General features: G+C 71.7%; 58 protein-coding genes, 1 tRNA gene and 1 riboswitch (2 of these 60 cut by a window edge). Of the genes, 46 read left to right on the forward strand and 13 right to left on the reverse strand.

What is annotated here, in order from left to right:
- Positions 1-1,482, forward strand: partial view of a single-stranded-DNA-specific exonuclease RecJ gene (gene recJ, locus Q7L73_RS01825; RefSeq protein ID WP_304688692.1) — the 3' portion only. 1,062 nt of this gene lie to the left of the window's left edge; 1,482 of the gene's 2,544 nt are visible here — the last part of the coding sequence; its start codon lies beyond the left edge, outside the window; its stop codon occupies positions 1,480-1,482.
- Between the two features lie 65 nt (positions 1,483-1,547).
- Positions 1,548-3,821: a bifunctional (p)ppGpp synthetase/guanosine-3',5'-bis(diphosphate) 3'-pyrophosphohydrolase gene (locus Q7L73_RS01830; RefSeq protein ID WP_304688695.1), complete on the forward strand. Its 2,274-nt coding sequence runs from the start codon at positions 1,548-1,550 to the stop codon at positions 3,819-3,821.
- A gap of 25 nt (positions 3,822-3,846) precedes the next feature.
- Here the strand turns inward: Q7L73_RS01830 and Q7L73_RS01835 are convergent, their stop codons facing one another.
- The 4 genes from Q7L73_RS01835 to corA are packed head-to-tail and all read right to left on the reverse strand — an operon-like array spanning position 3,847 to position 7,489.
- Positions 3,847-4,485, reverse strand: a complete 639-nt coding sequence (locus tag Q7L73_RS01835) for a hypothetical protein (RefSeq protein ID WP_304688697.1) — start codon at positions 4,483-4,485, stop codon at positions 3,847-3,849.
- A gap of 44 nt (positions 4,486-4,529) precedes the next feature.
- Positions 4,530-5,447 (reverse strand): hypothetical protein, encoded by a 918-nt coding sequence (locus Q7L73_RS01840; protein ID WP_304688699.1) that lies wholly within the window; start codon positions 5,445-5,447, stop codon positions 4,530-4,532.
- A 4-nt stretch (positions 5,448-5,451) separates the two neighbouring features.
- Positions 5,452-6,432, reverse strand: a complete 981-nt coding sequence (locus Q7L73_RS01845) for a diacylglycerol kinase family protein (RefSeq protein ID WP_304688701.1) — start codon at positions 6,430-6,432, stop codon at positions 5,452-5,454.
- A gap of 58 nt (positions 6,433-6,490) precedes the next feature.
- Positions 6,491-7,489, reverse strand: coding sequence for a magnesium/cobalt transporter CorA (gene corA / locus Q7L73_RS01850; protein ID WP_304688703.1), 999 nt, complete (start codon positions 7,487-7,489; stop codon positions 6,491-6,493).
- 142 nt (positions 7,490-7,631) lie between these two features.
- A riboswitch (SAM riboswitch) is annotated at positions 7,632-7,739 on the forward strand.
- 51 nt (positions 7,740-7,790) lie between these two features.
- Here corA and thrC point away from each other — a divergent pair.
- The 4 genes from thrC to Q7L73_RS01870 all read left to right on the forward strand — a co-directional run bounded on the left by thrC (position 7,791) and on the right by Q7L73_RS01870 (position 11,426).
- Positions 7,791-9,026, forward strand: coding sequence for a threonine synthase (thrC, locus tag Q7L73_RS01855; protein WP_304688705.1), 1,236 nt, complete (start codon positions 7,791-7,793; stop codon positions 9,024-9,026).
- Complete coding sequence (locus Q7L73_RS01860) at positions 9,026-9,298, forward strand: ubiquitin-like small modifier protein 1 (RefSeq protein ID WP_304688708.1); 273 nt, start codon at positions 9,026-9,028, stop codon at positions 9,296-9,298. The genes thrC and Q7L73_RS01860 overlap by 1 nt, the downstream gene beginning before the upstream one ends.
- Positions 9,299-9,583: 285 nt before the next feature.
- Entirely contained in the window at positions 9,584-10,855 is a 1,272-nt protein-coding gene (locus Q7L73_RS01865) for a hypothetical protein (RefSeq protein ID WP_304688710.1), read from the forward strand.
- A 154-nt stretch (positions 10,856-11,009) separates the two neighbouring features.
- Entirely contained in the window at positions 11,010-11,426 is a 417-nt protein-coding gene (locus Q7L73_RS01870; RefSeq protein WP_304688712.1) for a hypothetical protein, read from the forward strand.
- Positions 11,427-11,482: 56 nt separating this feature from the next.
- On the opposite strand, the gene Q7L73_RS01875 is transcribed toward Q7L73_RS01870, so the two are convergent.
- Positions 11,483-11,704, reverse strand: a complete 222-nt coding sequence (locus tag Q7L73_RS01875) for a hypothetical protein (RefSeq protein ID WP_304688714.1) — start codon at positions 11,702-11,704, stop codon at positions 11,483-11,485.
- 169 nt (positions 11,705-11,873) lie between these two features.
- On the opposite strand from Q7L73_RS01875, the gene Q7L73_RS01880 reads away from it, so the two are divergent.
- Positions 11,874-12,116 (forward strand): helix-turn-helix domain-containing protein, encoded by a 243-nt coding sequence (locus tag Q7L73_RS01880; protein WP_304688716.1) that lies wholly within the window; start codon positions 11,874-11,876, stop codon positions 12,114-12,116.
- A gap of 40 nt (positions 12,117-12,156) precedes the next feature.
- Here the strand turns inward: Q7L73_RS01880 and Q7L73_RS01885 are convergent.
- Positions 12,157-12,229, reverse strand: a tRNA-Arg gene (locus Q7L73_RS01885).
- 141 nt (positions 12,230-12,370) lie between these two features.
- Between Q7L73_RS01885 and Q7L73_RS01890 the strand changes: the two genes are divergently transcribed.
- Entirely contained in the window at positions 12,371-13,573 is a 1,203-nt protein-coding gene (locus Q7L73_RS01890) for a carboxypeptidase-like regulatory domain-containing protein (RefSeq protein WP_304688718.1), read from the forward strand.
- Positions 13,574-13,588: 15 nt separating this feature from the next.
- On the opposite strand, the gene Q7L73_RS01895 is transcribed toward Q7L73_RS01890, so the two are convergent.
- Positions 13,589-14,455: a hypothetical protein gene (locus Q7L73_RS01895; protein ID WP_304688720.1), complete on the reverse strand. Its 867-nt coding sequence runs from the start codon at positions 14,453-14,455 to the stop codon at positions 13,589-13,591.
- Positions 14,456-14,559: 104 nt separating this feature from the next.
- Here Q7L73_RS01895 and Q7L73_RS01900 point away from each other — a divergent pair, with 104 nt between their 5' ends.
- Complete coding sequence (locus tag Q7L73_RS01900) at positions 14,560-15,078, forward strand: metallophosphoesterase family protein (RefSeq protein ID WP_304688722.1); 519 nt, start codon at positions 14,560-14,562, stop codon at positions 15,076-15,078.
- A 3-nt stretch (positions 15,079-15,081) separates the two neighbouring features.
- Here the strand turns inward: Q7L73_RS01900 and Q7L73_RS01905 are convergent, their stop codons facing one another.
- A complete protein-coding gene (locus tag Q7L73_RS01905) occupies positions 15,082-15,921 on the reverse strand; it encodes a hypothetical protein (RefSeq protein WP_304688724.1) in 840 nt (279 codons plus the stop codon).
- Between the two features lie 63 nt (positions 15,922-15,984).
- Here Q7L73_RS01905 and rnz point away from each other — a divergent pair, with 63 nt between their 5' ends.
- From rnz to Q7L73_RS01990, 17 genes are all read left to right on the forward strand, one after another.
- Positions 15,985-16,950 carry a ribonuclease Z gene (gene rnz / locus Q7L73_RS01910; RefSeq protein ID WP_304688726.1) on the forward strand — a complete coding sequence of 322 codons (966 nt, stop codon included), beginning with the start codon at positions 15,985-15,987 and terminating at the stop codon, positions 16,948-16,950.
- On the forward strand, positions 16,947-17,330 hold the full coding sequence (locus tag Q7L73_RS01915; protein ID WP_304688728.1) for a PASTA domain-containing protein: 384 nt from the start codon (positions 16,947-16,949) through the stop codon (positions 17,328-17,330). Before rnz ends, Q7L73_RS01915 begins: the two co-directional genes overlap by 4 nt.
- 85 nt (positions 17,331-17,415) lie before the next feature.
- Entirely contained in the window at positions 17,416-18,504 is a 1,089-nt protein-coding gene (locus tag Q7L73_RS01920; RefSeq protein WP_304688730.1) for a hypothetical protein, read from the forward strand.
- Between the two features lie 103 nt (positions 18,505-18,607).
- Positions 18,608-19,162: a bifunctional pyr operon transcriptional regulator/uracil phosphoribosyltransferase PyrR gene (gene pyrR, locus Q7L73_RS01925; RefSeq protein WP_304688732.1), complete on the forward strand. Its 555-nt coding sequence runs from the start codon at positions 18,608-18,610 to the stop codon at positions 19,160-19,162.
- On the forward strand, positions 19,159-20,097 hold the full coding sequence (locus tag Q7L73_RS01930; RefSeq protein ID WP_304688734.1) for an aspartate carbamoyltransferase catalytic subunit: 939 nt from the start codon (positions 19,159-19,161) through the stop codon (positions 20,095-20,097). The genes pyrR and Q7L73_RS01930 overlap by 4 nt, the downstream gene beginning before the upstream one ends.
- Positions 20,094-21,449, forward strand: a complete 1,356-nt coding sequence (locus tag Q7L73_RS01935) for a dihydroorotase (RefSeq protein WP_304688735.1) — start codon at positions 20,094-20,096, stop codon at positions 21,447-21,449. Before Q7L73_RS01930 ends, Q7L73_RS01935 begins: the two co-directional genes overlap by 4 nt.
- Positions 21,446-22,597, forward strand: coding sequence for a glutamine-hydrolyzing carbamoyl-phosphate synthase small subunit (gene carA / locus Q7L73_RS01940; protein WP_304688737.1), 1,152 nt, complete (start codon positions 21,446-21,448; stop codon positions 22,595-22,597). Before Q7L73_RS01935 ends, carA begins: the two co-directional genes overlap by 4 nt.
- Positions 22,597-25,713 (forward strand): carbamoyl-phosphate synthase large subunit, encoded by a 3,117-nt coding sequence (gene carB / locus Q7L73_RS01945; RefSeq protein WP_304688740.1) that lies wholly within the window; start codon positions 22,597-22,599, stop codon positions 25,711-25,713. The genes carA and carB overlap by 1 nt, the downstream gene beginning before the upstream one ends.
- Positions 25,714-26,046: 333 nt before the next feature.
- Positions 26,047-26,388: an integration host factor, actinobacterial type gene (gene mihF, locus Q7L73_RS01950; protein ID WP_304688743.1), complete on the forward strand. Its 342-nt coding sequence runs from the start codon at positions 26,047-26,049 to the stop codon at positions 26,386-26,388.
- Positions 26,388-26,945, forward strand: coding sequence for a guanylate kinase (gene gmk, locus Q7L73_RS01955; RefSeq protein WP_304688745.1), 558 nt, complete (start codon positions 26,388-26,390; stop codon positions 26,943-26,945). Before mihF ends, gmk begins: the two co-directional genes overlap by 1 nt.
- A 30-nt stretch (positions 26,946-26,975) precedes the next feature.
- The gene (locus Q7L73_RS01960; RefSeq protein ID WP_304688746.1) at positions 26,976-27,410 is read left to right on the forward strand and encodes a helix-turn-helix domain-containing protein; all 435 of its coding nucleotides are present in this window, start codon (positions 26,976-26,978) and stop codon (positions 27,408-27,410) included.
- Positions 27,411-27,415: 5 nt separating this feature from the next.
- On the forward strand, positions 27,416-27,673 hold the full coding sequence (gene rpoZ, locus Q7L73_RS01965; RefSeq protein WP_304688748.1) for a DNA-directed RNA polymerase subunit omega: 258 nt from the start codon (positions 27,416-27,418) through the stop codon (positions 27,671-27,673).
- A 25-nt stretch (positions 27,674-27,698) separates the two neighbouring features.
- Positions 27,699-29,054, forward strand: a complete 1,356-nt coding sequence (locus Q7L73_RS01970) for a phosphopantothenate--cysteine ligase family flavoprotein (RefSeq protein ID WP_304688750.1) — start codon at positions 27,699-27,701, stop codon at positions 29,052-29,054.
- Positions 29,008-29,976 carry a MoxR family ATPase gene (locus Q7L73_RS01975; protein ID WP_304688753.1) on the forward strand — a complete coding sequence of 323 codons (969 nt, stop codon included), beginning with the start codon at positions 29,008-29,010 and terminating at the stop codon, positions 29,974-29,976. The genes Q7L73_RS01970 and Q7L73_RS01975 overlap by 47 nt, the downstream gene beginning before the upstream one ends.
- Before the next feature lie 57 nt (positions 29,977-30,033).
- Complete coding sequence (locus Q7L73_RS01980; RefSeq protein ID WP_304688755.1) at positions 30,034-31,182, forward strand: DUF58 domain-containing protein; 1,149 nt, start codon at positions 30,034-30,036, stop codon at positions 31,180-31,182.
- Positions 31,179-33,542 carry a transglutaminase family protein gene (locus Q7L73_RS01985; RefSeq protein WP_304715475.1) on the forward strand — a complete coding sequence of 788 codons (2,364 nt, stop codon included), beginning with the start codon at positions 31,179-31,181 and terminating at the stop codon, positions 33,540-33,542. The genes Q7L73_RS01980 and Q7L73_RS01985 overlap by 4 nt, the downstream gene beginning before the upstream one ends.
- Positions 33,543-33,584: 42 nt before the next feature.
- On the forward strand, positions 33,585-33,953 hold the full coding sequence (locus Q7L73_RS01990; protein WP_304693547.1) for a tetratricopeptide repeat protein: 369 nt from the start codon (positions 33,585-33,587) through the stop codon (positions 33,951-33,953).
- Between the two features lie 12 nt (positions 33,954-33,965).
- Here the strand turns inward: Q7L73_RS01990 and Q7L73_RS01995 are convergent, their stop codons facing one another.
- Together Q7L73_RS01995 and Q7L73_RS02000 are read right to left on the reverse strand one after the other, a co-directional pair.
- Entirely contained in the window at positions 33,966-34,715 is a 750-nt protein-coding gene (locus Q7L73_RS01995; protein ID WP_304693545.1) for an AAA family ATPase, read from the reverse strand.
- Between the two features lie 6 nt (positions 34,716-34,721).
- On the reverse strand, positions 34,722-35,105 hold the full coding sequence (locus Q7L73_RS02000) for a hypothetical protein (protein WP_304693543.1): 384 nt from the start codon (positions 35,103-35,105) through the stop codon (positions 34,722-34,724).
- A gap of 164 nt (positions 35,106-35,269) precedes the next feature.
- On the opposite strand from Q7L73_RS02000, the gene rimP reads away from it, so the two are divergent.
- The 12 genes from rimP to Q7L73_RS02055 all read left to right on the forward strand — a co-directional run bounded on the left by rimP (position 35,270) and on the right by Q7L73_RS02055 (position 44,903).
- The gene (gene rimP, locus Q7L73_RS02005; protein ID WP_304693541.1) at positions 35,270-35,689 is read left to right on the forward strand and encodes a ribosome maturation factor RimP; all 420 of its coding nucleotides are present in this window, start codon (positions 35,270-35,272) and stop codon (positions 35,687-35,689) included.
- 5 nt (positions 35,690-35,694) lie between these two features.
- Positions 35,695-37,143, forward strand: a complete 1,449-nt coding sequence (nusA, locus tag Q7L73_RS02010) for a transcription termination factor NusA (RefSeq protein ID WP_304693539.1) — start codon at positions 35,695-35,697, stop codon at positions 37,141-37,143.
- The gene (locus tag Q7L73_RS28670) at positions 37,140-37,418 is read left to right on the forward strand and encodes a YlxR family protein (protein WP_370552439.1); all 279 of its coding nucleotides are present in this window, start codon (positions 37,140-37,142) and stop codon (positions 37,416-37,418) included. The genes nusA and Q7L73_RS28670 overlap by 4 nt, the downstream gene beginning before the upstream one ends.
- Positions 37,415-39,973, forward strand: coding sequence for a translation initiation factor IF-2 (infB, locus tag Q7L73_RS02015; protein WP_304693537.1), 2,559 nt, complete (start codon positions 37,415-37,417; stop codon positions 39,971-39,973). The genes Q7L73_RS28670 and infB overlap by 4 nt, the downstream gene beginning before the upstream one ends.
- Position 39,974: 1 nt before the next feature.
- The gene (locus tag Q7L73_RS02020) at positions 39,975-40,292 is read left to right on the forward strand and encodes a DUF503 domain-containing protein (RefSeq protein WP_304693535.1); all 318 of its coding nucleotides are present in this window, start codon (positions 39,975-39,977) and stop codon (positions 40,290-40,292) included.
- Positions 40,289-40,723, forward strand: coding sequence for a 30S ribosome-binding factor RbfA (gene rbfA / locus Q7L73_RS02025; RefSeq protein ID WP_304693533.1), 435 nt, complete (start codon positions 40,289-40,291; stop codon positions 40,721-40,723). The genes Q7L73_RS02020 and rbfA overlap by 4 nt, the downstream gene beginning before the upstream one ends.
- On the forward strand, positions 40,720-41,721 hold the full coding sequence (locus Q7L73_RS02030) for a bifunctional oligoribonuclease/PAP phosphatase NrnA (protein WP_304693531.1): 1,002 nt from the start codon (positions 40,720-40,722) through the stop codon (positions 41,719-41,721). The genes rbfA and Q7L73_RS02030 overlap by 4 nt, the downstream gene beginning before the upstream one ends.
- A gap of 12 nt (positions 41,722-41,733) precedes the next feature.
- The gene (gene truB / locus Q7L73_RS02035; protein ID WP_304693529.1) at positions 41,734-42,576 is read left to right on the forward strand and encodes a tRNA pseudouridine(55) synthase TruB; all 843 of its coding nucleotides are present in this window, start codon (positions 41,734-41,736) and stop codon (positions 42,574-42,576) included.
- A gap of 95 nt (positions 42,577-42,671) precedes the next feature.
- Positions 42,672-43,583 (forward strand): bifunctional riboflavin kinase/FAD synthetase, encoded by a 912-nt coding sequence (locus tag Q7L73_RS02040; protein WP_304693527.1) that lies wholly within the window; start codon positions 42,672-42,674, stop codon positions 43,581-43,583.
- A complete protein-coding gene (gene rpsO / locus Q7L73_RS02045; RefSeq protein WP_304693525.1) occupies positions 43,580-43,852 on the forward strand; it encodes a 30S ribosomal protein S15 in 273 nt (90 codons plus the stop codon). Before Q7L73_RS02040 ends, rpsO begins: the two co-directional genes overlap by 4 nt.
- Entirely contained in the window at positions 43,849-44,304 is a 456-nt protein-coding gene (locus tag Q7L73_RS02050) for a redoxin domain-containing protein (protein WP_304693523.1), read from the forward strand. Before rpsO ends, Q7L73_RS02050 begins: the two co-directional genes overlap by 4 nt.
- Positions 44,305-44,402: 98 nt before the next feature.
- Complete coding sequence (locus Q7L73_RS02055) at positions 44,403-44,903, forward strand: DsbA family protein (protein ID WP_304693520.1); 501 nt, start codon at positions 44,403-44,405, stop codon at positions 44,901-44,903.
- Here the strand turns inward: Q7L73_RS02055 and Q7L73_RS02060 are convergent.
- Positions 44,887-45,366 (reverse strand): SRPBCC family protein, encoded by a 480-nt coding sequence (locus Q7L73_RS02060; protein WP_304693518.1) that lies wholly within the window; start codon positions 45,364-45,366, stop codon positions 44,887-44,889. The two genes, Q7L73_RS02055 and Q7L73_RS02060, sit on opposite strands and share 17 nt — an antisense overlap.
- Before the next feature lie 113 nt (positions 45,367-45,479).
- Here Q7L73_RS02060 and Q7L73_RS02065 point away from each other — a divergent pair, with 113 nt between their 5' ends.
- The 7 genes from Q7L73_RS02065 to Q7L73_RS02095 all read left to right on the forward strand — a co-directional run bounded on the left by Q7L73_RS02065 (position 45,480) and on the right by Q7L73_RS02095 (position 53,077).
- Positions 45,480-47,774 carry a polyribonucleotide nucleotidyltransferase gene (locus Q7L73_RS02065; RefSeq protein WP_304693516.1) on the forward strand — a complete coding sequence of 765 codons (2,295 nt, stop codon included), beginning with the start codon at positions 45,480-45,482 and terminating at the stop codon, positions 47,772-47,774.
- A gap of 72 nt (positions 47,775-47,846) precedes the next feature.
- Positions 47,847-49,127: a pitrilysin family protein gene (locus Q7L73_RS02070; RefSeq protein WP_304693514.1), complete on the forward strand. Its 1,281-nt coding sequence runs from the start codon at positions 47,847-47,849 to the stop codon at positions 49,125-49,127.
- Positions 49,128-49,793: a 4-hydroxy-tetrahydrodipicolinate reductase gene (locus tag Q7L73_RS02075; protein ID WP_304693512.1), complete on the forward strand. Its 666-nt coding sequence runs from the start codon at positions 49,128-49,130 to the stop codon at positions 49,791-49,793.
- A 61-nt stretch (positions 49,794-49,854) separates the two neighbouring features.
- The gene (locus Q7L73_RS02080; RefSeq protein ID WP_304693510.1) at positions 49,855-50,148 is read left to right on the forward strand and encodes a hypothetical protein; all 294 of its coding nucleotides are present in this window, start codon (positions 49,855-49,857) and stop codon (positions 50,146-50,148) included.
- Positions 50,149-50,153: 5 nt separating this feature from the next.
- Positions 50,154-50,471, forward strand: coding sequence for a hypothetical protein (locus tag Q7L73_RS02085; protein WP_304693508.1), 318 nt, complete (start codon positions 50,154-50,156; stop codon positions 50,469-50,471).
- Positions 50,472-50,549: 78 nt separating this feature from the next.
- Positions 50,550-51,410 carry a 4-hydroxy-tetrahydrodipicolinate synthase gene (gene dapA, locus Q7L73_RS02090; protein WP_304693506.1) on the forward strand — a complete coding sequence of 287 codons (861 nt, stop codon included), beginning with the start codon at positions 50,550-50,552 and terminating at the stop codon, positions 51,408-51,410.
- Entirely contained in the window at positions 51,407-53,077 is a 1,671-nt protein-coding gene (locus Q7L73_RS02095) for a ribonuclease J (RefSeq protein WP_304693504.1), read from the forward strand. The genes dapA and Q7L73_RS02095 overlap by 4 nt, the downstream gene beginning before the upstream one ends.
- Before the next feature lie 25 nt (positions 53,078-53,102).
- Here Q7L73_RS02095 and Q7L73_RS02100 read toward each other — a convergent pair whose 3' ends face one another.
- Positions 53,103-54,551 carry a HAMP domain-containing sensor histidine kinase gene (locus Q7L73_RS02100; protein WP_304693502.1) on the reverse strand — a complete coding sequence of 483 codons (1,449 nt, stop codon included), beginning with the start codon at positions 54,549-54,551 and terminating at the stop codon, positions 53,103-53,105.
- Positions 54,493-55,182: a response regulator transcription factor gene (locus Q7L73_RS02105; protein WP_304693500.1), complete on the reverse strand. Its 690-nt coding sequence runs from the start codon at positions 55,180-55,182 to the stop codon at positions 54,493-54,495. The genes Q7L73_RS02100 and Q7L73_RS02105 overlap by 59 nt, the downstream gene beginning before the upstream one ends.
- A 100-nt stretch (positions 55,183-55,282) precedes the next feature.
- Here Q7L73_RS02105 and Q7L73_RS02110 point away from each other — a divergent pair, with 100 nt between their 5' ends.
- Positions 55,283-55,814: the 5' end (the start) of a DNA translocase FtsK gene (locus tag Q7L73_RS02110; protein WP_304693498.1), read on the forward strand. It continues 2,159 nt past the right edge of the window; 532 of the gene's 2,691 nt are visible here — the first part of the coding sequence; it begins with the start codon at positions 55,283-55,285; its stop codon lies beyond the right edge, outside the window.

Consider the following 55,814-nt stretch of genomic DNA (forward strand, 5'->3'; position numbering starts at 1 on the left):
CAGGTGCGCGAGCTGGGCGAGCGGCCGGCGTACGTGCTCGCCGGCGAGGGCTGGCACCCGGGCGTGATCGGGATCGTCGCCTCCAGAGTGGTCGAGAGAACCGGCCGCCCGGCGCTGCTGATCGCGCTCGATCCGCAGAGCGGCTCCGGCACCGGCTCGGGCCGCTCGATCCCGCGCTTCGACCTGCTCGGCGCGCTGCACGCCTGCGCGCCGCTGCTGGAGCGCTACGGCGGCCATCGCGCCGCCGCCGGCGTGACGATCGAGGCGGCCCAGGTGGAGCGGCTGCGCGAGGCGTTCGAGGCACACGCGGCCGTGACGCTGACGCCGGAGGACCTGGTCCCGGTCGAGCGGGTCGACGCCGTCGTCGGCGGCCGCCAGCTGGGGCTGCCGCTCGCCGACGAGCTGGCGCGGCTGCAGCCGTGCGGGATCGGCAACCCGGCTGTCACGCTGCTCGTCCCCGGCGCCGAGTTCGACGAGCTGCGGACGATGGGGCAGGAGGGCAGACATGCGCGCTTCTCCGTCAGCGCCGGCGGCGCCCGCTTCCGCGCCGTCGCCTTCGGCTGCGACGGCAGGCTGCCGGTGCCCGAGCACGTCCCCGCCGACGCGACCTTCCGGCTGGAGCGCAACGAGTGGAACGGCGCCGTCGAGCCGCGCCTGCTGCTGCGCCACGCGACCGTCTCGCAGCCGCGGCCGATCGAGCTGCTGGGCGAGCCGTCCACTGAACCAAGTGCTTGGTTGGCCGACTGCATGGCGGAGGCCGACGCGATCCGCGCGCGCCGCGATCCGACGGCGCTCGCCGCCGCGCCGTCGCCGGCCGCCTACGGCCTGATCGCCGACCGTCGCGGCGAAGGCGGCCTGGCGCTGTTGTACGACCTCGTCGCCGGCGGCTCCAGCGTGCTCGCGCTGTGCGCCGACGTGCCCCGCCGGATCGAGGGACTGGCCGGCCGTGCCGGCGGTTTCGCGCTCTGCTCGCACACCGCGCTGGAGCGCGATCCGGCCCTCGGCGCGGGCTTCGACCAGGTCGTCGTGCTCGATCCGCCGGCCTCGCGGATGCAGGATGCGCGCATGCGCGCCGCCGGCCGCAGCGACGGCCAGACGTGGACGCATCTGACCTGGGGTGACGCTGAGCTACGATTTGCACAGCAGATCCATGAGTCGGAGTACGGCATTCGTGCTGCGCTCGTGCCGCTCTACCGGGCCCTTCGGGACCGCGGCGGGGTGGGCGGCGAGGAGCTCGGGCGTCTTCTCCGCGGGGATGGGCACGGTCGTTCGGTCCATGTGGCCGCCCGGCTGGTGGCGATCCTCGAGGAGCTGGAGCTCGTCAGCCTCGACCGGGATCTGCCGGCCCTGACGGTCGTCAGCGGCGAGCGCACCGAGCTCGACCGCTCACCGACCTTCCGGGCCGCGAACGCGCGATACGAGGACGGCCAGCGATTTCTGCTCGAGACGGCAACGACACCAACGGACGCACCACCCGCCTGACGCGGACCAACGGTCGCGTCAACGGTGAGGTCGCGGTCGCTCACGGGGAGAGCGAGATCGGCCGCATGCCGGTCGACGGCGTCGACCACCCGCTGCAGCCCGCTCCCGTCGAGTCGGCCGGCCTGTCCGCGTCCGAGCGCGAGCTGCTCGGCGACCTCTTCGCGATCGTCGAGGAGCACGCCGCCGAGAGCCCGCTGGAGATCGATCGCGAGGAGGTCGAGCGGGCGTTCGTCTACGCCTGCGAGCACCACGCCGACCAGCGCCGCAAGTCGGGCGAGGAGTTCATCATCCACCCGGTCGGGGTGGCGAAGATCTGCGCCGGCATGCGGCTCGACACCGAGACGCTCTGCGCCGCGCTGCTGCACGACACCGTCGAGGACACGACCGCCTCGCTGGAGGACGTGACGGAGAAGTTCGGCGAGGAGATCGCCGGGCTCGTCGACGGCGTCACGAAGCTCACCGGCCTGACCTTCCAGTCGCGCGACGAGGCGCAGGCCGAGAACTACCGCAAGATGATGGTCGCGATGGCCTCGGACATCCGGGTCGTCCTGATCAAGCTCGCCGATCGCCTGCACAACATGCGCACGATCGAGGCGATGTCGAAGCAGAAGCAGATCGAGAAGGCGAAGGAGACGCTCGACATCTACGCGCCGATCGCGCATCGGCTCGGCATCCACGCGATCAAGTGGGAGCTGGAGGACCTCGCCTTCGCGACCCTCCATCCGCGCAAGTACAACGAGATCAAGGGCCTCGTCAACCAGCAGCGCGCCGAGCGCGAGCGCTACGTCAACGAGGCCGGCGCCTTCGTCGCGCGCGAGCTGGACGCGCTCGGCATCCACGCCGAGATCTCCGGCCGCGCCAAGCACTTCTACTCGATCTACTCGAAGATGACGAGAAAGGGCCGGGAGTTCAACGAGATCTACGACCTCACCGCGATGCGCGTGATCGTCGACTCGGTGAAGGACTGCTACGGCGCCGTCGGCGTCATCCACTCGCTCTGGAAGCCGCTGCCCGGCCGCTTCAAGGACTTCGTCGCGATGCCGAAGTTCAACATGTACCAGTCGCTGCACACGACCGTGATCGGGCCCGAGGGGCGGCCGCTGGAGATCCAGATCCGCACCCGCGAGATGCACGACATGGCCGAGTTCGGCATCGCCGCGCACTGGATCTACAAGCAGGACCCGACCGCCAACGAGAGCGACGGCAAGCTGAAGTGGCTGCGCCGCCTGCTCGACTGGCAGCAGGAGATGTCGGACCCCAAGGAGTTCATGGACACCTTGAAGGTCGACCTCTTCGAGGACGAGGTGTTCGTCTTCACGCCGAAGGGCGAGGTCAAGTCGCTGGCGGCCGGCGCGACGCCGCTGGACTTCGCCTACGAGGTCCACACCGACGTCGGCCACCGCTGCGTCGGCGCGAAGGTCAACGGCAAGATCGTCCCGCTCTCCTACGAGCTGCGCTCCGGCGACATCGTCGAGGTGCTCACCTCCAAGCGCGAGCGCGGCCCTTCGCGCGACTGGCTGGCGCTGGTCAAGACGACTCGTGCGCGCAACAAGATCAAGCAGTGGTTCAAGAGCGAGTCGCGCAAGGACACCGAGCACGCCGGCCGCGAGCTGCTGCAGGAGCACCTGAAGAAGCAGGGCCTGCCGGCGCAGCGGATCGTCGGCTCGCCGCTGCTGGCGGACATCATCCGCGAGATGGGCTTCCGCAAGGGCGACGAGTTCTACATCGCCCTCGGCGCCGCGAAGGTCTCGCCGAGAACCGTCGTCAACAAGGTGATGCAGCGGCTGAAGCAGGGCGAGGCCGCCGAGGGCACGCCGACCGCTGCCGACGACCTGCTGAAGACCAACCCGCAGCGCGAGCGCCGCCCGACGACCTCCTCGACCAGCTTCGGCATCTCCGTCGACGGCGTCGGCGACGTGATGCTGCGGCTGGCGAAGTGCTGCCGCCCGGTGCCGGGCGACCAGATCGTCGGCTACGTCTCGCTCGGGCGCGGCATCACGATCCACCGCGAGGACTGCCCCAACGTCGCCGTCCTGCGCAAGGATCCCGACCGCTTCACGCCCGTCTCCTGGGACGGCGAGGCGGCGACCTCGTTCAAGGTCGAGATCCACATCGACGGCTGGGACCGGCACCGCCTGCTGGAAGACCTCGCGCGCACGTTCAGCGAGGCGGGGATCAACATCGTCGACGCCCGCTGCACGTCGAACCCGCCGATGATCCGCAACCGCTTCGTGATCGAGGTCGCCGACACCAAGACGCTCGACACCACGATCACCCGCCTGCGCAACATCGAGGCGGTCTTCGACGCCTACCGCGTGACGCCCGGCGCGGGCGCCTGATCAGCGCCCGCGCCGCGCGCCCTCCTCATCCTCTGATCGAGAGCGCAGGCGACAGCGCGAAGCTGCCTCTGATCTGCGCTTGTAGCCCGACCGTCACGCCTAGCAGCGGGCAGGACGCCCCGCTCGTCGCGCTCACCACCAGGGTCCACGGCCGTAGCGAGGCCGGCAGCGCGAGCGACGGCACCGAGACGGTGACGCCGTGGCCGACCGGCCCGACCGTGCGGTCGCCTAGGATCGATCCGAGCAGCGAGAAGCTGCAGCCGAGACTGGCGACCTGCAGCGTGCTGCCGAGGTCGAGCGTGGCGACGGCGACGTTGCCCGAGGCGTCGTCTAGGTGACGGAAGCTCCCGCTCCAGGCAGCCGGCTGCGTGACGGTAACGACCACGCCGTTTAGCGCGCACGATCTGAAGGCGGTTGCCGCAGCAGCGACGGTCGCCGCGCCGGCTCTGTCGACACTGACCGGGATCGCGACGCTCGAGCAGCCGATCGATCTCGGGGCGCTGATTATGTCGATCGAGGCGGGTGCGGCCACGAGCGTGACCGAGCCAGGGTTGCCGACGGTGTCGGGGTGGGTGCCGCTCGCGGCAGCCGTCCCTGCGCTCAACCCGGCGGCGATCGCGACAGACGCGACGACGACGGTCGAGCGGAAGACTCGTACCTGCATCACTACCCCTCCTTTTTATGGTGCGAAGGAGCGAGCGTAGTCGGTCAGCGCGGCGCAACGACCTCGAAGTCGCGGCCGGTGAGGCGGTCGAGGGCGTGGAGCTGGTCGTTGTCCCAGCGGGGGCTGGGAACGCCGCTGACGTACCAGGGCGAGCCGTTGTCCGCCAGCAGCAGGCCGTAGCGCTGCATCGCGACGGCGATCACGCGTGCCTGCGGCGGCAGGCCGCGGAGGCTGACCGAGCGCTTGAGGCGGACGCGCAGGCCCATCGGCGGCAGCGCGCGGTCGCTCGAGTCGGAGGCGAAGTGCTGCGCCGGCGCGAGGAAGGCGGCGCGGGTGCGCGGCGCGGTGAAGCGCAGCGCGTGCTCGATCGCGCCGGCGGCGACCTCGTCGTAGCGGGCGAGGCCGGGCAGGATCGGCAGGCCGGCGGCGTCGGCCGAGGTCCAGCCGCGGGTGCGCTGCAGGTCGCCTCTGCGCAGGTCGAAGATCGCGCCGGAGCCGGCCTTCCAGCTCGCGCCGCCGCCGAGCGGGTGGGCGTCGAACAGCTCGTAGAGCTTGCAGGCGCGCTTGTCGACGACGAGCACGTGGCGGTCGCCGTCGGCTCCCGCGCCGCCCTCGATCGGCGCCTTCGGCGGGATCGGATAGCGGCCGCGGTCGGACTCGCCGGCGTAGTCGAACGAGACCTTCACCCGCCGCTGCCCGCCGCCGACGACCGTGTACGGGATCCCGATCGGCCCGCCGTCCCAGCGGCCGGAGCCGAAGTCGGCGTGGAAGCCGCTGGTCAGGCCGATGCTGGCGATGAGCTTTTGGCTGTCGCGCGCGACAGGGGCGCGGTCGACCCGCTGGTTCCAGGCGGAGCTGGGGTTCAGGACGGGGCAGCCGGCGATCGTCGGTCTGGCCGCATGCGCCGTCGCGGCGCCGGCGGAGACGACCGCTGCGAGGAGGGCGGGGAGAAGGCCTCGCACGAGGTCAGGCGATGATCTTGAGGGCCTTGTGGTCGGCCCAGAAGCGGGCTTCGGGGACGAAGCCGAGGTAGTCGCCGTCGACCTGCAGCGGCAGCTCGCGCTCGTCGCGCGATCTGATCGTCACCTCGTTCGCGCCGGAGAAGCCGGCGACGCGGCGGTGCTTGACGATGCGGGCGTTCTCGACCAGCGCGCGGAAGGTGACCGTCGGCATGTCGATCAGGCTGGCGCGCTGCAGCACGACGCCGGCGAGCGTGCCGTCGTCGAGCGCGACGCCCTCGGCCAGCTCGATCGGTCGTCTGCCGAAGTAGGTGTAGGGCGTCGTGTTCTGGACCATCGCGGTGACGCCCTCGATCTGCGTTCCGTCGACGTCGGCGACCAGGCGCGGGGGCCTGACGACGTAGTCGCGGTTGAAGGCCGAGACGGCCGCGACGCTGTAGAACCAGGGGCCGAAGCGGGCCTTCAGCCTCGGCCGCGCGTCGACGCGGCGGGTGACGCTGGCGTCGAGGCCGATGCCGGCGGTGAAGAGGAAGCGGCGGTCGTTGACGACGCCGAGGTCGATCGCGCGCGGCTCGAACGTGTCGGCCAGCCGCAGCAGGTGCTCGGTCGCGTCGACGACGTCGTTCGGTATCCCGAGGATCCGCGCGAAGACGTTGGTCGAACCGCCGGGGAGGCAGGTCAGCGGCGTGTCGGAGCCGGCGAGGCCGTTGGCGGCCTCGTTGACGGTGCCGTCGCCGCCGAAGGCGCAGACGACGTCGTAGCCCTCCTGCGCCGCCTCGCGGCACAGCTCGGTCGCGTGGCCGCGCGCCTCGGTCTCGACCGAGTCGACCTGATAGCGGCCCTGGAGCGCGTAGACGACGAGGTGCTTGAGCCGGTCGGACACCGTCGTCGCGTACGGGTTGACGATCACGAGCATGCGCTTGCTCGGCTTCGTCGACCCGAACGTCCCGGCAAGGCGCTCGAGCGAGTCGAAATCGGTGGCGGTCACAGTTCTCTTGTACTCCGCCATGCGGTCGGTGTTACGCGCCCGTGAAGGGAGGGCGCGGCTACAGCCAGCGCCGCTTGCGGAAGAACGCGATCATCGCGCCGCCGACCGCCAGCATCACGCCGATCACGACCCAGAACGGCTCGATCGCACCCTCGCCGGGGACGTGCACGTTCATGCCGAAGATCGACGCGATCAGCGTCAGCGGCAGGAACACGACGCTCAGCACGGTCAGCACGCGCAGGACGTCGTTGAGCTGGTGCGAGAGGACCGATTCGTTGGTCGCCTCCAGCGCCTCGACCGTCTCCTTGTACGTCTCCAGCATCTGCCAGATCCGCTCGGAGGCGTCGTTGATGTCGTCGAAGTAGACGTCCATGTCCTCGGCCAGGTAGCGCTGCTTGGTGCGCTCCATGTCGCCGAAGACGGCGCGCTGCGGCCGCACGACCTTGCGGAAGTTGATGATCTCCTGCTTGACGTTGGAGATGTCGCGCACGACCTCGGCCGAGTTGCCGGCGAAGATCTCGTCCTCGACGCGCTCGAGCTTGTTGCCCATCTTCGCGAGCATCGGGAAGCTCGCATCGACGCAGGCGTCGATGATCTTGTAGAGCAGGTAGCCGGTGCCCTTGCCGAACCAGTTCTCGCGCAGCTCGTCGTTCTGGCGCAGGCGCTCGAACAGGTACTCGACCGGCTGCAGCGGCTGGTTGGGCAGCGTGATCAGGTAGTCCGGCCCGATGAAGAGGTCCAGCTCGGCGGCGTTGAGACGGCCGACCTGCTTGTCGAAGCGGGGGAAGTAGAGGACGATGAAGAGGTAGTCGTCGTACTCGTCGATCTTGGGCCGCTGGTTGCGCGAGTTGACGTCCTCGTAGTCGAGCGGATGGAAGTCGAAGCGCTCCTCCATCCAGGCGCGGTGGCTCGACCGCGGCTCCTCGATGTTGACCCAGCGGACGCCGCGGGCCTCGACGATCTCGGGCTGGCGGGACTCAGGCTCGACGGGCGGCAGCGCGACGGCGCCGCGACCACGGCGCACGGGCGAGAAGCGCGGCTTTGGCATGCTCGGCATGACTTCGCGGCTCGTCGCTGAGCTGTTCGCTGGCGTGCGTCTCGTACGGCATGTCTTGCATTCTACCCCGCTCTGCGCAATTTTCGGAACGCCGGATTGCAGCTTCGTCACAGGCCTGCGTATACTTCGCGGCACATAGCAGTACGCATCCAGAGGGGTGGAGGGTTATGGCCCTACGAAGCCCCGGCAACCCCCCGCAAGGGGAAGGTGCCAATTCCATCAGGCAAGCAACAAGCCTGGGAGATGTGGTTCGGCGGTTCTTCAGACCTCTGCCACGGAAACCCGGCGGAGGTTTTTTCATATGCCGCCAGAGTCACTGACTTGTAAGGAATGCAAGGCCGTCTACCCGCTCGAGGCGAAGTACGTCTGCGAGCGCTGCTTCGGCCCGCTGGAGGTCGCCTACGCGCCCGCCGGCGAGATCGACACCGAGGAGCTGCGCCGGCGCATACAGGCCGGCCCGCACTCGCTGTGGCGCTACCGCGACTTCCTGCCGCTGACGCAGGCGCCGCCGCGCGACACGCTTCCCGCCGGCTGGACGCCGCTGCTGCGCGCCGACCGGCTGGCCGAGAAGCTCGGCCTGGGCGAGGTCTGGATCAAGAACGACGCCGCCAACCCGACGCACTCGTTCAAGGACCGCGTCGTCGCCGTCGCGCTCGCGCGTGCGAAGGAGCTGGGCTACCAGACGATCGCGTGCGCCTCGACCGGCAACCTCGCGAACGCCGTCGCCGCCCACGCCGCCGCGGCCGGGCTCGACTCCTACGTGCTGATCCCGTCGAACCTCGAGGAGCAGAAGATCCTCGCGACCGGCGTCTACGGCACCCACCTGGTCGCCGTCAGAGGCAACTACGACGACGTCAACCGTCTCTGCACCGAGATCGCGGGCGAGCACGAGTGGGCGTTCGTCAACATCAACATGCGGCCCTACTACTCCGAGGGCTCGAAGACGATCGCGTACGAGATCGCCGAGCAGCTCGGCTGGGCGATCCCGGACCGGATCGTCGCGCCGATCGCCTCCGGCTCGCTCTTCACGAAGGTCGCGAAGGGCTTCGAGGAGTGGATCGAGCTGGGCCTCGTCAACGGCACCGTGCCGGTGATGAACGGCGCCCAGGCACTCGGCTGCTCGCCGGTCGCGACCGCGTTCGCCGAGGGCACCGACATCTGCCGCCCGGTCAAGCCGGACACGATCGCCAAGTCGCTCGCGATCGGCAACCCGGCCGACGGCCCGTACGCCGTCGAGCTGGCGCGTCGCACCGGCGGCTCGGTCGACTCGGTCACCGACGACGAGATCCGCGCCGGCATCAAGCTGCTGGCGGAGACGACCGGCATCTTCACCGAGACGGCCGGCGGCGTCACCACGGCGGTGCTGAAGAAGCTCGCCGAGCGCGGCGACATCGACCCGTCCGAGAGAGTCGTCGCCGTCATCACCGGCGAGGGCCTGAAGACGCTTGACACCGTCCGCGGCACGTTCGAGACGTATGAGATCGACGCGACCTACGACGCCTTCGAGGCGAAGGTCCCCGGCGCGGTGGCCGCCTGATGGCCGTCACGGTGAAGATCCCGACGCAGCTGCGCGCCGCCACCGGCGGCGCGTCGACGGCGAGCGTCGACGGGACGACCGTCGGCGAGGTGCTCGACGCGCTCTACGCCGAGTTCGGTGAGCTGCGCGAGCGGATCGCCGACGACGGCGGCCTGCGCCGCTTCGTCAACGTCTACATCGGCGGCGAGGACATCCGCTTCCTCGACGGCCTCGAGACGTCCGTCTCCGACGGCGACGAGGTGACGATCCTGCCGGCGGTCGCCGGCGGCTGAGCCGGACGCCGGAGCTTCGTCGCTCCGGAAAGAGAAGTTCCGACGCGCCAGACGGCGGCCATTGGCCGCCGTTTTTCATAGCGGAAGCTCCATCATCCTGCACAAAAAGCGGTGCACCAGCGGTCCGGGGGCATACTTTCGGTCAGTCAGGAAGCCCTGACCATCAAGTAACCGTTTCTCTGGTCGATGATCGACGGGTAACGGTTCATACGATCATCCGCTGGCCTTTGAGGCTGGGGATTGGGAGGTTCCCGGATGTTACGTTTCCCACGCTCGGCCGCGGGCGTGTCCATCGCCGTGCTTGCCACGTCGGCGCTCGCCCCACCGGCGATCGCGGCAGCCCAGGCGCCGTCACCTGCGCAGTACCAGACGCGCGGGCTGCTCGACGACCTGCTCGGCAATGTCGGAGATCTGCTGGGCAACCTGCTCGGAAGCAGTCAGCAGAGCCAGCTCACGGCGCTGATCCAGCAGCTGACCGCTCTTGGCGGGACCAACCCGACCGGAGACACGCTCAGACCGCTGACCGATCTGCTGACGCAGTTGGGCGGGGCGCAGGGGCTCCCGCTCGACACGAGAGCGCTGATCACCCAGGTCACGGGCCTGCTGAACGGCGCCGGCAGCACGCCGCTCGACGGCAGCCTGCTGGCGCCGGTCGCCAATCTGCTGCGGCAGCTGGCGGCTGCGAGAGGTCTTCCGCAGCCTGCGGCAGACCTGCTCAACCAGCTCGCCAACCTGCTCTCGTCCAGCAACACGGGTCTGCCGCTCGGCAGCCTCGACCTGCTGCCGAGCGTCATCGACGGGCTCAACAGAGCGCTCGTCGGGCTCGAGAGAGCTGGCGGCACGCCGACCGCCGACCTGCTCCAGCCGCTGATCCCGCTGCTGCAGCAGGTCGCCGGCACAGCCGGGCTGCCGCAGCCGCTGAGAGACCTGATCAACCAGGTGATCGATCTGCTCAGAGGCGCCACCGGCGCGCTCGATCCGCTGCTGTCGACCCAGATCAGCACGATCCTCGACCTGATCGGCAACACGCCTGGCGTCTCGAGAGAGACGAGAACGACGATCGAGAGAACGACCCAGATCCTGAACAACGCGACCCCGGGCGCCGGCGGTCAGGGTGGACAGGGCGGTCAGGGCGGCCAGGGCGGCGGCACGGGCACCGGCGCCGGCGGCACGGGCGGCACCGGCCTCAGCATCAGACGGGCCGCGACCACCAGAGACAAGGCGGTCATCAAGCGGGTCGTCGTCAACAAGCAGAAGACGATCGCCTCGGTGCGGCTCGCCTGCCCGTCCGGCGCACCGGCGGTCTGCGCGACGACGCTGCGGGCGGCGGTCGCGGGCAAGTCGTCGAAGACGGCCTCGACGCGGATCGGCCAGGGCAAGTCGAAGGCCCTGAAGCTGAAGCTGACGAAGGCGGCGACGAAGCAGCTCAAGAGACGGGGCGGCAAGGTCACCGTCGTCGCGACGACGAAGTTCGGCACCAAGTCCTTCAGCGCGAAGGCGACGGTGTCGGTCAAGAAGGCAGCGAAGGCGAAGGCGAAGGCGAAGGCGCGCCGCTGAGGCGGCCGACCCTTCGCGGCAGGGGCGCCGAGGACCGTCGCGCGTTTGGCGCGGCGGTCCTCGTGCGATGGTGGAGGCGAGGCGGCTCGCGGGATGCGAGCCGCGCGCCTACGATCGTGCGGCAGCAGGACGCTGCCGAACCGGGGAGCAGCGGATGCGGAAGACGATGGTCGCAGCAGGTGCCGTGGTCGCGGCGGTGTCCGGTCTCGTCGCGGTCGCGCCGGCGGCCGAGCGGGACGCGGGGGCGACGGCGGAGGCGGCGCGGCTCGCGACGGAGCGGGCTGCGGCGAAGCCGGCGCCGGCGCTGACGGTCAGACCGCACGCGGCCAGACGCGGCGGCAGAGTCGTCCTCTTCGGGAGCGGCTTCAGAGCGGGCGTGCGCGTGATGCTGCTGGCCGGTCCGCCGACGAGCGAGGCGGTCAGGATCGGCAGCGCGACGACGGACGCGCAGGGCGAGTTCGTCGCGCCGATCGCGATCGAGCGGCGCGTCAGACCGGGTCGCTACGTCGCGCTCGCCTGCCGCCACGACTGCCGCGTGAAGGCCTCGGCGATGTTCCGCGTGCTGGAGTAGCGCGGGCGCGGGGCTCGGCTGGGACGCGGCGAGCGCCGTGGCGCGGCCGCGGCTCCTCAGCGCTGCTCGTCGGCGAGCGCGTGCGTCTGCGCGCTGGCGGCGGCGGCGGCGCGCGCGGCGGCCTTCGCCTCACGGGCGGCCTCGCGCAGCGCGATCCGCTCTTCGCGCGCGTGGACGATCAGCTGCTCGGCGGCCTCGCCGAGCGCGAGGTTGACACTGCTGAGGCGCTCGAGCTCCGCGGCGAGGCGGGCGAGCGGGTCGTCGGCGTGAGCATCCATGCCCGTTCAGTCTGCCACGCGCCACCCACGTCGAAAAGGCGGTCGGTCAGATCCCGCTCGCGCCAAACCGGGGCCAGTACACCTCTCAGCGGGGAATCTCCCTCTATAGCGTGAATTTTCCACGCTATAGCTGGTGGAATCCCACTAGCGATCGGTGGAGGGTTCAAGTGTGGCCGACTCGCTTCACCAGGAACGCCGGGCGCTGGCGATCGCCGTGCGCGAGCTGCGCGCCCGCAAGACGCTGAAGCAGGAGGAGGTCGCCGAGGCCGCGGACCTCGGCCGCAACTACATGACGACGCTCGAAGGCGGACGTGGCAACCCCACCTTCGTCGCACTCGTGCGCCTCTCGCGCGCCCTCGGGATCCCGCTCAGCGAGCTGATCGCGACCTACGAGCAGCGGCTCGAGGACTGAGAACGCGGAAGGCCCGCACAGGGCGGGCCTTCACGAGGAGCGCGCCCGGCTGGATTCGAACCAGCGACCTCTTGCTCCGGAGGCAAGCGCTCTATCCACTGAGCTACGGGCGCAACGCATCGAGCAGCTTATCGTGGGGCGCCGTCGCCTGCCGACTCGCGGCGCCCAAACTCTGGGCGGGGGCCCAGTATTGGTGGCGCGACGGCGCTACTAGCCTCGCCAGCTCCTTGCAGATCCGCGGAATGGTGGGCCGGATGAAGAAGCGGCAGCAGCTTGCGCTCGCGACGGGTGCGGCGGCGGCGATGGTCGCCGTCCTCGCCTCGGGGGCGACGGCGGCGAAGGTCAGCGACGAGCGCTCGGACGGGACGATCTACGACGCGAAGGCGTACGCGGCCTGCGACGTGCGCGAGCTGGAGGCCGAGACGGCCGGCGGCACGCTGCAGGTGACGGTCACGGTCCGCGGGAAGGTCAACCCGGGCGCGTCGCTGACGGTCAGCGTCGACACGCGCGGCGGCAACGGCAGCGAGCCGGAGTACGTCGCCCGCGGCGAGGCGCTCATGACCTACTCGAACACGCCGAGAACGGTCGGGCGCTCGACGACCTCGGCCACCGGCAGACAGGTCGTCGTGACGATCCCGCTGGCCGCGATCGGCCGGCCGAGAAGAGTCGGCGTGCAGGTCTCGACCTGCGGCGAGGCGGCCAACGACATCGCGCCCGGCGGCGACCACTTCGACGGCAAGGGGATCAACGACAGACCGGTCTTCAGATACCTGTTCGCGACCCCGGCCGAGCGGGTCGTCGAGGGCGAGGTCGAGCTGCTCTGCGCCGCCTCCGGCCGCTCCTGCCGCAGACTCCCGGTCGAGGGGGCGACCGTGCGCGCGGTCGGCGGCTCGCCGCGGCGCACGTATGAGACCGCGACCGACAGACGCGGGCAGTTCTCGTTCGGCGTCGACAAGGGCATCTACACGGTCACGGCCGCCGACGACCTCCTGCAGGTCAGAGGCGGCGCCAGACGGGTCGACGTGCGCCGCGCCAGAAGCGGCGCGGCCGCCTTCACCGCCTGCGGCCTGAAGCCCGCCGCCCAGACCTCGGCGGTGACCGGCGGCGTCTGGAGAGGCGGCAACGCCGACTGCCTCAACTACTTCGAGATCGCCTGGCGGCCGTCGTCGGGGGTGTCGGTCACGTGGGCGTCCGCGCCGATCTGCACGGGCGCCGGCGGCAACTGGGTCGGCCCCGGCAAGGTATTGATGAAGGGCATCTTCCTCGACCCGCAGGCGCAGGGGACCAATGTCGTCGTCGGCGCCAACGACATCCAGTTCCACAGCCCGATCCAGTCGGTCAGCAGCGGCAACAGCGTCAGCGGCACGCTGCGCGCGAACGGCAGCGGCGTCGTCACCGCCAGATACGTGGAGGGGCTCTGCACCTTCGGCATCAGCAGACTGCCGCTGAAGCGGTGACGCAGGGCGCGGCGCTCACGACAGCCGTCTGCCGCTGAACGTGTAGCTGTACTGGCTCGGCGTGCAGCCGGCTCTGCGGCCGGCCGCCGTCGGGCGGTAGTCGTTGATCAGTCTGCCCTTGATCTGCGTCGCGCGCTCGCGCACGAGCCCGCCCGATCTGCGCGTGCGCACGACGCTGAACTGCTCGAACGACTCGACCGTGTAGCCGTGCTTGGCGACGACCTTGCGCGTCGTCTTGCCGCCGCGTCTGGTCACGCGCACGCACGAGACCTGCTGCTGCGGCCGCGCGCGGTAGGTCAGCCTGGCGTCGGGGGCGAAGCGGATTCTGCTGCCGCTCGGTGAGCGCATCGTCACCGCGCAGGCACCGAGGTCGCAGACGGCGCGCGACGTCCAGACGACGTCGAAGGGAGCGCCGGGCGTGCCTCTGCCGGGCGTGAAGCGCAGCTTCCAGCGGCCGTCGACGCGCGCGGCGGGGGAGATGCCGAGCTTCTGCGATCTCGGCACCGCGTAGATCGTGCCGGTGACGCGCGCGCGGCAGAGCGACGGGCCGCCGGCCGCCTTCGCGGTCTGCTGCCAGGCGGCGGAGATCGCGAAGCGGCCGGTGCGCGCCGGGGCGCTGACGGTCAGCCTGTATCTGCCGTCGTCGCTCGCCGCGACGGAGGACTCGACGCCGTCGATCGTCAACGACAGGTCGCGGACCCGCTCACCGTCGAGCACGTCGTAGACGACGTCGAAGCTGCCGCCCGCGTGCGCGTAGGACGGCAGGTAGAAGCGCAGCATGCCGTCGCGCGGCGCGCATCTCGCCGGCTCCGCGGCCGTCGCCGGCGCAGCCGTCACCAGCGCGCCGGCCAGCGCCAGCGCCGCGATCGTCAGCTTCCGCACCGCACCATCCCAGGTCTCGTCCTCGTCATTTCGCGCGCGCACGGTACGCGCCCGCGCCGCCGACCGCAAGCGCGACCGGCGCGATTCGTAGAGTGGGCCCCGCGATGCGGCTCGCGATCGTCTCCGACACGCACATGCCGAAGGTCGAGCGGACGCTGCCGGCGGCATGCGTCGCGGAGCTGCGCGCGGCCGACCTGATCGTCCACGCCGGCGACTTCGTCCGCGCGCCGGTGCTGGAGCAGCTGCGCAGTTACGGCGAAGTCGCCGCCGTCCATGGCAACGTCGACGAGCCGGCGCTGCGAGCGGAGCTGCCGGCCGTGCTCGAGCTGGAGCTGCGCGCGGCGGGCGCGGGCGCCGGGGCGGCCCCGGTGCGGCTCGCGATCGTGCACGACGCGGGGCCGAGAGTCGGGCGGATGGCGCGGATGCGGCGGCGCTTCCCGCACGCCGACGCGGTCGTCTTCGGCCACTCCCACATCCCGCTCCACGAGGTCTCCGACGACGACGGCTTCCAGCTGTTCAACCCGGGCAGCCCGACCGAGCGGCGGCGGGCGCCGCGCCACACGATGGGCGTGGCGCGGATCGCCGCCGGGCGGATCGGCTTCGAGCTGGTGACGGTCGGCTGAGCGTCAGCCGCCGACGCGGACGCCGCTCATCACGAAGGGGTAGACGACCGTGCGGCAGCCGGCGCGGCGGCCGGCGGGCGTCGGCGTGTACGTGATCGTCGCGCGACCGGAGATCCGCGTCGCGCGCTCGCCGACGACGCCGTCGACCAGCTGGCTGCCGACGACCTCGAAGCCGTACTGCAGGACGCTGTCGGCGCCATGACGCACCGGTCCGCATCTGGCCCAGGACGCGTCCAGCCGCGACCGCGGGATGCTGTACCGCATCCGCGCGTCCGGGACGAGGCGGTAGCGGACCGAGCCGTCGAGGACGGCGCGCAGCGCGCACGCGCCGACGGCGCAGTCGGGCGTGAAGCGCCAGCGGGTTCTGGAGGCGCCGCCGGGGGTGCGGCCGGTCGGCCGGAAGACCACGTTCCAGCGGCCGTCGATGCGCGGCTCCTCGCGGCCGATCCTGGCGTTCGGGGCGACCGCGTAGACGTCGTAGACGAACTCCTGTCTGCAGAGCGGGAGGTCGCCGGCGGCGACGCCGGTCTGCTGCCAGCTGGCGGTCAGCTCGAAGCGGCCGCTGCGCGAGGGCGTGTCGAGGTAGAGCGTGCCGTCGCCGTCAGGGCCGAGCGTGACGCCGGCCGGCTGGCCGTCGACGGTCATCGTGAACTCGCGCACGTGGTCGGCGCGCGTCACGTCGACCGGCACCGCGAACTGCTTGCCGGCGTTCGCCCAGCGCGGCGGCGTCAGGTCGACCAGCTCGTCCTCGGCGTTGCAGCTCGGCACCTCGTCGGCCTGCGCCGCGGGCGCGAGCGCGAGCAGTGCGCCGCACACGGCGGCGGCGATCATCCCTCTTCGCATCGCGCGAGCGTACCGGCCGTCGCCGCCTTCGAGCGCCTGCACCATCTAGATTCACAGGCAAGAATGGACCTCTCGATCTTCTTCGCCGGTACCGCCGGATCGGTGCCGACCGCCCGTCGCGGGCTGCCCGCGATCCTCCTGCGCCGCGGCGCCGACCGGATCCTGTTCGACTGCGGCGAGGGCACGCAGCGGCAGCTGCTGCGCTCCGCCGGCCTGCCCGACATCAGCGACGTCTTCATCAGCCACTTCCACGCCGACCACTGGCTCGGCCTGCCGGGGATGCTGAAGACCTTCGACCTGCGTGCGCGCGAGAAGCCGCTGACGCTGCACGGCCCGCCGGGGCTGAAGGCGCTGATGCAGTCGATGCGGCACGTCTGGGGCGGCTGCGGCTACGAGATCCGGATCGAGGAGCTGGCACCCGACGCGATGGTCGAGCGCGACGAGTACGTGATCGAGCCGTTCCCGGTCAACCACCGCGGCCCGGCCTACGGCTACGCGATCACCGAGGACGACCGGCTCGGCAGATTCGACGCGGAGCTGGCACAGAGACTGGGCGTCACGCCCGGCCCCGACTTCGGCCGCCTGCAGCGCGGCGAGACGATCAACGGCGTCAGACCGGAGCAGGTGATCGGCGAGAGCCGCCTCGGCCGCAAGCTGGTCATCTCCGGCGACACCGGCCCGTGCGAGGAGCTGATCGCGATCGCCCACGGCGCCGACGTGCTCGTCCACGAGGCGACCTTCGCGCAGAACGAGGCCGCGCGCGCGAAGGAGACGCAGCACTCGACCGCGGCGCAGGCGGCGAAGGCGGCCGTCGAGGCCGAGGTGCGGCTGCTCGCGCTCGTCCACCTCTCGACCCGCTACGGCGGCCGCGAGATCCGCGAGGAGGCGACGGCGGTCTTCGCCGACACCGTCGTCCCGCGCGACTTCGACGCGATCGAGGTGCCGTTCCCCGAGCGCGGCGCGCCCGAGCTGGTGCGCTGGGATCCCGTGCGGGCGCAGACCGAGCAGCCCGAGGCGGTGCTGAGATGAGACGGCCGGCGAGCTGGACCGGCGTCGCGATCGGCGTCGCCGCCGGCTTCCTGATCGGCGTCCTGTTCGTCGTCGCGCTCGGCGTCGGGCAGGCGTCCGACCCGCCGAGAGCGCGCACCGTCACCGTGCTGGCGAGAGCGCCGGCACCGAGCGGCGACGAGACCGTGATCACGAAGACGGAGGTGCCCGACGTCGTCGGCGAGCGGCTCGACGACGCGCACGACCGGCTGGAGCGCGCCGGCTTCAAGGTCAAGGAGGAGGGCGGCGGGATCTTCGGCACGATCGTCGACTCCAACTGGGAGGTCGTGAAGCAGGATCCCGTCGGCGGCATCTCGCTCGAGCGCGGCTCGACCGTGCACATCGAGCTCGACCGCCGCTGACCGCACCCGGTTCGCACCGGTTTTCGGTACCGTAGCGTCTCACGGGCCGGTCGGAGACCGGGGAGGCGACGGCAGGGGAGCGGGCGTGCGAGGAGCGGCGAAGTGGCTGGCGACGGCGGCGGTCGCCTTGACGGCGGCGGCCGGAGCCGCGCCGACGGCATCAGCGGACACCGAGCCCAACGACGGCATCACGCAGGTCGAGGGGCCGCTCGGCGGCGGCGTCACATACGCGGGTGGGATCACGACCGCCAACGACTCCGACTGGTACTTCGTCTACGTCCAGCCGCAGACGCAGCTCGACATCTCGCTGACGACCCCCGGCGAGTCGCCGTGCAACTACTACGACGCCAGTCGCCTGACGCTGCGCACCAGCGACGGCGGCTCGATCGCCAGCACCGTCGCCGCCCGCAACGAGACCAGCCACATCAGATACACGACGCCGGCCGCGCTGACCCGCTACCTGCTCCAGCTCGACGCCGACTGCACCGGCGGCAGCTACCGCTTCCGGCTCGACCCCGCGACCGCGGTCGTCAGCGGACCGGGGCTGCCCGCGCCGCTGCCCGCCCCTGAGCCGAACGAGAGCGCGGGCCAGGCGTACGGGCCGCTCTCCGGGGGGACGCCGTACGCCGGCACGATCGACACGCAGAACGACGTCGACTGGTTCTGGTTCTACAGCGCCGGCCCGTACGCCTACGACCTGACGCTGACGGGCGTCGGCGGCGGCTGCTCCGACGACGTCGACGCGCGCCTCTACGCCGACGGCAGCAGCAGCTCGATCGACGGCCTCTCCGCCTATCCCAACACCGTCTCGCACCTCGTCCGCACCGCGCCCGGCTTCGCCCGCTATCTGATCGAGGTGACCGGCTGCCAGGGCGCCGCGTACCGCGTCCAGCTCGACCCCGGCACCGCGATCGCGCTCGCCCCGCCGGCGCCGCCGCCCGCGCCGCCCGCCGCCGTGCCGGCGCCCAAGCCGAAGCCGAAGCCGAAGGCCTCCAAGCGCTGCAGAACGGCGCGCGCCGGGCAGGTGCGCTGGTCGCGCGCGATCGCCAAGAGCAGACGGCAGCTGCGGCGCGTCTCGACGCGTTCCGCCAGACGCAAGCTGAAGCGCAAGCTCGCCGCCCAGCAGCGGACGCTGCGACGGGCCAGCGATCGCGTGACGATCTACTGCAGATAGCTCGCGGCTCGGCCGGGGGAGGCGGGCGCCGCCGCGTCCAGCCCCGTTGCTAGGGTGGTCGGCGTCCCTTTAACCCGGTCCCGTGAGGCCAGGAAGGCACCAAGTGAGCGAACCGAAGGTCGTCCTCGACCGCGACGACATGCGGCGTACGCTCGTGCGCATCGCGCATGAGATCGTCGAGAAGAACCCCGCGCAGCAGCTGGCGATCGTCGGCATCCACCGGCGCGGCGCGATCCTCGCCAGGCGGCTCCACGCGCTCGTCTCCGAGCTGCTCGACGCGGCCCCGCCGCTGGGCGACATCGACATCGCCTTCTACCGCGACGACGTCGCGACCCGCGCCAGCGCGCCGGTCGTGCAGGCATCGCACATCGACTTCCGGCTCGACGGCCTGACGACCGTGATCGTCGACGACGTGCTCTACACCGGCCGCACCGTGCGCGCCGCGATCGACTGCGTCTTCGACTACGGCCGCCCCGACCGCGTCCAGCTCGCCGTGCTGGCCGACCGCGGCCACCGCGAGCTGCCGATCCGCCCCGACTACGTCGGCAAGAACCTTCCGACCGCGCGCGAGGAGCGCGTCAACGTCCGCGTCGAGGAGATCGACGGCGTCGACGAGGTCACCATCACGGACACGCGAAGCGCGGAGGTCCCCGCATGAGACATCTGCTGTCGATCGACGATCTCGACCGCGAGGGGATCGAGCGCGTGCTCGACCGCGCGGCCTCCTTCGCCGAGGTCGCCGGACGCGAGATCAAGAAGGTGCCGGCGCTGCGCGGCCGCACCGTCGTCAACCTCTTCTACGAGGCGTCGACCCGCACCAGCAGCTCGTTCGAGCTGGCCGCCAAGCGGCTGTCGGCCGACCTCGTCTCGATCCGCGCCGCGACCTCCGCGGTCGCCAAGGGCGAGTCGCTGAAGGACACGATCGCGACGCTGACCGCCTACGACCCGGCCGCGATCGTGATCCGCTCGCCGCACGCCGGCGCCGCCAAGCTGGTCGCCGGCTGGAGCGACGCCGCCGTCGTCAACGCCGGCGACGGCAAGCACGAGCACCCGACGCAGGCGCTGCTCGACGTCTTCACGCTGCGCCAGCGGCTCGGCTCGCTCGACGGCGTCAAGATCTGGATCGTCGGCGACGTGCTGCACTCGCGCGTCGCCCGCTCCGACATCCTCGCCTTCACGCGGATGGGCGCGAACGTCACGCTGAGCGGCCCGCCGACGCTGATCCCGCGCGGGATCGAGGCGCTCGGCTGCGATGTCGAGCCGACGCTCGAGCGGCTGCCGGAGGCCGACGTCGTCTACGTCCTGCGGATGCAGCACGAGCGCATGAGCGAGGCGTACGTGCCGTCGCTGCGCGAGTACGCGATGCGCTACCAGATCGGGCTCGACAGACTGCGGCCCGAGCAGCTGCTGATGCATCCCGGCCCGGTCAACCGCGGCGTCGAGCTGTCGGGCGACGCGATCGACTCGCCGCAGGCGCTGATCGGCCAGCAGGTCGAGGCCGGCGTCGTCGTGCGGATGGCGGTGCTGTACGAGCTGTTGGCAGGCGCCGGCGCGGCGAGAGTCCTGCCCACCCGGATGGAGGTCGCCGCATGAGCGTCAAGGGTCTGTTCTTCGCGGGCGGCCGCCCGGCCGACCTGCTGATCCGCGGCGCGCACCTGCTCGACCCGCGCGCCGGCCTCGACGGCCCCGGCGACGTGCTCGTGCGCGACGGCGAGATCGCCGAGATCGGCGCGCCAGGGACGCTCGTCGCACCCGAGGGCGCGGAGACGGTCGAGGCCGAGGGCCTCCACCTCTTCCCGGGCTTCGTCGACCCGCACGTCCACTTCCGCACGCCCGGCCAGGAGCACAAGGAGGACCTCGCGACCGGCACGGCCGCCGCGGCCGCCGGCGGCTTCACCGCCGTCGTCGCGATGCCGAACACCGCGCCGGTCATAGACGACGCGCCGATCCTGCGCTCGCTGCGCGACGCCGCCGAGCAGCAGGCGCGGATCCCCGTCGGCTTCCTCGCCGCGATCACGCGCAGACTCGGCGGCGACGAGCTGACCGAGATGGCGGAGCTGCGCGACGCCGGCGCGCTCGGCTTCACCGACGACGGCCGGCCGGTCGTCTCGGCCGGGATGCTGCGCAAGGCGCTGCAGTACCAGCGGCTGGCGGGCGGCGTGCTCGGCCTGCACGAGGAGGACCCGTCGCTGTCCAACGGCTGCGTGATGCACGAGGGCGCCGTCTCGGCCCGCCTCGGGCTGGCCGGCTACCCCTCGGTCGGCGAGTCGACGATCGTCGCGCGCGACGCGGCGCTGGCGCTCTACGAGCAGGGCCGGATGCACTTCCAGCACATCTCGGCCGCCGAGTCGGTCGAGGCGCTCGCGTACTGGAAGGGGAGAGGCGCGCAGGTGACCGGCGAGGCCTCGCCGCACCACCTGACGCTGACCGACGAGGCCGTCCTGTCGCTCGACACGCGCTACAAGATGAACCCGCCGCTGCGCGCGGAGTCCGACCGCCAGGCGCTGATCGCCGGCCTCAAGGACGGCACGATCGACTGCATCGCGACCGACCACGCGCCGCACGCCAAGCACGAGAAGGAGGTCCCGTTCGAGGAGGCGCCCAACGGCGTCACCGGACTGGAGACCTCGTTCGCCTCGATCTACAGCGAGCTGGTCAAGCCGGGGATCATCCCCCTGAGCCTGCTGGTCGAGAAGCTGACCAGCGGCGCCGCGCTGTTCGACCTCTGCACGCCGAAGATCGAGGTCGGACTGCCGGCCAACCTCGCGCTCGTCGACCTCGGCGCCAGCTGGGTCGTCGGCGAGCACGGCTACGTCAGCCGCTCGGCCAACTCCTGCTTCTTCGGCCGCCGCTTCGACGGCGTCGTGCGACTGACCGTCGCCGCCGGCACCGTCGCCCACCGCGCCCCCGCACCGAACACGACCGCCTCTGGAGTGACCGCATGAACGACGCGACCGCCTACGTCCTGCTGGAGGACGGTGAGCGCTTCGACGGGATCGCCTGCGGCGCCGACGCGCACGCCGTCGGCGAGGTCGTCTTCACGACCGGCATGACCGGTTACCAGGAGGCGATGACCGACCCCTCGTTCGCCGGCCAGCTGATCACGTTCACGACCGCCCACGTCGGCAATTACGGCGTCTCGGGGGAGGCGATGGAGTCCTCCGGGATCCACGCGCGCGCGGCGATCATGCGCGCCGCGACGAACCGCTCCGACGCGCCCGGCGCCGACCTCGGCGGCTGGCTCGACTGGCTGCGCGAGCACGGCATCCCGGGCATCACCGACCTCGACACGCGCGCGCTCGTCCGTCACATCCGCGACGCCGGCGCGATGCGCGGCGGCGTCTTCCCGGCGCGCATCGCCGAGGACGAGGCGCGCGCGCTGATCGCCGCCGAGCCGTCGATGGACGGCCGCGACCTCGCGCGCGAGGTGACGCCCTCGGAGCTGATCCGGCTGGAGCCGCTCGGGCCCGGCGTCGCCGGCTCCGACGGCCCGACGATCGCGATGATCGACACCGGCGTGAAGACGTCGATCGTCAGAAACCTGCGGCTGCGCGGCGCGACCGTCGAGCTGCACCCGTGCACGACCAGCGCCGCCGACCTGCTCGCCGGCGACGCGGATGCCTTCTTCATGGCCAACGGCCCCGGCGACCCGGCCGCGCTCGGCTACGTCGTCGAGACGCTGAGAGCGCTCGTCGGCAAGAAGCCGGTCTACGGCATCTGCCTCGGCCACCAGCTGCTGTGCCGCGCGGTCGGGCTGGAGACGTACAAGCTGCCGTTCGGCCACCGCGGCTCCAACCACCCGGTCAAGGACCTCGAGACCGGCCGCGTCGAGATCACGTCGCAGAACCACGGCTTCGCGGTGCTCGGCCCGGGCGGCGCGAAGACGGTCGACGCCGACGAGCCGGTCCGCTGGGAGACCGACTTCGGCGCCGCCGAGCTGACGCACGTCAACCTCTACGACCGCACCGTCGAGGGGCTGACGCTGCGCGACGTGCAGGGCGCGACCGTCCAGTACCACCCCGAGGCGGGCCCCGGCCCGCACGACTCGCTCTACCTGTTCGACCGCTTCATCAAGGAAATCGTGGCTGCCTGATGCCCAAGCGCACCGACATCAAGAAGATCCTCATCATCGGCTCGGGGCCGATCGTGATCGGACAGGCGGCCGAGTTCGACTACTCCGGCACGCAGGCCTGCAAGGTCCTGATGGAGGAGGGGTACGAGGTCGTGCTCGTCAACTCCAACCCGGCGACGATCATGACCGACCCGGAGATCGCGACCGCGACCTACGTCGAGCCGCTGCTGCCCGGCCCGGTCGCGCAGGTGATCGAGCGCGAGCGCCCGGACGCGCTGCTGCCGACGCTCGGCGGGCAGACCGCGCTCAACCTCGCGAAGGCGCTGTTCGAGGACGGCACGCTCGACAGATATGGCGTCGAGCTGATCGGGGCCGACTACGACGCGATCGACCGCGCCGAGGACCGCGACCGCTTCCGCGAGACGATGGAGCAGGCGAGACTGCGCGTCCCGCGCTCGACGATCGCGCACACGCTCGACGAGGCGCGCGGCGCGCTGACGGACATCGGCCTGCCGATGATCATCCGCCCGGCCTTCACGCTCGGCGGCCGCGGCGGCGGCATCGCCCGCACCGAGGAGGAGTTCGTCGCGATCTGCCAGCGCGGCATCGACGCCTCCCCGATCGACCAGATCCTGATCGACGAGTCGGTCCTCGGCTGGGGCGAGTTCGAGCTGGAGGTGATGCGCGACCACGCCGACAACGTCGTGATCATCTGCTCGATCGAGAACCTCGACCCGATGGGCGTCCACACCGGCGACTCGGTCTGCGTCGCGCCGCAGCAGACGCTGACCGACAAGCAGTACCAGGCGCTGCGCGACCAGGCGATCGCCGTGATCCGTGCCGTCGGCGTCGAGACCGGCGGCTCCAACGTCCAGTTCGCCGTCAACCCGAAGACCGACGAGATCATCGTCATCGAGATGAACCCGCGCGTCTCGCGCTCCTCGGCGCTGGCCTCGAAGGCGACCGGCTTCCCGATCGCGAAGATCGCCGCCCGCCTCGCGGTCGGCTACACGCTGCAGGAGATCGACAACGACATCACGCGCGCGACGCCGGCCTCGTTCGAGCCGACGATCGACTACACGGTCGTCAAGTGGCCGCGCTTCGCGTTCGAGAAGTTCCCCGGCTCCGACGCCGGCCTGACGACGCACATGAAGTCGGTCGGCGAGGCGATGGCGATCGGCCGCACCTTCAAGCAGGCGTTCGCGAAGGCGCTGCGCTCGCGCGAGCTGGACTCGCCGGGCGTCCCGCCGGCGGACCTGGAGGAGCTGCTGACGGCGCTGGAGAACGGCGGCCCGGACCGCTTCGACCTCGTGCTGGAGGCGTTCCGCCGCGGCGTCGACGTCGAGACGCTGAACGCGCGCACGAGCATCGACCCGTGGTTCCTGCGCGAGCTGCAGGAGCTGGCGCTCGATCCGGAGGCCGTCGAGCAGGGGGAGCGGATCTTCAAGTCGGTCGACACCTGCGCCGCCGAGTTCGCCGCCCGCACGCCGTACTACTACTCCTCGCGCGAGCGGCCGCGCCGCAGCGGCGTGAGCGCCTCCGAGGTCGAGCGGGGGGAGAAGCCGAGCGTCGTGATCCTCGGCGCCGGCCCCAACCGGATCGGCCAGGGGATCGAGTTCGACTACTGCTGCGTCCACGCGGCGATGACCGTGCGCGAGTCCGGCAAGGACGCCGTGATGGTCAACTGCAACCCCGAGACGGTCTCGACCGACTACGACACCTCCGACCGGCTCTACTTCGAGCCGCTGACGCTGGAGGACGTGCTCGGCGTCTGCGAGATCGAGCGACCGGAGGGCGTGATCGTCCAGTTCGGCGGCCAGACGCCGCTGCGACTGGCGGCCGGCCTGGAGGCCGCGGGCGTCAAGATCCTCGGCACCTCGATCGACGCGATCGACCACGCCGAGGACCGCGGCCGCTTCGGCAGGCTGCTCGACAGACTCGGCTACAAGGCGCCGCCGTACGCGACCGCGCACTCGCCCGAGGAGGCGATCGCGAACGCGCCCGGCGTCGGCTTCCCGCTGCTGGTGCGGCCGAGCTACGTGCTCGGCGGCCGCGCGATGGAGATCGTCTACTCGATCGAGGGCCTGCAGGACTACCTCGACCGCGTCGGCGCCGCGCACGGCTCCGGCAAGGAGATCTTCCTCGACCGCTTCCTCGAGGACTCGATCGAGGTCGACGTCGACGCGCTCTGCGACGGCCAGGACGTCTGGATCGGCGGGATCATGCAGCACGTCGAGGAAGCCGGGATCCACTCCGGCGACTCCGCCTGCGTGCTGCCGCCGCACTCGCTCGGCGCCGAGGCGCTGGCGCAGATCGCCGGTCACACCGCGGGGATCGCGAAGGCGCTCGGCGTCGTCGGCCTGATCAACATCCAGTACGCCGTCGGCAAGGACGGCACGCTGTACGTGATCGAGGCCAACCCGCGCGCCTCGCGCACCGTCCCGTTCGTCTCGAAGGCGATCGGCCTGCCGCTGGCGAAGCTCGCCTGCCGCATCATGCTCGGCGAGAAGATCGCCGACCTCGACCTGCCGGAGGACCCGGTCGGCGACGTCGTCTGCGTCAAGGAGGCGGTGATGCCGTTCGACCGCTTCGCCGGCGCCGACTCGCTGCTGGGCCCGGAGATGCGCTCGACCGGCGAGGTGATGGGCATCGCCCAGGACTTCCCGACCGCGTTCGCGAAGGCGCAGGCGGCCGCCGGCTCGGTGCTGCCGGCGGAGGGGACCGTCTTCATCTCGGTCACCGACGGCGACAAGCCGGCCGCGGCCGGCGTCGCGATGGCGCTCCACGGGCTCGGCTTCCGCATCCTCGCGACCGACGGCACCGCCAACGCGATCAAGCGGATGGGCATCCCGGTGCAGGCGCTGAAGAAGATCGGCGAGGGCTCGCCGAACGTCAGAGAGCTGATCGAGCGGGGCGAGGTCCAGCTGGTCGTCAACACGCCGCTGGGGACGGGCGCGCGCGCCGACGGCTGGGAGATCCGCTCCGCCGCGGTCGCCCACGGCGTCCCCTGCATCACGACGATGACGGGCGCGATGGCGGCCGCCCAGGCGATCGCCGCAGGCAGCCGCACGGAGCCGTCGGTGATCTCGCTGCAGCAGCTTCAGCGGGTCGCGCCGGCGGCGCCGGCCTCCGCCTGAGGCTCGCGGCTAGCCGCCTATCCATCAGCACGCGTCGGCGCCGCCTCTTGGAGGAGCGCCGACGCGACTGAATGGGGGACCCTCCTCGCCGATCGCGGGGGCGTGCCCCGCACCCGGTGGGAGAGGCCTTGCAGACCCTCACGACGGCTGCGTCCGGAGCGCGCAAGCTCAGACGCACGCACGCATACATGACCTTCGACCGCTCGGGAAAACTCCTGCAAACCAATGCCATCTGATACTGACTCCTCGACAGCGCTGAACCTCAAGCTGAGGTCGAGACGAATTCGTCCCTTGCCGCTTGTGCACCCCCTCGCAAGATGTAGACTCGCCGCCATGCCGCCGGTCACCCCCACCGCCCCCAAGCACGCGACAGCCCCGGACCGGTCTCTCGACCAGCGCATGGACGCGCTTACTCGCGCCAACGAGATCCGCACGAAGCGGGCACAGCTGAAGCGGGACCTCAAAGCCGGGCGCGCGGCGATCCATGAGCTGCTGATGGAGCCGCCGACCTACATCGAGACGGCGAAGGTCTTCGACCTCCTGCTCGCCGTCCCCAAGTACGGCCGCGTGAAGGCCAACAAGGTCCTCACGCAGTGCCGCATCTCGCCGAGCAAGACGATCGGCGGCCTGTCACAGCGTCAGCGCGCCGAGCTGGTTGCGCTGCTCCGCCGCTAGTGGCTGCCCGGGTATTCGTGATCACCGGCCCCTCCGGGGTCGGCAAGGGCACGCTGATCCGCAACCTGCTCGACAGCGTGCCCGCCTTGGAGCTGTCCGTCTCCGCCACGACGCGCAAGCCGCGCCCCGGCGAGGAGGACGGCGTCCACTACCACTTCCTGACCGACGATCAGTTCGCCGAGCGCGTCGCGCACGGTGACTTCGTCGAGCACGCCGACTACTCCGGCCGCCGCTACGGCACGCTCCGCTCGGAGCTGGAGCGGCGCACCGCGGCCGGCGTCCCGGTCGTGCTCGAGATCGAGGTGCAGGGCGCGCGCCAGGTGCGCGAGACGCTGCCCGACGCGGTCCAGGTGTTCATCGTGCCGCCCTCCAAGGAGGCGCTGCGCGAGCGGCTCGTCGGCCGCGGGACCGACTCCGCGGAGGACGTCGAGCGCCGGCTCGAGGTCGCCGAGCAGGAGCTGACCGCGCGCGACGAGTTCCAGTACCAGGTCGTCAACGACCGCCTCGTCGACGCCGTCGCCGAGCTGCAGGCGATCGTCGCGCGCGAGCTGGTTTAGCTATCCCGCTAGCAGGCTATCCTGCTAGCCATGCCGTCCACGAGATCACGCAGCGCCGGACGCGAGGCGCTGTTCGTCCGCATCCCCACCAGCGAGGCGCAGCGGCTCGACCGCGCCGCCTTCGAGCTGAGGCTGTCCAAGCAGGACATCGTCAGCTCGCTCGTCTCACGCTACGTCGACCCGACCTCTCCGGCCAGCATGGAGGCGCTGCGGGCGCTCGACGGCGGCGGCGGCACGCGCCCGCAGCCGCCCGCGGGCGGGACGCTCACGCTCGGCCACCATGACTTCCGCGCGGACGTGCGCGAGGTCCTCACCGTCGCCGACGCGGCCGAGCTGCTGCAGGTCGGGGAGGAGGTCGTCGAGCGGCTCGCGAGCGACGGCGAGCTGCCCGGTCGCCGCATCGGCGAGCAGTGGCGATTCACGCGCCAGGCGATCCTCGACTGGCTTTCCGCAGGTAGCAGCTAGAATTCATGGCCAATGACCTCTCGAAAGGCCACGTCTTGATCTCTCCCCGCATCGATCGCCTGCTCCAGCACGTCGATTCCGACTACGCCAGCGTGGTGGTCGCCGCCAAGCGAGCGCGTCAGATCAACTCGTACTACCACAACCTCGGCGAGGGGACGTTCGACGAGTTCCCGCCCCCGATGGTCGAGACGCGGTCGAAGAACTACCTCACGATCGCGCTCGAGGAAGTCGCCGACGGCAAGATCAAGTACCACTACCGCTAGGCCGCGGTAGGGGAGGGAACCCGACGTGGCGCGGATCCTGCTCGGCGTCAGCGGCGGGATCGCCGCCTGGAAGGCGCTTGACACGATCCGGCTGGCGACGAAGGCCGGCCACAGCGTGCGCGTGGTGCAGACGCCGACGAGCGAACGGTTCGTCGGCGCCGCCTCGTTCGCGGCGATCACCGGCGCGCCGGTCCTGGGCAGCGAGTTCGAGCCCGACCCCGCGCGCGGCGCCTTCCCCGGCGACCCCGCGCCCGAGCACGAGCCGATCAGCCACCTCGCGCTCGTCGCGAACGCCGACCTGTACCTGATCGCGCCCGCGTCGGCGAACACGCTCGCCAAGCTCGCGCACGGCTTCGCCGACAACCTTCTCACCAGCGCCGCGCTCGCCGCGCGCTGCCCCGTCCTCGTCGCCCCGGCGATGAACGACGCGATGTGGGAGCACGCGGCGACGCAGGCCAACGTCGCGACGCTGCGCGAGCGCGGCGTGCGCGTGATCGATCCCGGCGTCGGCCCGCTCGCCTCCAAAGGCGAGCACGGCGCCGGCCGCCTCGCCGAGCCGGCTGAGCTGCTCGCCGCCTGCGAGGAGACGCTCGCCGCGCGCGACCTGCCCGCGCCGCCGCAGGACCTCGCCGGCCTGCGGCGTAGACCCGCGCAGCCAGCGAGAGGGCAGCGCGACCTCGTGGGTTTGCGCGTGCTCGTCACCGCCGGCGGCACGCGCGAGCCGATCGACAGCGTCCGCTACGTCGGCAACCGCTCCTCCGGCCGGATGGGCTTCGCGCTCGCCGAGGTCGCCGCCCGCCGCGGCGCCGAGGTGACCGTGCTGGCCGCCAACGTGACGCTGCCGCGGCTGCCCGCGATCGACTACCTCGACGTCGAGACCGCCGGCCAGCTCGCCGACGCCTGCCGCGAGCAGTTCCCGCGCTGCGACGTGCTGCTGATGGCGGCGGCGGTCGCCGACTTCAGGCCGGCCGACCCGGTCGACGCGAAGATCAAGAAGGACGCCGGCGCCCCCGACTCGATCGCGCTGGAGCGCACGCCCGACATCCTCTCCGGCCTCGCCGCCGCGCGCGTGCCGGGCCAGACGGTCGTCGGCTTCGCCGCCGAGCACGGCGAGGGCGCGCTCGACTACGCCCGCGGCAAGCTCGCGCGCAAGGGCCTCGACGCGATCGTCGTCAACGACGTCTCGCGGCCGGGCATCGGCTTCGACACACCCGACAACGAGGTGACGATCGTCGCCCCGGACGGCGAGCGGCCGCTGGCGCGCGCGCCCAAGGGCGAGATCGCCGCCGCGATCCTCGACGAGGTCGTGCGTCTGCGCACGGCCGTGAGCGCAGATGGAGCCAGTGGACCAGCTTCCCCCGATCGCCCCGCACGAGTGTGAGGCCGCGGCGGGCACCGCCCGCCGCATCGTCGAGAACATCCGCTCCGCGGTGCAGGTGCAGTCGCGCACGCTGGAGCACGTGATCGTCGCCCTGCTCGCCGAGGGCCACGTGCTGATGGAGGACTACCCGGGCGTCGGCAAGACCGCGCTCGCCCGCGCGCTGTCGCGCTCGCTCGACTGCCAGTTCGCGCGGATCCAGTGCACCGCCGACCTGCTGCCGGCCGACGTCGTCGGCGCCAACATCTACAACCAGCGCGAGGCGCGGTTCGAGTTCCGCCCCGGGCCGGTCTTCGCCAACGTCGTGCTCGTCGACGAGATCAACCGCGCCTCGCCGCACACGCAGTCGGGCCTGCTGGAGTGCATGCAGGAGCGGCGCGTCACCGTCGACGTCCACACGCACGAGCTGGCGCGGCCGTTCGTCGTGCTGGCGACGCAGAACCCGGCCGAGTACGAGGGCACCTACCCGCTGCCGGAGGCGCAGGTCGACCGCTTCATGGTGCGCGTCTCGCTCGGCTACCCGGACCTCAACCACGAGGTCACGATGCTCGGCGACCACTCCGCCGGCGACCGCGTGCAGGCGCTGCAGCCGGTCGTCAGCGCCGCCGACGTGCTCGCCGCGCAGGACACCGCCGCGCGCGTGCAGGCGTCGCAGCCGCTGCGCGAGTACCTCGTGCGCGTGCTGCAGCGGACGCGCGACGACGAGCGGATCGAGCTGGGCGCGAGCCCGCGCGCCGGGCTGATGCTGCTGCGCGCCGCGAAGGCGCGCGCGATGCTCTACGGCCGCGGCCACGTCGAGCCCGACGACGTCCAGGCGCTCGCGCAGCCGGTGCTCGCCCATCGCCTCGTGCTCGCCCCCGACGCGCTCGGGATCGGCGCCGACGCCGTCGTCGCCGACGCGATAGCTGCGGTCCCGGCGCTGTAGGACGATGGCCGCGCGGACCGCAGCGGCCGGCGTACGTCCCGCGGGCGGGCGGACGCGATGAGCCGCGCGTTCTGGCTGCTGCTGCTCGGCCTCGCGCTCACGACGATCGCCGGCACGTTCGACCTCGCGCCGCTGTACGTGCCCGGCGTCGGCTTCGGCGCGCTGGCGCTGCTGACGCCGCTGTGGGTCGAGCTGGCAGCGCGGCGTGTGCGCGTGACGCGTGAGCTGCCGGCGGTCCGCGTCGTCGAGCAGGAGCCGGTCGAGCTGCGCCTGCGCGTCAGCGCCGGGGCGCTGCCGCTGCCGCTTCCGGCGGTGACGATCGAGGACCCGCTGCTGGAGCTGCCGCTGCGGCTGCCGGCCGGCGGCCGCTCGCGCGCCTTCACCGTCGTCGCGCGCTTCCCGCGCCGCGGCCGGCACCGGATAGCGCCGCCGGCGCTGGTGCTGCGCGACCCGTTCGAGCTGGTCCGCCGCGCGGTCCGCGAGCGCGGCGAGGACGACGAGCTGCTGGTGCTCCCGCGCACGAGCGCGATCGCCTTCGCGCGGCGGCGCGAGGGCGACGGCAGAGCGGCCGGCGCCGCGACGCTGCTGGGCGCCGCCGCGACCGACGTCGACGGGATCCGCCGCTACCGCGAGGGGACGCCTGCCGGGCGGATCCACTGGCCGGCGCTGGCCGCCCGGCAGGAGCTGATGGAGCGGCGGCTGCGCGTGACCGAGAACGTCCGCCCGCTGGTCGTGCTCGACGTGCGCGGCGCGCCCAACCGCGACGCGCTCGACGCGGCCGTGCGCGCGGCCGCGTCGCTGACGCTGGCGCTCGCGCGCGAGGGCGGCTGCGGGCTGCTCTTGCCGGGCGAGCGGCGGCCGAGCACGATCGGCGCCGAGCTGGGCGCTTGGCCGGCCGCGCACGTGCGGCTGGCGCTGGTCGAGGCGGGCGAGAGCACGCCGGGCCCGGCGCTCGGCGGCGTCGGCCTGCGGCGCGGGCCGCTGCTGTACGTCAGCGCCCGCCGCCTCGACCGCCTGCCGCCGGCGGCGCAGGCGATAGCGCGCGGCCCGGCGTCGCTGGTCGTGCCCGGCAGGCTGCAGGGGCGCGAGTCGCTGTTCGCCGTCGCCGGCTGCCACGGCTACGCGCAGGCCTCCGGCCGCCGCCCCGGCAGCGCCGCCGACGCGCGCGTGAAGGCGAACGGCCCGTCCGCGGGAGGCGCGCGATGAGCGCGACCGCCACGCCGCCGCCCGTGCCGCCGAGCACGCCGCCGCCCGCGCCCGCACCCGCCGCGCCGCCGCCGCTGCCGCGCTCCGGCCCGTCCTCGCGCCCGCTGCTGCCGCGCCCGACGGCGCGCGTCGTCGCCTTCGCCGCGCTCGGCCTGTGGGCGGCGATCCGCTGGTCGACGCTGGTCGAGCCGATGGCGTGGCCGCGGACGCTGATGCTGCTGATCCTCGCGCTGATCGCCGGCCTGACGGTCGGGCAGCTGTCGCGGCTGCCGCCGTTCGCGCAGGCGCCGGGGGCGTTCGCGGTCGTCGTCGCATGGGCAGCGGCGAGCGCGCTGGCGGCCGGCGTGCCGGCGGCGTTCATCTTCGAGCCGACCCACTGGGACGACCTCGCGCTCGGCCTCCAGCAGGGGATCGAGGCGCTGCCGCAGCTGCTCGTGCCCTACAGCCAGCCCGACGACTGGCCGCGGATCGCGATCCTGCTCGGCGGCGGGCTGCTGCTGGTGCTCGGCTGCGTGCTCGGGCTGACGCCCGGCCGCCACGGCACGCCGCTGCGCGACGGGGCGCCGTTCGGCGGCGGCGTCGGGCTGCGGCTGGTCGCCGCGATCCCGCTGGTCGTCGCCGCGCTCGTGCCGCCGGCGATCATGAAGCCGGACGCGCCGGCGCTGGAAGGGCTCGTGCTGCTGGTGCTGCTGTCGGCCGTGCTGTGGCTGGAGGAGCTGCCGCGCGCGCGTGCCCGCGCCGCGATGGTGCTGGTCGTGCTGACCGCCGTCACCGGTGCCGTCGCGACGCCGCTGCTGGACCGCGACAAGCCGCTGTTCGACCTGCAGGCGCTCGTCGAGGGCCTGCAGAGAACCGACCCGGCGCAGTTCGACTGGTCGCAGTCGTACGGGCCGCTCGACTGGCCCCGCACCGGCCGCGAGGTGCTGCGCGTCAAGTCGCCGGTCTCGACCTACTGGAAGACGCAGAACCTCGACGGCTTCGACGGCATCCGCTGGATGCGCCAGGCGCCGCCCGAGCAGCTGCAGGCCAACGCCGAGGTGCCGCCGCGGGCGCTCGCCAACGCTGACTGGCACGTGAACGTGCAGGTGACGATCGGCGAGCTGAGCACGTTCGACGTCATCGGCGCCGGCACGACGCTCGGCTTCAGACGCGCGCCGGCCAGCTTCGCGCCCGGGGCGAGCCCCGGCACCTGGGTCTCCGACGAGGCATTGCGGCAGGGCGACGGCTACGTCGCCGAGACGTTCGTGCCGCGCCCGAGCCAGGCGCAGCGGGCGAACGCCGGCACCGACTACCCGGCCGAGCTGCAGCGCTACACGATCGTCTCGCTGCCGCAGCAGGACGGGCCGCGGCGCTGGCAGCCCGGCCCCGGCAGCGTGCCGGTGCCGCTCTACGGCAGCGTCGGCGACGGCGCGCCGACCGCGATCGCGGCGGAGCAGGCGTTCGCCGCCAGCCCGTACGCACGTGAGTACGCGCTCGCGAGCCAGCTCGTCGGCGCCTCCAGCACGCCGTACGAGTACGTCCAGGAAGTGCTCGCGTACCTCCGCAACGGCTTCACGTACAGCGAGACGCCGCCGCGCCGCCAGCTGCCGCTCGACGCCTTCCTGTTCCGCGACAGAATCGGCTACTGCCAGCAGTTCGCCGGCGCCGCCGCGCTGCTGCTGCGGCTCGGCGGCGTGCCGACGCGCGTCGCGACCGGCTTCACGAGAGGCAAGCCGGACGGCGCCGAGGGCGAGTACGTCGTGCGCGACTACGACGCGCACGCCTGGATCGAGGTCTGGTTCCCCGGCATCGGCTGGGTCCAGGCCGACCCGACGCCGACGACCGCGCCGGCGATCTCCGGCAGAGCGCCGCCGCCGACGAGACTGCCGGCCGCCGCGACCGCACCGGCCGCGAGAGCGAGAATGCCGACGCCGCCGGCCGCCACGACGCCGAGAACGACGCCGGCCGCCCAGCCCGCCGGCGGCGCGAGCGGCGGTGACGGCGACGGCGGCGGCGGGCTGCCGCTGGGCGCGCTGGTCGCCGGTCTGCTGGCGCTCGTCGCCGGCGCCGGCTGGCTGCGCTGGTGGACGCGGCCGCGGCAGGACGGCGACGCGCTGCTGGGCGAGCTGCGGCGGGCGCTGCGCCGCACCGGCAGGCCGCCGGAGGCGCGCACGACGCTGCTGGAGCTGGAGCGGAGGCTGCACGACGCGCCCGACGCGGCCGCCTACGTGCGCGCGATCCGGCTCGCCCGCTACGCCGGCGAGCCGCCGCACGTGACCGGCGGCCAGCGGCGCGCGCTGCGGGCCGAGCTGGCCCGCAACCTCGGCCTCGGCGGCCGCCTGCGCGCGCTCCACGCGCTGCCGCCGCGGCGCGTGCGCTGAGCGCCGCGCGGACTCCGTCTGGCCTGCGCCTATCCTGGAGGGATGACGGTCGACACCTACCAGCTCTTCCAGAACGGCACCGAGCTGCTGGAGAAGGGCGACTACCACCAGGCGACCGTGCCGCTGCGTGCCGCACGCGACGCCGACCCCGACAAGAGCTCGATCCGCGAGGCGCTCGGCCGCGCGCTGTTCATGACGCAGCACTACGAGGAGGCGGCCGGCGAGTTCCGCGCCGTCGTCGAACAGGCGCCGACGAACGACTACGCGCTCTTCTGCCTCGGCCGCAGCCTGCAGCAGCTGGGTCGCCATCGCGACTCGCTGCCGCCGCTGGCGCAGGCCGCCGGCCTGCGCCCCGACCGCCGCGACTACCGCAGATACCGCGATCGCGCCCGCGCCGCCTGCGAGCGCTGAGCGCTCGCAGGCTCAGTCGAGCAGCTCGCCGAGGAAGCGCTCGGGCGCGTTCAGGAAGGCGCGCGTGAGCCGCACCGGCTCGGCGGCGTCGAAGCCGATCTGCTCGATCCCGGCCTCGTTCAGCTCGTAGATCGTCGCGCCCGGATAGGCGAGCAGCAGCGGCGAGTGGGTCGCGACGACGAACTGGCTGCCGTCGCCGACGAGCTGGTGCATCCGCCGCAGCAGCACGAGCACGTTCTGCGGCGACAGCGCCGCCTCCGGCTCGTCGAGCAGGTAGAGCCCGTGGGGGCCGAAGCGGTTGAGGATCAGCGCCAGGAACGACTCGCCGTGGGAGCGCTCGTGAAGCGATCTGCCGCCGTAGAAGTCGAGCGTGCGTCCGTCCTCTCTGGCGAGCCCGTCGAGCGCGGTGGCGGCGTTGAAGAAGCTCTCCGCGCGCAGGAAGAAGTCGCTCTGCGGGCGCGCGCCCTCGCGCACGACCCGCAGCTCGCGGCCGAGCTCCGGCTCCTCCCAGTGGGTCGAGAAGCGCAGGTGCGAGGAGCCGCCCTCGGCGTTCATCCCGAGCGCGACCGCGAGCGCCTCGATCAGCGTCGACTTGCCGCTGCCGTTCTCGCCCACGAGCAAGGTGACCGGCGCGTCGAAGGCGAGCCCGTCCGCCAGCTGCGGGACGAACGGCAGCGTCCACGGGTGACGGCCGGCGCGGCTCTGCTCCTGCGAGTGGCGGACGGCCGGCAGCTCGACCGCGCGCAGGAACGGCGCGGCCACGTCGCGCTACTCCTCGCCGGCGCGCCCGGCCGCCTCACGCGCCTGCACGACGCTCAGCACGAGCAGGCCGAGGAAGGCGTCGAGCTGCGGCTGGTCGATCGCCGACAGCGGCAGCTCGCCCTGGATCCAGACCTCGCCGTCGCGTGTGTGGGCGAAGCAGAGGAACGGGATCTGGCGGTTCCAGCGGAGCAGGTCGTGGGGGTCGACCTGGCCGGGGCCGATCACGTGCGCCTGAGCGCGGAAGAGGCCGTCGCGAATCGCGACGCCGACGTCGAGCGGCCAGCCGCCTGCCTCGACCGTGATGCCCCATTCGGCGAAGGCCAGTCTGCGGGTCTCGCCCTCCAGGCCGGCGATGAACGCCTCGACGGTGCTGCGCGGATCTCTTGTCATTGCGGCGCGAACGATAGGGATTGCAGCGGATTCGCACCTCCAAACGCGCGTCGGTGCTAACCTCATCCGACAGCTTTCCGTGCCGGGCTCGTTCCTGGCACAGCAGTTCCGAAAGTGGGCGCTCGCCCACTTTTTTTTATGAGACGAACGGAGGTGAACACCGGATGGGCAGAATCCAAGACGAGATCGAGACGCAGCTGAAGCAGGCTGAGCCCGACGTCGAGGTGGTGCTCGCCGAGGTGCTCGGCGGTACGACCGTGCGCCTGTTCATCGACCACCCGGACGGCGTCACGCTCGACCTCTGCGAGCGCGTCACCAAGCAGCTCGAGAGCGTGCGCCAGCGCTACGCGCTCGAGGTCTCCTCGCCGGGCAGCGATCGCCCGCTGACGAAGCCCGCCCACTACCGGCGCTTCATCGGCCGGCACGCCCGCGTTCGCACGCGCGGCGCGCATGGCGGCCAGGGGTCGTTCACCGGCGAGCTCGTCGGCGCCAACGACTCCGAGGTCACGATCGCCGCCGAGACCGGCGTCGTCTCGATTCCCTACACCGACATCAAACGGTCCAACCTCGTCCCAGGAGAGTAAGCAGCATGTCGAAAGAGATCCTGGATGCCGTCCGTGGACTCGCGGCCGAGAAGAACATCTCCAGCGAGAAGCTCATGGTCGCGCTCGAGGACGCCCTCCTGTCCGCGTACAAGAAGCAGCCCGGCGCCGCACCCTACGCACAGGTCGAGATGGACCGTGAGCTCGGCGACTTCACCGTCTGGGAGCTGGTCATCCCCGAGGACCTCGAGGATCAGCTGATCACCGAGCAGGAGGAGATCATCGCCGCCGAGTTCTCCGGCGTCGACCCGGAGACCGGCGAGGCGCGCCAGCTGCCCGAGCCGGAGCTCGACTTCGAGAAGCTCGCCCAGTACGAGGACCAGATCGAGCGTGTCGACGTGACGCCCGAGGACTTCGGCCGCATCGCCGCGCAGACGGCGAAGCAGGTGATCCTCCAGCGCATCCGCGAGGCGGAGCGCGACATGATGTTCGAGGAGTACCGCGATCGCGTCGGCGAGCTGATCACCGGCATCGTCCAGCAGTCGGACTCGCGCTACACGCTCGTGCAGCTGCGCGAGCGCGTCGAGGCGCTGCTGCCGAAGTCCGAGCAGGTCGACGGCGAGCGCTACGACCACTCGCAGCGGATCAAGGCCGTCATCAAGGACGTCTCGGCCTCGACCAAGGGTCCGAGCATCATCGTCTCGCGCCGCGACCCGGAGCTGATCAAGGCGCTGTTCGAGCTCGAGGTGCCGGAGATCGCCGACGGCCTCGTCGAGATCACCAACGTCGCCCGCGAGCCCGGCTACCGCTCGAAGATCGCGGTCGTCTCGCACGCCGACGGGGTCGACCCGGTCGGCGCCTGCGTCGGCCCGCGCGGCTCGCGTGTGCGCATGGTCGTCTCCGAGCTGCGCGGCGAGAAGATCGACATCATCCCGTACAACGACGAACCGGCCCGCTTCGTCGCGAAGGCGCTCTCGCCCGCGCGCGTGCGTGAGGTGCTCGTCGACGACGACGGCAAGCAGGCGACGGTGATCGTCCCCGACGACCAGCTGTCGCTCGCGATCGGCCGCGAGGGCCAGAACGCGCGCCTCGCCGCCCGCCTGACCGGCTGGCGGATCGACATCCGCTCCGAGACCGAGTTCGCCTCCGAGGAGGCCGAGGGCGGCTACGAGGAGGAAGAGGTGCAGGGCGGCCGCTGCGCGGCGCTGCTCGCGAACGGGCGCCGCTGCCCGAACGCGGCGCTGCCGGGCTCGCGCTACTGCGGCCTCGACACGCACCAGGCGCTGGCCGAGATCGACAGCGACGAGGTCGCCGCGCTGACCGGCGGGGCTGCGGTCGCGGTCGCCGAGCAGGAGGCCGAGCTGGAGGAGGAGGCCGAGCTGCTCGACGGCGGCGAGGCCGGCGAGTACGAGGAGGAGCAGGACGACTTCGACGGCGAGGACGCCGGCGAGGACGAGGCGGCGGGCGACGAGCCCGCGGAGGAGACCGCCTCATAACGGGCCACGAGCCGCTTCGGCGCTGTGTCGGCTGTGGCCGCACGGCGCCGAGACGCTCGTTGCAGCGCTGGGTGCTCGACGGCCCGGCGCTCGTCGCCGATCCCGCCGGCTCGCTGCCTGGCCGCGGGGCGTACACCTGTCGCGCACAGGACTGCTACGAGCGAGCACGCTCGCGCGGCGGCTTCAACCGCGCTTTCCGTCGGGCCGTCACGGCGCCTCCCACGGCGCCCGCACAGCTCGAATCCTCAGAGAACGTACACTTGGACACTGCATGAGCAATAAGCGAATCAGCGACATCGCCAAAGAGCACGGCATCTCGGCCAATCGCCTCATCGCGACGCTGAGATCCGCGGGCATCAACGCGCCCGCGCCGTCGGCGAGCGTCGACGAGGATTCTGCGCTCAGAGTCCTCGGTGAGAGAGGCCTGCGCCGCAGAGCCCCGCCGAGAGCGAGAGTCGGCACCTATCGGGACAGAACGCTTCCCGAGAGACCCAGAATCGTCCCCAGATACAGAACGCAGCGCGTTGCGCAGCCCGGCTCCGCCAACGGCGGCGGTCAGGGCGCGGGCGCAGGCGGCCAGGGCCAGCGTGGTCCCGGCGGCCGTGGTCCCGGTGGTCCGGGCGGTCGCGGGCCGGGCGGTCCGGGCGGTCGTGGTCCCGGTGGTCCGGGCGGCCGTGGTCCCGGTGGTCCGGGCGGTCGCGGACCCGGCGGTCCGGGCGGTCGCGGTCCCGGTGGTCCGGGCGGTCGCGGACCCGGCGGTCCCGGCGGCCGTGGCCCCGGTGGTCCCGGCGGTCGCGGTCCCGGCGGTCCCGGCGGCCAGCGCTTCGACGGCCCGCAGCAGGGTGCCGGCCAGGCCGGCAGCAGCGATCCGAGACAGCGTCCCACGCGTGACTCGCTCGGCACCGGCGCTCCCGGCGCCGGCGGCGGTCGTCGCCGCGTCGTGATCGACTCGCAGGCCTCGCGCCGGACTCCCGGTGGCGGCGGCCCGCAGAACCAGCCGCCGCGCCGTCAGCGTCGCGGCCGGCGTCGCCGTGGCACGTACGAAGAGCCGGCTCCCCTGGAGACGAGAATCTCGGCCGGGCCCGAGCACGTCAGAATCGCCTCGGGCGCGACCGTCAGAGATGTTGCCGAGTACCTCGACATCCCGGTCCCCGAGATCATCAAGAAGCTGATGCAGCTCGGCGAGATGGCGACGCTCACGCAGACGCTCTCCGACGACGCGATCGAGATGCTCGCGAGCGAGTTCGACCGCACGGCCGAGATCGTCCACGCGGCTGACGACGTCGACGCCGAGCCGGTCTACGACGACACCGACGACGAGCTCGTCGAGCGCGCCCCGGTCGTCACGATCATGGGTCACGTCGACCACGGCAAGACGTCGCTGCTCGACGCGATCCGCGACACCGAGGTGACCGCTGGCGAAGCCGGCGGCATCACGCAGCACATCGGCGCCTACCAGGTCCACCACAGCGACAGAGTCGTCACCTTCCTCGACACCCCGGGCCACGAGGCGTTCACCGCCATGCGCGCCCGCGGTGCGAAGGCGACCGACATCGCCGTGATCGTGGTCGCCGCCGACGACGGCGTGAAGCCGCAGACGCAGGAGGCGGTCGACCACGCGAAGGCCGCGAGAGTGCCGATCCTCGTCGCCGTCAACAAGGTCGACAAGGAGGGCGCTCAGCCCGAGCGCGTCCGCACCGAGATGACGCAGCTCGGCCTGCAGCCGGTCGAATGGGGCGGCGACACCGAGTTCGTCAACGTCTCGGCGAAGGCCAAGACCGGCCTCGACGACCTGCTCGACACGATCCTCGTGATGTCCGAGGTCGAGGAGCTGAGAGCGAACCCGAACGCCGAGGCGTCGGGCATCGTGATCGAGTCGAAGCTCGACCCGGGCCGCGGCGCGGTCGCGACCGTGCTGATCCAGCGCGGCACGCTGAGAGTCGGCGACGCGCTGTTCGCCGGCCCGCACTGGGGCAAGGTGCGCGCGATGAACGACTTCAAGGGCGAGAGAGTCAAGAAGGCTCTGCCCGGCGAGCCGGTCGAGATCCTCGGCTTCGACTCCGTGCCCGAGGCCGGCGAGTTCGTGCGCGTCGTCGAGAACGACCGCAAGGCGCGTCAGCTCGCGGGCGAGCGTGCCAACCGCCTCAGAACCGAGGCTCGCGCCCGCCGCGCCGGCAAGCGCGTCACGCTCGAGGACATCTTCAAGTCCGAGCTGCAGGAGCTCAACCTCGTCCTCAAGGCGGACGTGGCCGGCTCGCTGGAGGCGATCGAGGACGAGATCGCGAAGCTGCCGCAGAGCGAGATCCAGGTCAACGTCGTCCACCGCGGCGTCGGTGGCGTCAACGAGTCGGACGTGATGCTCGCGGCCGCCTCCGACGGCGTCGTGCTGGCGTTCAACGTGCGTCCGATCGGCGAGGCGGCGCGCGTCGCCGACCGCGAGGGCGTCGAGATCCGCTCCTACGCCGTCATCTACCGCGCGATCGAGGAGCTGCGCGCGGCGATGCAGGGCATGCTGGAGCCGGAGGAGGTCGAGGACCAGGTCGCCACGATCGAGGTCCGCGCGATCTTCCGCGCCTCGAGAATCGGCGTCATCGCCGGTTCCTACGTCACCGACGGCAGAGTCACGCGCGGTTCGAGAGTCCGTCTCGTGCGTGACGGCACGGTCGTCTATGACGGCGAGATCGCGTCGCTCAAGCGCTTCAACGAGGACGTCAGAGAGGTCGCGTCCGGTTTCGAGTGCGGCATCGTGCTGAGAGACTTCGCCGACGTCAAGGAAGGCGACGTGCTCGAGGCGTACACGACGCGCAAGGTCGAGCGCGAGCTCGCCTGAGATGGGCGGCGGCTACGTCGCCGTGCTGGTGATCGACGTGCACTTCCCCGACGCGGGAAGCCTCAAGTCCAAGCGCAAGGAGCTGTCGTCGCTGAAGGCGCAGCTCCACCAGCGCTTGGGCTGCGCGGTCGCCGAGACCGACCACCAGGACCTGTGGCAGCGTTCGACGCTGACCGCGGCGCTGACCGGCGGCTCGCTGCCGGTCCTCGACGCCGCCGCGGACAACGTCGAGCGCTGGCTTGATGAGCAGCTGCCGCAGGGCGTCCGCGTCGAGCGCTTCACCGCCTCGGTCGAGGACCTGCGGGGAGGGATAGGATGAGCGGAAGTCGAATTCGTCGCGTCGACGAGGCGGTGCGAGCCGTGCTCAGCGATGCGATCACGCAGGAGCTGAAGGACCCGCGCGTCGGGTTCGTCACCGTGACGTCCGTGAGAACCAGCTCAGACCTCCGACATGCCCGCGTCTACGTGAGCGTCCTCGGCGACGAGGAGACCCGCGCCGCCGGGATGGAGGGGCTGCGCTCGGCGCAGGGCTTCCTGCAGCGGAAGGTCGCGAGAGCGGTGCGGATGAAGTACACCCCCGAGATCACCTTCGCCTATGACGACTCGGTGGACAGAGGCCTGCGCATCAACGAGATCCTGAAGGACGAGCCGCTGCCGGCGAGAGTCTCGCCGGAGGAGCTTGCCGAGATCGCGCAGGCGGACGCCGCCGGGCCGGTCGAGGACGGCGTCACCGACGAGGAGCTGGGGTGAGCGCGACCAACGGCAAGCGCGCCACGCGCGCCCAGGTGCTCGACGAGATCCGCGACTCGGAGAAGTTCCTGCTCGGCACCCACGAGCATCCCGACGGGGACGCGCTCGGCTCGCTGGTCGCGATGCACCAGATCCTCGTCGCGGCCGGCAAGGACTCGATCATGTTCATGGACGCGGACGAGTTCCCGCTGCCGTACGAGTACCGCTTCTTCTCGCTCGACGGCCTCGTCTCGGTCCCGCCGGGGGACATCGAGGAGCGCACGATCGTCTTCCTCGACTGCGGCAACATCGACCGCAACCCGGCCGACGCGCTCAAGTTCGAGGGCGCCCACATCCTCAACGTCGACCACCACCACGACAACACCCACTTCGGCACGGTCAACCACGTCGTGCCGGAGGCGTCGTGCACGGCCGAGATCGTGTGGGACCTGATGCGCGGGCTGGAGGTCGAGGTGACGACGTCGATCGCGGAGGCGCTCTACGTCGGCCTCGTGACCGACACCGGCAAGTTCATGTACGAGAACACCGGCACGCGCGCGCACGTGATGGCGGCCGAGCTGATCGACGCCGGCGTCGACGTCCACGACATCTACCGCCGCATCTACGAGGGGATCCCGTACGGCAAGCTGAAGCTGCTGGCGCGGGGCCTCGAGCAGGTCGAGCGCTATGACGGCGGCCGCCTGACGGCGACGAGGCTGACGGTCGAGGACTACCGTGCCTCCGGCGCCGAGGAGAACTACTCCGAGGGCGTCATCGACCAACTCCGCTCGGTCGAGGGGACGGCTGTCGCCGCGCTCGTGCGCGACCGCCTCGGCCCCGGCCAGGAGGGGCTGCGGAAGGTCTCGCTGCGCGCCAGCGACGACCGCGTCGACGTCTCCGTGATCGCCCGCATCCAAGGCGGCGGCGGCCACCGCCAGGCGGCCGGCTTCACGACCGCGCTGACCTGGGACGAGCTCGTCGCCTTCCTGCGCGACGAGGTCGCCAGGCAGCTCCTCTAGCCGGCCGCGCCTGTGAGCGAGCGGCCTCTGACCCCGCTGGACGGGGTGATCGTCTACGACAAGCCCGCGGGGATCACCTCGCACGACGTCGTCTACCGCGTCCGCCGCGCGCTGCCGCGCAAGACGAGAGTCGGCCACGCCGGCACGCTCGACCCGTTCGCGACCGGGCTGCTGCTGGTGCTGGTCGGCCGCGGCACCCGCGCGCAGCGGTTCCTGATGGGCCAGCCGAAGCGCTACGAGACGATCGCCCGCTTCGGCGCGACCTCGACGACCGGCGACTCCGACGGCGAGATCAGCGAGACCGGCGTCGTCCCCGCAGGCGACCTGCTGCTGCCGACCGGGCTCGTCCGGCAGCGTCCGCCCGCCTACTCGGCGCTGAGAGTCGACGGCGAGCGCGCCTACGCCCGCGCCCGCCGCGGGGAGGAGGTCGAGCTGCCCGAGCGCGAGGTGCACGTCGAGGAGTTCCGCGAGCTGTGGCGCGACGGCGACCGCCGCGCCTTCGCGATCCGCTGCTCCACCGGCACCTACGTGCGCAGCCTCGTCGCCGACCTCGGCGACGCCTACTGCCAGGAGCTGCGGCGGACCGCGATCGGCCCGTTCGACGTCGCCGACGCCGATCCCGAGCGGATCGTGCCCTTGGCGGAGGCGCTGGCGTTCATGCCCGAGCTGCGGCTCGCCGCCGACGCGGCGCGCAGAGCCGCCCACGGGGTCGCGGTCGCCGACCCCGAGCCGGCGCGGCCCGACGGCCAGTTCACGCGCCTGACCGACGCCGACGGCCTGATCGCGATCGCCGAGCCGCGCCCCGGCCCCGACGGCGCGCGCCTGCTCAAGCCGGTCGTCGGACTGCGCGGGTAGGCGGGCCTGCGCGGACGCCCGCGCAGGCCCGCCGCGATGCCCATGCGGCCCGCGTGCGCGCCCTCCTCGCGCCGGCTTGACTACTCTTCCGGCGCATGCAGATCACCTGGCTGCCCGACGTCGCGCCGAGGCCCCGGCGCGTCGCCGTCGGCGAGTTCGACGGGGTCCACCTCGGTCACCGTGCCGTCGTCGACGGCAGCGACACGGTCCTCACGTTCGAGCCGCACCCGATGGCGGTCGTGCGGCCGGACGCCGCGCCGAAGCTGCTGACCAGCCTCGAGGTCAAGGCCGAGCTGATCGCCGCGCTCGGCGTCGAGGAGCTGATCGTGATCCCGTTCGACGCGGCGTTCGCGCACCAGACCGCGCAGGAGTTCGTCGACGACGTGCTCGTCGGCAAGCTCGGCGCGACGCACGTCTCGGTCGGCGAGAACTTCCGCTTCGGCCACGGCGCCAGAGGCGACACCGCGCTGCTGAGAGCCGACGGCCGCTTCGAGGCGCGCGTCGTGCCGCTGGTCGAGGTCGACGGCGAGATCGTCTCCTCCTCGCACGTGCGCGGGCTCGTCCAGGCCGGGCTGGTCGAGCGCGCCGCGACGCTGCTCGACGTGCCCTTCCGCATGCGCGGCGAGGTCCAGCACGGCGAGAAGCGCGGCCGCGAGCTGGGCTTCCCGACCGCCAACCTCGTGCCCGACCCCGCGCTCGTCTGTCCGGCCAACGGCGTCTACGCGACGCGGGTGAGCTGGGACGGGGGACAGGAGTGGCGCTGCGCCGCGACCAACGTGGGCGTGCGCCCGACCTTCGAGACGGGCCTCGGGCTGCTGGTCGAGGCGTACGTGCTCGACTACTCCGGAAACCTCTACGGGAAGCCGCTGACGGTCGAGTTCGTCGGCCGTCTGCGGGGCGAGCAGCGGTTCCCGTCGGCCGACGCGCTGATCGAGCAGATGCAGCTCGACGTGGCCGCGGCGCGGGCCGTCTGTGCGGGGGATTCTGCTACGCTGCGCGGCCGATGACGACCCTTAGCCCCGAGCGCAAAAGAGAACTGATCGCGAAGTTCGGCAGAGACGAGAAGGACACCGGCGCCGCCGAAGTCCAGATCGCCATGCTGACGGAGCGGATCAACGACCTCACCGAGCACCTGCGCACCCACAAGAAGGACCACCACTCGCGCCGCGGCCTGCTCATGCTCGTCGGCCGCCGTCGCCGCTTCCTCAACTACCTCCAGCGCAAGGACCTCAACGGGTACCGCGCGCTCGTGAGAGAGCTGGGCCTGCGCAAGTGAGCGTCCTGCAGCCGGGCACCCCCGTTCCGGAGTTCAGACTCCAGCGCGAGGATGGCGAGTCGTTCACGCAGGACGACCTCAAGGGCAGAACGACCGTCCTGGTCTTCTATCCCTTCGCGTTCAGCCCGGTCTGCACCGACCAGCTCAACCTCTACGAAGAGGTGCTGGACCAGTTCAGTGCGCAGGGGGCGACGCTCTACGGCGTCTCCTGCGACTCCTCCTGGGCGCAGAGAGCGTTCAAGGAGAAGCTCGGCGTCACGATCGAGCAGCTGTCGGACTTCGAGCCGAAGGGCGCCACCAGCGCGGCCTTCGGCGTCCTGCACGAGGGCGGCTTCCCGCAGCGCGCCCTGGTGATCGTGGACTCCGACGGCGTCGTGAAGTGGAGCTACCAGGCGCCGTCGCCGGGTGACCTGCCCGGCGCAAACCTCATCTTCGACGGCCTCGCGGCCTGACTTGCCCTCGCCGCGCCTGGCGGCGTCCTCGGTCGCTCGTGGGCCAGCGCCCACGTCGCTCCCTGCGTCCTTGCCAGCCACGACGATCGCGGCGTCAGGTGACTGACTACGGCAGCGCCCCGCTGCCGGGCCCGCAGGCCGACGACCACCTCGACGGCCCGTCCGACCGCCCGCTGGCGATCGTCTACGCCGACTACGAGTGCCCGTACTGCGCGGTGCTCGAACAGCGGCTGCGCGCTGCCGGCGCGCGGCGGATCTTCCGCCACTTCCCGGTCAGATCGAAGCATCCGCGCGCGTGGGCGGCCGCCTGCGCCGCCGAGGCGGCGGCGCTGCAGGGCCGCTTCTGGGAGATGCACGCGCTGCTGTTCGCCGACCAGGGGCGGCTGGAGGACCCGCACCTGTGGGCGCGCGCCGAGCAGCTCGGGCTCGACGTCGGCCGCTTCGACGCCGACCGCCGCGCGGAGGCGACGATCGCCCGCGTCAGACGCGACTTCGCCGCCGGCGTGCGCGCCGGCGTCGCGACGACGCCGACGCTCTTCCTCGACGGCGTCGCCCATCCCGGGCTGCCGACCGACGCGCTGATCAGCCGCCTGGGCTGAGCAGCCGCGCGACCGTCGCGGCGCGGAAGTCGAAGATGCGGTCGAGGTCGCGTCTGACGAGGATCCGGTGCGCCAGCTCGCCGAGCGGGCCGAGCGGCAATGCGTAGCGGACGGTGTCGCGCATCGCGGTCCGCGGTTCTCCGCCGGGCGCGGCGGGCGCCGGCGTGAACTCGTGCGTGTGGTGCCAGAGCGCGTAGGGGCCGCTCAGCTGCTCGTCGACGAAGCGCTCGCCCGGCTCCCATGCGGCGATCCGCGTGCGCCAGCGCAGCGGCAGCCCGTGCAGCCGCAGGCGGTAGTCGATCAGCGTTCCCGGCGCCATCGCGATCGGCTCCGGGGTGGTGACCTGGAAGCCGAGCCACGGGGGCGTGATCGCTTCGAGGTTGCGGGCTGCGGCGAAGAAGGGAAAGACGGTGTCAGGCGATCCGGGAAGCGTCTGCTCGCGCGTCAGGACGTGGACGGTCATAGCCGAGATACGCAGGCAATTTGCGGGCAGATCGCTACGATGGATGGGTTCCGTATCGAAAAGACGCAAGCTCTCCGCCTACCGAACGGCGGAGCAGAAGGGAAAACACATATATGTCTGACGCCGTTACGCGGCTTTCCGTCGAGATCGCTGGAAGAGAGATCTCGTTCGAGACCGGTCGCATGGCCAAGCAGGCCTCTGGCGCAGTCGTCGTCCGCTCGGGCGACACGATGGTTCTGTCGACGGCGACCGCGGGCAACCTCCGCGACGTCGATTTCCTTCCCCTGACGGTCGATGTCGAAGAGCGTCAGTACGCCGCGGGCAAGATCCCCGGCTCGTTCTTCAAGCGCGAGGGTCGCGCCGGTGAGAAGGCGACGCTCGTCGCCCGCATGGTCGACCGTCCGATCCGCCCGCTGTTCCCCAAGGGCTGGCGCCGGGAGACGCAGCTCGTCACGCTGACGCTCTCGGTCGACCACGAGAACCCGTACGACATCCTCGCGATGAACGGCGCCTCGGCGGCCCTGATGATCTCCGACATCCCGTTCCCGCAGCCGGTCGGCGCGGTGCGCATCGGCAAGGTCAACGGCGACTTCGTCGTGAACCCGAACGAAGAGGATCTGCTCGAGAACACCGATCTCGACCTGATCGTCGCGGGCACCGAAGAGGCCATCCTGATGGTCGAGGCGGGCGCCAACGAGATCCCCGAGGCGGAGATCCTCGACGCGCTCGACATCGCCCACTCGGCGATCAAGAAGCTCTGCAGACTGCAGTGGCAGCTGGCCAGAAAGGCCGGCAAGGCGAAGTCCGAGGTCGAGGTCCCGTCGGTCGACGCGAGACTGCTGAGACAGATCACGAGATCGCACGGCAGAAAGCTCGACAGAGCGACCGGCGTCGTCGACAAGCTGGAGCGCCAGGAGGCGACGAAGGCGGTCGAGGAAGAGGTCTTCGCGAGATACGCCGCCGACGAGGACGACGCCGAGCAGCGCGCGGCCGTCCAGCTCGCCTTCGACAAGCTCGAGAAGCAGATCATCCGCGAGCGGATCGCGATCAGAAAGAAGCGTCCGGACGGCCGCAGAGCCGACGAGATCCGGCCGATCACGATCGAGGTCGGCGTCACGCCGCGCACGCACGGCTCCGCGCTCTTCACGCGCGGCCAGACGCAGGCGCTGTCGACCGCGGCCCTGGGCACGACGCGGGAGGAGATGCGCCTCGACACGCTCGGCCTGGAGACCAGAAAGTACTACTTCCACCACTACAACTTCCCGCCGTTCTCGGTCGGCGAGGCCGGCTTCATGCGCGGCCCCAAGCGCCGTGACATCGGCCACGGCGCGCTCGCCGAGCGCGCGCTCGTGCCGATGGTGCCGAGCATCGAGGAGTTCCCCTACACGATCCGCGTCGTCTCCGACATCCTCGAGTCCAACGGCTCGTCGTCGATGGCGTCGGTCTGCGGTTCGTCGCTGTCGCTGATGGACGCGGGCGTGCCGCTCAAGCGGCCGGTCGCCGGCATCGCGATGGGCCTGATCAAGGAGGGCGACGACTACATCGTCCTCTCCGACATCGCCGGCATCGAGGATCACCTCGGCGACATGGACTTCAAGGTCGCCGGCACCAGCGAGGGCATCACCGCCCTGCAGATGGACATCAAGATCACGGGCGTGACCTTCGACATCCTGCGTGACGCGCTGTCGCAGGCGAAGGAGGGTCGCACCTTCATCCTCGGCAAGATGGCCGACGCGCTGTCGGCCCCGCGCGAGGAGCTGTCGAAGTGGGCGCCGCGGATCGCGACCGTCCAGATCGACCCCGACAAGATCGGCCTGCTGATCGGCAAGGGCGGCGAGACGATCCGCGGCCTGTCCGAGGAGTTCAGCGCCCAGATCGACGTCAACGACGAGGGCCAGGTGCTCGTCTACGCGCAGAACGGCGAGCAGGGCGACGCCCTCGCCGAGCGCATCCGGACGATGACCAAGGAGGTCGAGGTCGGCGACGAATTCAACGGCAAGGTCGTCAAGACGACGACCTTCGGCGCGTTCGTCGAGCTGGCCAAGGGCAACGACGGCCTGCTGCACATCTCGAACATCTCGCCCGGCAGACGCGTCGACACGGTCGAGGAAGTCCTCAACAAGGGCGACGAGATCAAGGTGCGCGTCTTCGAGGTCGACCGTGAGCGCGGCCGCATCGGCCTGCGCCTCGCCGAGGACCCGGACGTCGCGGGCAAGACGGTCGAGGAGCTGAAGGCGGCCTCCGCCAGCGGCGGCAACGGCGGCGGGGACCGCGGCGGCGACCGTCCGCCGCGCGACCGCGGCGCCCGTCGCGAGGGTCGCGGCGGTGGCGGCCGCGGCCGTGAGGACCGCGGCAACGGCGGCAACCGCGGGCGCGGCAGCCGCGACCGCGATCCGGACCGCGGCTGATCCAGTCAGCTTGCGAACTGCACTCCGGCGCGCCGCAGCGCGGCGCGCCGGGGGCGGTTCGCGGCATCTCTCATGAGTGATCACAGAATCACCGAGCTGGAATCCGGCGTCCGGATCGTGACGGAGGCGATGCCCTCCGTCCGGTCCGTCTCGCTCGGCTACTGGATCGGCACCGGCTCGCGGGGCGAGGACGACTCCCAGGCGGGTCTCTCGCACCTGATCGAGCATCTGCTCTTCAAGGGCACCGCCAGATACCAGTCGCTGGAGATCGACCAGATCTTCGACGGCATGGGCGCAGAGCTGAACGCCGGCACGGGCAAGGAGACGACCTCCGTCTACTCGCGCGTGATCGACGAGCACCTCGACGTCGCCTTCGACGTGATGAGCGAGATGGTCTTCAGACCGCGCATCGACGACGTCGACAGCGAGCGCGAGGTGATCCTCGAAGAGATCGCGATGTACGAGGACGACCCGCAGGACAAGGTCTACGACGTGCTCGGCGAGGCCGTCTTCGGCAGACATCCGCTCGGCCGCTCGATCATCGGCAGCGCCGACGTCGTCGCGAGAACGCCGATCGAGGCGATCAGAGCGTTCCACGCCAGCCGCTACGTGGCGTCGAACGTCGTCATCTCGGCCGCCGGCGCGGTCGACCACGACGCGCTCGTCGAGCTGGCCGCGACGCGCGTGCCCAACGGCGGCCGCAGCGCCGACGCGCCGCAGGCGCCGCCGGCGCCGAGCGGGCTGACGCCGCGCGTCGTCTTCGAGCGCAAGGACACCGAGCAGTACCACGTCTGCCTCGGCGGGCCCGGGATCGCGCGCGACGACGAGCGGCGCTACGCGCTGCGCGTCCTCGACACGCTCTTCGGCGGCACGTCGTCCTCGCGCCTCTTCCAGGAGGTGCGCGAGAGACGCGGCCTGGCGTACTCGGTCTACTCGTACACCGCGCAGTTCTCCGACACCGGCCAGGTCGGCCTCTACCTCGGCACCCGCGCCGACAACCTCGCGCCCGCGCTCGAGGTCGTCGCACAGGAGCTGGAGCGGCTGCAGCGCGACCCGTCCAGCAACGAGGAGCTGGAGCGCGCGAAGGAGAACCTGAAGGGCCGCATCGTGCTGTCGCTGGAGTCGACGGGCGCGCGCATGAACCGGCTCGGCTCGGCCGTGCTGACGGGCATGCCGCTGCTGTCGGTCGACGAGGTGGTCGAGAAGATCGACGCCGTCGACCGCGACACGATCGCGGAGCTGACGGCGGAGCTGCTGGACCCGGCGAAGCTGTCGACCGCCGGCATCGGCCCCGACGAGGACGTCTTCAGAGCGGCGCTCGGCCCGCTCGCCCCCGAACCCGCAGGAGTCTGAGTGATTCGAGTCGCTGTCGCCGGCGCCGCCGGCCGGATGGGATCGACCGTCTGCGACGCCGTCACCGGCGCCGACGACATGGAGCTGACCGGCCGCGCCGATCCGGCGCTCGGGACCTCGCTCGCCGAGGTGCTGGGCGCCGCCGACGTGGTCGTCGACTTCACGCAGCCGGACACCGCGCTGGCGAACGCGCTCGAATGCCTCGACGCGGGCGTCCACGTCGTGATCGGGACGACCGGCTTCGACATCGAGCCGCTGCGCGAGGCGAGCGCGAAGAGCACGGCGAACGTCTTCTTCGCGCCCAACTTCGCGATCGGCGCGGTGCTGATGATGAAGTTCGCCGCCGAGGCCGCCAGACACATGGCGAAGGCGGAGATCATCGAGCTGCACCACGACAGAAAGCTCGACGCGCCGAGCGGCACCGCGGCGCGCACCGCGCAGCTGATGGCCGCGGCGACCGGGGGAGAGGCGCCGCCGATCCACTCGGTGCGGCTGCCCGGCATGGTCGCCAACCAGGAGGTCATCCTCGGTGACCTCGGGCAGACGCTGACGATCCGCCACGACACGGTCGACCGCGTCTCGTTCATGCCCGGCGTGCTGCTCGCCGTGCGCAGAGTCGGCGCGATCGCCGACAGCCCGCTGGTCGGGCTGGAACACCTGCTGTAGGGCTTTTTGCCTCGCTATCCTCCGGTTCGCAGTCCGCTGACGAACCGGAGGACAGCAGCGCTTGCCGCAGCCGACCCGTCACGTGCTCGTCGTCACCGCGCCCGCGGCCACGCCGGCGGCGCTGCGTCGATCGCTGCTGGCCCGCGTCGCCCGCGGTCCGGCCGAGTTCACGCTGCTGGTCGCCGGCGACGACCTGGCCGCGCGCGGCTGGCTGCTGGAGGCGGTCGAGCTGCTGCGCGCCAGCGGCCTCGACGTCGTCGGCCAGCTCGGCCCGGCCGACCCCGACCGCGCCGTCGCGGAGACGTGGGACCCGCGCGAGCACGACGAGCTGCTGGCACCGTCCCCGCTACCGTGAGGCGGGTGCTGATCGCCGTCACCGACCACGCCGTCGAGCGCTTCCGCCAGCGCGTCGGGACGCGCACCGGCGCGCTCGACCCGAGACCGGAGATCGTCGGGCGGGTGCGGCGGGCGCTGGAAGCCGGACGGGCCAGCGAGGACGCGCCGCCGGGCGCGACGCGCTCCCGCGGCTCGCTCTACGTGCGCGATCTCGTCGACCGCGACCTCGTCTTCGTCTGCCGTCACGGTGACGGCGAGCTGGTCGTGATCTCGCTCTGGGAGGAGGGGCGGATCGGCTCTCCCCGCGTCCCGCGGCGCTTCACCGACGCGCTGAAACGCTGACTGCTGGTGCTGCCGGCGCGGCGGCGCCCGATGGGGACGGGGCGTCTCGCGGCCCACCTTGCGATAATGATCGAACGCATGTCAGGGCTGGGAGCAATTCTCACTGCGATGGTCACTCCGTTCGACGCACAGCTGCGCGTCGACGAGGAGAGAACCGTTCGCCTCGCGAATCACCTCGTCGCGCACGGTTCGGACGGCCTCGTCGTCTGCGGCACGACGGGTGAGGCCGCGACACTCGCCGACGAGGAGCATCTGCGCGTCATCGAGCTGGTCGCCGACGAGCTGAAGGGCCGCGCGACCGTCGTCGCCGGCGTCGGCTCCAACGACACCCGTCACGCGATCGAGCTGACGGAGAAGGCGACCGCGCTCGGCGCCGACGCGCTGCTGCACGTCACGCCGTACTACAACCGCCCGAACCGGCGCGGGATCGTCGCCCACTTCGCGGCGTGCGCGAGAGCGACCGACAAGCCGATCGTGCTCTACAACATCCCCACGCGAACGGGCACCGACATGCCGAACGACCTGCTCGCGGAGCTGGCCCAGATCGACGGCATCGTCGCCGTCAAGCAGGCCAACCCCGACAACCTCGCGATGGTCGACGGGCTCGAGCTGTACGCCGGCAACGACGACATGCTCGCCGACGTGCTCGACCTCGGCGGCGCCGGCGGCATCTGCGTCGCCAGCCACGTCGTCGGCGAGCAGATGCGGCGGATGGTCGACGAACCGGAGAAGCGGCGTGAGATCGACGAGCAGCTGCAGGAGGTCTACGCGGCGATGGGCGTGACGACCAACCCGATCCCGGTCAAGGCGGCGCTCAACCTGCTCGGCCACGACGTCGGCGGCCTGCGGCTGCCGCTCGTCGACGCCGACGAGCAGGAGACGGCCGTCGTCCGCAGCGCGCTCGAGCGGCTCGGCCTGTTGGCGACGGCGTCCGCGTGAGCAACGGAACGCTTCGCGTCCTGCCGCTCGGCGGCCTGGGCGAAATCGGCAAGAACATGACGGTCGTCGAGTACGACGGCCGCATCGTCGTGGTCGACACGGGCCTGCGCTTCCCGACCGCGGAGCAGCTCGGGATCGATCTCGTGCTGCCCGACTTCACGTACTTGAAGGACCGCGTCGAGGACATCGAGGCGATCGTCATCACGCACGGCCACGAGGACCATCTCGGCGCGCTGCCGTGGGTCCTGCGCGAGCTGGGCGTCGAGGACGCGCCGCCGGTCTACGGCGGCCCGCTGGCGATGGCGATGGCGCGCTCGAAGCTGGACGAGCACCGCATCAGAGACGTCGAGCTGGAGGACGTCCACGACGGCGAGACGATCGAGGCCGGTCCGTTCGACATCGAGCTGATCCACATGACGCACTCGATCCCGGACTCGAACGCGGTCGCGATCACGACCGACCTCGGGACCGTGCTGCTGACCGGCGACTACAAGTTCGACCAGACGCCGGTCGACGGCCGCCCGGCCGACATGCAGCGGCTCGCCGAGCTCGGCAGAGAGGGCCTGCTGCTGCTCTGCGGCGACTCGACCAACGCCGACCGGCCCGGCTTCTCGCCGTCGGAGGCAGGCGTCGGCCCGCACCTCGAAGAGGTCTTCAGCCGCTGCGAGGGCCGCATCGTCGTGACCTCGTTCGCGTCCAACATCCACCGCGTCCAGCAGGTCGTCGACGCCGCCTCGGCGCTCAACCGCAAGGTCGCGCTCGTCGGCCGATCGATGCGCAAGAACGTCAACATCGGCCGTTCGCTCGGGCACATCGAGGTGCCCGAGGGGATGCTGATCCAGCCGCGCGAGATCGACGACTTCCCGGACGAGCGGATCGTGATCATCTCGACCGGCTCCCAGGGCGAGCCGCTCTCCGCGCTGCGGCGGATGGCGCACAACGACCACCGCCAGGTGAAGCTGCGCGAGGGCGACACGGTCGTCTTCTCGGCGACGCCGATCCCCGGCAACGAGCGCGCGGTCAACGAGACGATCGACCGGCTTTACCACATCGGCTGCGACGTGATCACGACCGCCGACGCGCCGGTCCACGCCTCCGGCCACGGCTATCGGGAGGAGCTGAAGCTGATGCTCAACCTGACGAAGCCGAGATACGTGCTGCCGATGCACGGCGACTTCAAGCGGATCCACCTGCACGCCGAGCTGGCCGAGCAGGTCGGCATCGACCCGGAGAACATCTTCCAGGGCGAGAACGGCCTGCCGCTCGACATCAGCGAGCGCGGCGCCCGCTGGGGCGACAAGGTCCAGAGCGGCATGGTCTTCGTCGACGGCGTCGACATCGGCGACCCGGCCGACGTCGCCCTGCGCGACCGCAGAATGCTGTCGGCCGACGGCATCTTCATCGTCGTCGCGACCGTCTCCGAGCAGAACGGCCAGTCGGTCGTGCCGCCGGAGGTGATCTTCCGCGGCGTGCCGTTCGTGGCGGAGGCCGACGAGCTGATCGAGGAGATCCGCGGCGCGATCGAGGACTCGCTCGCGCAGGCCGCCAGAGACGGCGTGCGCGAGGTCGACCTGATCCAGCAGCAGCTGCACGACGACCTCGCCGGCTTCGTCTACGACAAGCTGAAGCGCCGGCCGATGGTCCTGCCGGTCGTCGTCGAGGTCTAGCCGCAGTCACGTGAGCGAAACACGCTCACGCGACTGCTAATTGGCTGGCCGCCGGCAGCCGCACGACGAAGCGGGCGCCGCCGCCGGGCGTCTCGTCGACGGTCACGTCGCCGCCGTGCGAGCGGGCGACGGCGCGCACGATCGCGAGGCCGAGGCCGGAGCCTGACGGCGCGCGGTCGCCGCCGCCGCGCACGAACCGCTCGAACAGCTTCTCGCGCAGCGGCTCGGGGATCCCCGGGCCGTCGTCCTGAACGGTCAGCACGACCTCGTCGCCGACGTGCTGCAGCGCGGCGTGGACGTGGGTGCCGGGCGGCGTGTGACGAAGCGAGTTCTCGACCAGGTTGAGCGCCATTCTGTGCAGCTCGTCGCGCGCGCCGGAGACGAGCGTGCCCTCGGCGCTGGTGTCGATCGAGAACTCGTGGTCGGCGCTCGCGGCCAGCGGCTCCAGCTCGCCCGCGACCTCGACCAGCACCTGCCCGAGGTCGAGCGGGACGTGCGGGACGACGCGGCCGGCGTCGGCGCGCGCCAGCAGCAGCAGGTCGGCGACCAGCCGCCGCATCCGCCGCGAGGAGCGCAGGGCGGAGGCGGCCGCGTCGCGCTGGTCGCCCTCCAGCGTCTCCTCCAGCAGCTCCAGGTTCGCGAGCACGCTCGTCAGCGGCGTGCGCAGCTCGTGCGAGGCGTCGGCGACGAACTCGCGCTGGCGCGCCAGCGTCGCCTCCGTCTCGCTCTGAGCGCGGTCGAGCGCCTGCAGCATCTCCTCGAGCGTCGCCGCCAGCTCGCCGACCTCGTCGTCGGAGCCCTGCTGGGGCATGTGGCGCGAGGGGTCGCGCGTGCGGCCGATCTCGCGCGCGGTCGCGGTCAGCTCGGCGATCGGCGCCATCGCGCGGCGAGCGACGAAGAGGCCGGCGGCGAGCGCCAGCGCGGCGCCGCCGAGCACACCGAAGACGATGAAGAAGCGGACCTTCGCGATCGTCGCCTTCGTCGCCGACAGCGGGCGCCCGTAGATGATCAGCGCTCGTTCGACGCCGTTGTTGAGCGTCACCCACCTGGCGGTGACGCGGTAGCCGCTCTCGTCGCGCGGATAGGTGCCCTGGGGCTTGAAGACCGCGCGCTGGCTGCTGCCGTAGAAGCACATGATCTCGCCGCCGCGGCTGTCGTTGTAGACCGTCAGCTTGCCGCTCTCGCCGGTCGCGAGCGCGCCGAGCTGGCCGCAGTTGGCCGCGCCGGTCGCCGCGTCGTAGCCGATCCGCCCGTTCGCGTACGTCGCCAGCGCGTCGGCCGTTCTGTTGACCGAGTCCTTGAACTGGATCCCGATCTGGCGCGTCGTGAGGAAGCCGACGATGACGGCGAAGCCGCAGAGGATCACGAACGTCAGCGCGGCCGATCCGCCGGCGAGCCGCCAGCGGATCGGGACCCTACGGTACGCGGAGTACGTAGCCTGCGCCGCGGATCGTATGGAGGAGTCGAGGCTCACCGTCCGCTTCCAGCTTCCGTCGCAGATTGGAGACGAACACCTCGATCGTGTTCGTCGTCGAGAAGGGGTCATAGCCCCAGACCTCGTCGAGCAGGCGCTGCCGCGAGATCACGATCCGCTCGTTGCGCATCAGGTACTCCAGCAGCTCGAACTCGCGCTGCGTCAGCTCGATCGAGCGCTCGCCGCGGTGGACCTCGTGCGTGTCCGGGTTGAGGCGCAGGTCGCCGACCGTCAGCGGCGCCGAGCCGCGCGGGGGACGGCGCCGCAGCAGCGCGCGCAGGCGCGCCAGCAGCTCCTGCCGCTCGAACGGCTTGACGAGGTAGTCGTCTGCGCCGGCGTCGAGGCCCTCGACGCGCGATTCGAGCGCGTCGCGCGCGGTCAGCATCAGGATCGGCACGTCGTCGCCTCTGCGCAGCGTCTTGGCGACGTCGATCCCGTCGAGCTTCGGCAGGCCGAGGTCGAGGATCACGAGGTCGGGCAGGAAGGAGTGCGCCTCGTCGAGCGCCGTGACGCCGTCCGCGGCGGTGCGTACGTCGTAGCCCTCCATGCGCAGCGAGCGCTGCAGGACCTGGGCGATCTCGTCATCGTCCTCGACGACGAGCACGCGGGCGGGGCGGGCGTAATCGCTCATACACGGATGCTAGTCGGGAAAGGCCAGCTCCGCGCGGGTTTTTAGCGATTCGTTACTCCCGGCAGGGGTTATGCGCCCCGCGTCGAAGCACGCACCGAAGATGGCCAGAACCAGCCGCCGTAGACCCACGAGATCGTCGAGATCCCGCTCGCGCGCTCGCGCGCGCCGTTCATCCGCTCCCGGCCTCGGGCTGCCGCAGCTCGCGCCGCACCAGATCGACCTGCTCGGACTCGGGCTCGCGGCGCTGGGGATCTTCCTCGCGTTCGTGATGTACGCCGGCTCGGCCGGCGGCCAGGTCGGCGACGGCCTGCGGGACGGGCTGATGCTGCTGTTCGGGCGCGTCGCCTACGCGGCTCCGATCGGCCTCGTGATCGGCGGCGTGCTGGTGATCGCGCGCACGCTGATCCCGAGCGTGAAGCCGCTGCGGGCCGGCGTCTGGTGCCTCTTCGGCGCGGTCGAGCTGTCGCTCGCGGCCGGCACGCTCGGCCTCGGCGGCGGCGGTCGCCCCGGCAACGACATGTGGGACGCCGACGTGATCAAGGAGCGCGGCGGCGCGATCGGCGAGGCGCTCTACTGGGTCGCCTCGACGCTCTTCTCCGACGTCGGCGCGCACATCATCGCGATCTTCCTGT

Origin of the sequence: Conexibacter sp. CPCC 205762 (assembly GCF_030646155.1) — a bacterium.
Classification (GTDB): Bacteria; Actinomycetota; Thermoleophilia; order Solirubrobacterales; family Solirubrobacteraceae; genus Conexibacter.

Coding starts and splice junctions, on each gene's coding strand:
- Q7L73_RS01830 (WP_304688695.1), top strand. CDS start 1,548: ATGCCGGTCGACGGCGTCGACCACCCGCTGCAGCCCGCTCCCGTCGAG.
- Q7L73_RS01835 (WP_304688697.1), bottom strand. CDS start 4,485: ATGCAGGTACGAGTCTTCCGCTCGACCGTCGTCGTCGCGTCTGTCGCG.
- corA (WP_304688703.1), bottom strand. CDS start 7,489: ATGCCGAGCATGCCAAAGCCGCGCTTCTCGCCCGTGCGCCGTGGTCGC.
- thrC (WP_304688705.1), top strand. CDS start 7,791: ATGCCGCCAGAGTCACTGACTTGTAAGGAATGCAAGGCCGTCTACCCG.
- Q7L73_RS01860 (WP_304688708.1), top strand. CDS start 9,026: ATGGCCGTCACGGTGAAGATCCCGACGCAGCTGCGCGCCGCCACCGGC.
- Q7L73_RS01870 (WP_304688712.1), top strand. CDS start 11,010: ATGCGGAAGACGATGGTCGCAGCAGGTGCCGTGGTCGCGGCGGTGTCC.
- Q7L73_RS01875 (WP_304688714.1), bottom strand. CDS start 11,704: ATGGATGCTCACGCCGACGACCCGCTCGCCCGCCTCGCCGCGGAGCTC.
- Q7L73_RS01890 (WP_304688718.1), top strand. CDS start 12,371: ATGAAGAAGCGGCAGCAGCTTGCGCTCGCGACGGGTGCGGCGGCGGCG.
- Q7L73_RS01900 (WP_304688722.1), top strand. CDS start 14,560: ATGCGGCTCGCGATCGTCTCCGACACGCACATGCCGAAGGTCGAGCGG.
- Q7L73_RS01905 (WP_304688724.1), bottom strand. CDS start 15,921: ATGCGAAGAGGGATGATCGCCGCCGCCGTGTGCGGCGCACTGCTCGCG.
- rnz (WP_304688726.1), top strand. CDS start 15,985: ATGGACCTCTCGATCTTCTTCGCCGGTACCGCCGGATCGGTGCCGACC.
- Q7L73_RS01915 (WP_304688728.1), top strand. CDS start 16,947: ATGAGACGGCCGGCGAGCTGGACCGGCGTCGCGATCGGCGTCGCCGCC.
- Q7L73_RS01930 (WP_304688734.1), top strand. CDS start 19,159: ATGAGACATCTGCTGTCGATCGACGATCTCGACCGCGAGGGGATCGAG.
- Q7L73_RS01935 (WP_304688735.1), top strand. CDS start 20,094: ATGAGCGTCAAGGGTCTGTTCTTCGCGGGCGGCCGCCCGGCCGACCTG.
- carA (WP_304688737.1), top strand. CDS start 21,446: ATGAACGACGCGACCGCCTACGTCCTGCTGGAGGACGGTGAGCGCTTC.
- carB (WP_304688740.1), top strand. CDS start 22,597: ATGCCCAAGCGCACCGACATCAAGAAGATCCTCATCATCGGCTCGGGG.
- mihF (WP_304688743.1), top strand. CDS start 26,047: ATGCCGCCGGTCACCCCCACCGCCCCCAAGCACGCGACAGCCCCGGAC.
- Q7L73_RS01960 (WP_304688746.1), top strand. CDS start 26,976: ATGCCGTCCACGAGATCACGCAGCGCCGGACGCGAGGCGCTGTTCGTC.
- rpoZ (WP_304688748.1), top strand. CDS start 27,416: ATGGCCAATGACCTCTCGAAAGGCCACGTCTTGATCTCTCCCCGCATC.
- Q7L73_RS01975 (WP_304688753.1), top strand. CDS start 29,008: ATGGAGCCAGTGGACCAGCTTCCCCCGATCGCCCCGCACGAGTGTGAG.
- Q7L73_RS01980 (WP_304688755.1), top strand. CDS start 30,034: ATGAGCCGCGCGTTCTGGCTGCTGCTGCTCGGCCTCGCGCTCACGACG.
- Q7L73_RS01985 (WP_304715475.1), top strand. CDS start 31,179: ATGAGCGCGACCGCCACGCCGCCGCCCGTGCCGCCGAGCACGCCGCCG.
- Q7L73_RS01990 (WP_304693547.1), top strand. CDS start 33,585: ATGACGGTCGACACCTACCAGCTCTTCCAGAACGGCACCGAGCTGCTG.
- Q7L73_RS02000 (WP_304693543.1), bottom strand. CDS start 35,105: ATGACAAGAGATCCGCGCAGCACCGTCGAGGCGTTCATCGCCGGCCTG.
- rimP (WP_304693541.1), top strand. CDS start 35,270: ATGGGCAGAATCCAAGACGAGATCGAGACGCAGCTGAAGCAGGCTGAG.
- nusA (WP_304693539.1), top strand. CDS start 35,695: ATGTCGAAAGAGATCCTGGATGCCGTCCGTGGACTCGCGGCCGAGAAG.
- infB (WP_304693537.1), top strand. CDS start 37,415: ATGAGCAATAAGCGAATCAGCGACATCGCCAAAGAGCACGGCATCTCG.
- Q7L73_RS02020 (WP_304693535.1), top strand. CDS start 39,975: ATGGGCGGCGGCTACGTCGCCGTGCTGGTGATCGACGTGCACTTCCCC.
- rbfA (WP_304693533.1), top strand. CDS start 40,289: ATGAGCGGAAGTCGAATTCGTCGCGTCGACGAGGCGGTGCGAGCCGTG.
- Q7L73_RS02040 (WP_304693527.1), top strand. CDS start 42,672: ATGCAGATCACCTGGCTGCCCGACGTCGCGCCGAGGCCCCGGCGCGTC.
- rpsO (WP_304693525.1), top strand. CDS start 43,580: ATGACGACCCTTAGCCCCGAGCGCAAAAGAGAACTGATCGCGAAGTTC.
- Q7L73_RS02060 (WP_304693518.1), bottom strand. CDS start 45,366: ATGACCGTCCACGTCCTGACGCGCGAGCAGACGCTTCCCGGATCGCCT.
- Q7L73_RS02065 (WP_304693516.1), top strand. CDS start 45,480: ATGTCTGACGCCGTTACGCGGCTTTCCGTCGAGATCGCTGGAAGAGAG.
- Q7L73_RS02070 (WP_304693514.1), top strand. CDS start 47,847: ATGAGTGATCACAGAATCACCGAGCTGGAATCCGGCGTCCGGATCGTG.
- dapA (WP_304693506.1), top strand. CDS start 50,550: ATGTCAGGGCTGGGAGCAATTCTCACTGCGATGGTCACTCCGTTCGAC.
- Q7L73_RS02105 (WP_304693500.1), bottom strand. CDS start 55,182: ATGAGCGATTACGCCCGCCCCGCCCGCGTGCTCGTCGTCGAGGACGAT.